Annotated in this window: 54 protein-coding genes and 3 rRNA genes (2 of these 57 running past the window's edge); 31 read left to right on the top strand and 26 right to left on the bottom strand. The window is 46.3% G+C overall.

Annotated elements, in window-relative coordinates:
• Nucleotides 1-208 carry the 5' portion of a ribosomal maturation YjgA family protein gene (locus H3H32_RS09465; RefSeq protein ID WP_182462435.1) on the bottom strand. The gene continues 206 nt to the left of window position 1, outside the view, so only the first 208 of its 414 coding nucleotides appear in the window; the start codon lies at nucleotides 206-208; its stop codon lies off the left edge, out of view.
• A 123-nt stretch (nucleotides 209-331) separates the two neighbouring features.
• On the opposite strand from H3H32_RS09465, the gene H3H32_RS09460 reads away from it, so the two are divergent.
• Together H3H32_RS09460 and H3H32_RS09455 are read left to right on the top strand one after the other, a co-directional pair.
• Nucleotides 332-739, top strand: a complete 408-nt coding sequence (locus H3H32_RS09460; RefSeq protein WP_182462434.1) for an RrF2 family transcriptional regulator — start codon at nucleotides 332-334, stop codon at nucleotides 737-739.
• 55 nt (nucleotides 740-794) lie between these two features.
• A complete protein-coding gene (locus H3H32_RS09455) occupies nucleotides 795-1,439 on the top strand; it encodes an NAD(P)-dependent oxidoreductase (RefSeq protein ID WP_182462433.1) in 645 nt (214 codons plus the stop codon).
• Between the two features lie 44 nt (nucleotides 1,440-1,483).
• Here H3H32_RS09455 and H3H32_RS09450 read toward each other — a convergent pair whose 3' ends face one another.
• The 3 genes from H3H32_RS09450 to H3H32_RS09440 form a co-directional block, all read right to left on the bottom strand.
• Complete coding sequence (locus H3H32_RS09450) at nucleotides 1,484-2,509, bottom strand: zinc-dependent alcohol dehydrogenase (RefSeq protein WP_240543734.1); 1,026 nt, start codon at nucleotides 2,507-2,509, stop codon at nucleotides 1,484-1,486.
• Between the two features lie 6 nt (nucleotides 2,510-2,515).
• On the bottom strand, nucleotides 2,516-3,868 hold the full coding sequence (locus H3H32_RS09445) for an MFS transporter (RefSeq protein WP_182462432.1): 1,353 nt from the start codon (nucleotides 3,866-3,868) through the stop codon (nucleotides 2,516-2,518).
• A 143-nt stretch (nucleotides 3,869-4,011) separates the two neighbouring features.
• Nucleotides 4,012-4,875: a glycerophosphodiester phosphodiesterase family protein gene (locus tag H3H32_RS09440; protein WP_182464296.1), complete on the bottom strand. Its 864-nt coding sequence runs from the start codon at nucleotides 4,873-4,875 to the stop codon at nucleotides 4,012-4,014.
• A gap of 182 nt (nucleotides 4,876-5,057) precedes the next feature.
• Between H3H32_RS09440 and H3H32_RS09435 the strand changes: the two genes are divergently transcribed.
• Nucleotides 5,058-6,077, top strand: coding sequence for an LLM class flavin-dependent oxidoreductase (locus H3H32_RS09435; protein WP_182462431.1), 1,020 nt, complete (start codon nucleotides 5,058-5,060; stop codon nucleotides 6,075-6,077).
• Between the two features lie 264 nt (nucleotides 6,078-6,341).
• Here H3H32_RS09435 and H3H32_RS09430 read toward each other — a convergent pair whose 3' ends face one another.
• Both H3H32_RS09430 and leuS read right to left on the bottom strand, forming a co-directional pair.
• Nucleotides 6,342-6,569, bottom strand: coding sequence for a hypothetical protein (locus H3H32_RS09430; RefSeq protein ID WP_182462430.1), 228 nt, complete (start codon nucleotides 6,567-6,569; stop codon nucleotides 6,342-6,344).
• Between the two features lie 151 nt (nucleotides 6,570-6,720).
• The gene (gene leuS / locus H3H32_RS09425) at nucleotides 6,721-9,549 is read right to left on the bottom strand and encodes a leucine--tRNA ligase (protein ID WP_182462429.1); all 2,829 of its coding nucleotides are present in this window, start codon (nucleotides 9,547-9,549) and stop codon (nucleotides 6,721-6,723) included.
• 202 nt (nucleotides 9,550-9,751) lie between these two features.
• Between leuS and H3H32_RS09420 the strand changes: the two genes are divergently transcribed.
• The 12 genes from H3H32_RS09420 (at nucleotide 9,752) to H3H32_RS09365 (ending at nucleotide 21,198) form a co-directional block, all read left to right on the top strand.
• Entirely contained in the window at nucleotides 9,752-11,614 is a 1,863-nt protein-coding gene (locus tag H3H32_RS09420) for a hypothetical protein (RefSeq protein ID WP_240543733.1), read from the top strand.
• Nucleotides 11,615-11,748: 134 nt separating this feature from the next.
• A complete protein-coding gene (locus tag H3H32_RS09415) occupies nucleotides 11,749-12,939 on the top strand; it encodes a S8 family peptidase (protein ID WP_182462428.1) in 1,191 nt (396 codons plus the stop codon).
• Nucleotides 12,940-13,037: 98 nt separating this feature from the next.
• Nucleotides 13,038-13,616, top strand: a complete 579-nt coding sequence (locus tag H3H32_RS09410; RefSeq protein ID WP_182462427.1) for a Crp/Fnr family transcriptional regulator — start codon at nucleotides 13,038-13,040, stop codon at nucleotides 13,614-13,616.
• Nucleotides 13,617-13,691: 75 nt separating this feature from the next.
• Nucleotides 13,692-14,141, top strand: a complete 450-nt coding sequence (locus H3H32_RS09405; protein ID WP_182462426.1) for a DoxX family protein — start codon at nucleotides 13,692-13,694, stop codon at nucleotides 14,139-14,141.
• Between the two features lie 181 nt (nucleotides 14,142-14,322).
• A complete protein-coding gene (locus tag H3H32_RS09400) occupies nucleotides 14,323-15,390 on the top strand; it encodes a sulfite exporter TauE/SafE family protein (RefSeq protein ID WP_182462425.1) in 1,068 nt (355 codons plus the stop codon).
• 74 nt (nucleotides 15,391-15,464) lie between these two features.
• Nucleotides 15,465-16,658 carry a trans-sulfuration enzyme family protein gene (locus tag H3H32_RS09395; RefSeq protein ID WP_182462424.1) on the top strand — a complete coding sequence of 398 codons (1,194 nt, stop codon included), beginning with the start codon at nucleotides 15,465-15,467 and terminating at the stop codon, nucleotides 16,656-16,658.
• 133 nt (nucleotides 16,659-16,791) lie between these two features.
• Entirely contained in the window at nucleotides 16,792-17,508 is a 717-nt protein-coding gene (locus tag H3H32_RS09390) for a phosphoadenylyl-sulfate reductase (protein WP_182462423.1), read from the top strand.
• An 82-nt stretch (nucleotides 17,509-17,590) separates the two neighbouring features.
• The gene (cysD, locus tag H3H32_RS09385; RefSeq protein ID WP_182462422.1) at nucleotides 17,591-18,493 is read left to right on the top strand and encodes a sulfate adenylyltransferase subunit CysD; all 903 of its coding nucleotides are present in this window, start codon (nucleotides 17,591-17,593) and stop codon (nucleotides 18,491-18,493) included.
• Between the two features lie 32 nt (nucleotides 18,494-18,525).
• Nucleotides 18,526-18,816 carry a nucleotidyltransferase family protein gene (locus H3H32_RS09380; protein ID WP_182462421.1) on the top strand — a complete coding sequence of 97 codons (291 nt, stop codon included), beginning with the start codon at nucleotides 18,526-18,528 and terminating at the stop codon, nucleotides 18,814-18,816.
• Nucleotides 18,800-19,243, top strand: a complete 444-nt coding sequence (locus tag H3H32_RS09375) for a HepT-like ribonuclease domain-containing protein (protein WP_182462420.1) — start codon at nucleotides 18,800-18,802, stop codon at nucleotides 19,241-19,243. Before H3H32_RS09380 ends, H3H32_RS09375 begins: the two co-directional genes overlap by 17 nt.
• Entirely contained in the window at nucleotides 19,244-20,494 is a 1,251-nt protein-coding gene (locus H3H32_RS09370; RefSeq protein WP_182462419.1) for a sulfate adenylyltransferase subunit 1, read from the top strand.
• Between the two features lie 44 nt (nucleotides 20,495-20,538).
• Nucleotides 20,539-21,198, top strand: coding sequence for a Uma2 family endonuclease (locus H3H32_RS09365; RefSeq protein ID WP_182462418.1), 660 nt, complete (start codon nucleotides 20,539-20,541; stop codon nucleotides 21,196-21,198).
• A 74-nt stretch (nucleotides 21,199-21,272) separates the two neighbouring features.
• On the opposite strand, the gene H3H32_RS09360 is transcribed toward H3H32_RS09365, so the two are convergent.
• Entirely contained in the window at nucleotides 21,273-22,769 is a 1,497-nt protein-coding gene (locus H3H32_RS09360) for a glycine--tRNA ligase (RefSeq protein ID WP_182462417.1), read from the bottom strand.
• 90 nt (nucleotides 22,770-22,859) lie between these two features.
• Between H3H32_RS09360 and H3H32_RS09355 the strand changes: the two genes are divergently transcribed.
• The 4 genes from H3H32_RS09355 (at nucleotide 22,860) to H3H32_RS09340 (ending at nucleotide 26,386) form a co-directional block, all read left to right on the top strand.
• On the top strand, nucleotides 22,860-24,182 hold the full coding sequence (locus H3H32_RS09355) for an AAA family ATPase (protein ID WP_182462416.1): 1,323 nt from the start codon (nucleotides 22,860-22,862) through the stop codon (nucleotides 24,180-24,182).
• Complete coding sequence (locus tag H3H32_RS09350; RefSeq protein WP_182462415.1) at nucleotides 24,182-24,658, top strand: hypothetical protein; 477 nt, start codon at nucleotides 24,182-24,184, stop codon at nucleotides 24,656-24,658. Before H3H32_RS09355 ends, H3H32_RS09350 begins: the two co-directional genes overlap by 1 nt.
• Before the next feature lie 126 nt (nucleotides 24,659-24,784).
• Nucleotides 24,785-25,726 carry a ribose-phosphate pyrophosphokinase gene (locus H3H32_RS09345; protein WP_182462414.1) on the top strand — a complete coding sequence of 314 codons (942 nt, stop codon included), beginning with the start codon at nucleotides 24,785-24,787 and terminating at the stop codon, nucleotides 25,724-25,726.
• 90 nt (nucleotides 25,727-25,816) lie between these two features.
• Nucleotides 25,817-26,386, top strand: coding sequence for a 50S ribosomal protein L25/general stress protein Ctc (locus tag H3H32_RS09340; RefSeq protein ID WP_182462413.1), 570 nt, complete (start codon nucleotides 25,817-25,819; stop codon nucleotides 26,384-26,386).
• A 126-nt stretch (nucleotides 26,387-26,512) separates the two neighbouring features.
• Here H3H32_RS09340 and H3H32_RS09335 read toward each other — a convergent pair whose 3' ends face one another.
• Together H3H32_RS09335 and H3H32_RS09330 are read right to left on the bottom strand one after the other, a co-directional pair.
• Nucleotides 26,513-28,834: a heavy metal translocating P-type ATPase gene (locus H3H32_RS09335; RefSeq protein ID WP_182462412.1), complete on the bottom strand. Its 2,322-nt coding sequence runs from the start codon at nucleotides 28,832-28,834 to the stop codon at nucleotides 26,513-26,515.
• Between the two features lie 11 nt (nucleotides 28,835-28,845).
• The gene (locus H3H32_RS09330; protein WP_182462411.1) at nucleotides 28,846-29,052 is read right to left on the bottom strand and encodes a heavy-metal-associated domain-containing protein; all 207 of its coding nucleotides are present in this window, start codon (nucleotides 29,050-29,052) and stop codon (nucleotides 28,846-28,848) included.
• A gap of 218 nt (nucleotides 29,053-29,270) precedes the next feature.
• Between H3H32_RS09330 and H3H32_RS09325 the strand changes: the two genes are divergently transcribed.
• The 3 genes from H3H32_RS09325 (at nucleotide 29,271) to H3H32_RS09315 (ending at nucleotide 35,026) form a co-directional block, all read left to right on the top strand.
• Entirely contained in the window at nucleotides 29,271-32,369 is a 3,099-nt protein-coding gene (locus H3H32_RS09325) for an efflux RND transporter permease subunit (protein ID WP_182462410.1), read from the top strand.
• A gap of 462 nt (nucleotides 32,370-32,831) precedes the next feature.
• Nucleotides 32,832-33,509 (top strand): response regulator, encoded by a 678-nt coding sequence (locus H3H32_RS09320; RefSeq protein ID WP_182464294.1) that lies wholly within the window; start codon nucleotides 32,832-32,834, stop codon nucleotides 33,507-33,509.
• A 98-nt stretch (nucleotides 33,510-33,607) separates the two neighbouring features.
• Nucleotides 33,608-35,026, top strand: coding sequence for a sensor histidine kinase (locus H3H32_RS09315; protein WP_182462409.1), 1,419 nt, complete (start codon nucleotides 33,608-33,610; stop codon nucleotides 35,024-35,026).
• 109 nt (nucleotides 35,027-35,135) lie between these two features.
• On the opposite strand, the gene H3H32_RS09310 is transcribed toward H3H32_RS09315, so the two are convergent.
• The 10 genes from H3H32_RS09310 to H3H32_RS09265 all read right to left on the bottom strand — a co-directional run bounded on the left by H3H32_RS09310 (nucleotide 35,136) and on the right by H3H32_RS09265 (nucleotide 42,013).
• Nucleotides 35,136-35,822 carry a hypothetical protein gene (locus H3H32_RS09310; protein WP_182462408.1) on the bottom strand — a complete coding sequence of 229 codons (687 nt, stop codon included), beginning with the start codon at nucleotides 35,820-35,822 and terminating at the stop codon, nucleotides 35,136-35,138.
• Nucleotides 35,819-36,196 (bottom strand): GntR family transcriptional regulator, encoded by a 378-nt coding sequence (locus H3H32_RS09305; RefSeq protein ID WP_182462407.1) that lies wholly within the window; start codon nucleotides 36,194-36,196, stop codon nucleotides 35,819-35,821. The genes H3H32_RS09310 and H3H32_RS09305 overlap by 4 nt, the downstream gene beginning before the upstream one ends.
• Nucleotides 36,197-36,198: 2 nt before the next feature.
• Entirely contained in the window at nucleotides 36,199-37,035 is an 837-nt protein-coding gene (locus H3H32_RS09300) for a hypothetical protein (RefSeq protein WP_182462406.1), read from the bottom strand.
• On the bottom strand, nucleotides 37,032-37,904 hold the full coding sequence (locus tag H3H32_RS09295) for an ABC transporter ATP-binding protein (protein WP_182462405.1): 873 nt from the start codon (nucleotides 37,902-37,904) through the stop codon (nucleotides 37,032-37,034). Before H3H32_RS09295 ends, H3H32_RS09300 begins: the two co-directional genes overlap by 4 nt.
• A gap of 155 nt (nucleotides 37,905-38,059) precedes the next feature.
• Nucleotides 38,060-38,296, bottom strand: coding sequence for a hypothetical protein (locus H3H32_RS09290; protein WP_182462404.1), 237 nt, complete (start codon nucleotides 38,294-38,296; stop codon nucleotides 38,060-38,062).
• A gap of 154 nt (nucleotides 38,297-38,450) precedes the next feature.
• On the bottom strand, nucleotides 38,451-38,660 hold the full coding sequence (locus tag H3H32_RS09285) for a hypothetical protein (RefSeq protein ID WP_182462403.1): 210 nt from the start codon (nucleotides 38,658-38,660) through the stop codon (nucleotides 38,451-38,453).
• 110 nt (nucleotides 38,661-38,770) lie between these two features.
• Nucleotides 38,771-39,103 (bottom strand): hypothetical protein, encoded by a 333-nt coding sequence (locus H3H32_RS09280; protein WP_182462402.1) that lies wholly within the window; start codon nucleotides 39,101-39,103, stop codon nucleotides 38,771-38,773.
• Between the two features lie 99 nt (nucleotides 39,104-39,202).
• Nucleotides 39,203-40,798, bottom strand: coding sequence for a peptide chain release factor 3 (locus tag H3H32_RS09275; RefSeq protein ID WP_182462401.1), 1,596 nt, complete (start codon nucleotides 40,796-40,798; stop codon nucleotides 39,203-39,205).
• Between the two features lie 103 nt (nucleotides 40,799-40,901).
• A complete protein-coding gene (locus tag H3H32_RS09270) occupies nucleotides 40,902-41,279 on the bottom strand; it encodes a DUF423 domain-containing protein (RefSeq protein WP_182462400.1) in 378 nt (125 codons plus the stop codon).
• A gap of 77 nt (nucleotides 41,280-41,356) precedes the next feature.
• A complete protein-coding gene (locus H3H32_RS09265; protein WP_182462399.1) occupies nucleotides 41,357-42,013 on the bottom strand; it encodes a YggS family pyridoxal phosphate-dependent enzyme in 657 nt (218 codons plus the stop codon).
• A gap of 189 nt (nucleotides 42,014-42,202) precedes the next feature.
• Here H3H32_RS09265 and H3H32_RS09260 point away from each other — a divergent pair, with 189 nt between their 5' ends.
• From H3H32_RS09260 to H3H32_RS09225, 8 genes are all read left to right on the top strand, one after another.
• On the top strand, nucleotides 42,203-43,144 hold the full coding sequence (locus H3H32_RS09260; protein WP_182464293.1) for a DUF8428 domain-containing protein: 942 nt from the start codon (nucleotides 42,203-42,205) through the stop codon (nucleotides 43,142-43,144).
• Between the two features lie 129 nt (nucleotides 43,145-43,273).
• A complete protein-coding gene (gene rpsF, locus H3H32_RS09255) occupies nucleotides 43,274-43,636 on the top strand; it encodes a 30S ribosomal protein S6 (protein WP_182462398.1) in 363 nt (120 codons plus the stop codon).
• 11 nt (nucleotides 43,637-43,647) lie between these two features.
• The gene (gene rpsR, locus H3H32_RS09250; RefSeq protein ID WP_182462397.1) at nucleotides 43,648-43,899 is read left to right on the top strand and encodes a 30S ribosomal protein S18; all 252 of its coding nucleotides are present in this window, start codon (nucleotides 43,648-43,650) and stop codon (nucleotides 43,897-43,899) included.
• A gap of 97 nt (nucleotides 43,900-43,996) precedes the next feature.
• The gene (rplI, locus tag H3H32_RS09245) at nucleotides 43,997-44,440 is read left to right on the top strand and encodes a 50S ribosomal protein L9 (RefSeq protein WP_182462396.1); all 444 of its coding nucleotides are present in this window, start codon (nucleotides 43,997-43,999) and stop codon (nucleotides 44,438-44,440) included.
• Between the two features lie 207 nt (nucleotides 44,441-44,647).
• The gene (locus H3H32_RS09240; protein ID WP_182462395.1) at nucleotides 44,648-45,646 is read left to right on the top strand and encodes a GSCFA domain-containing protein; all 999 of its coding nucleotides are present in this window, start codon (nucleotides 44,648-44,650) and stop codon (nucleotides 45,644-45,646) included.
• A 125-nt stretch (nucleotides 45,647-45,771) separates the two neighbouring features.
• Nucleotides 45,772-46,875: an Mrp/NBP35 family ATP-binding protein gene (locus H3H32_RS09235; protein ID WP_182462394.1), complete on the top strand. Its 1,104-nt coding sequence runs from the start codon at nucleotides 45,772-45,774 to the stop codon at nucleotides 46,873-46,875.
• Between the two features lie 42 nt (nucleotides 46,876-46,917).
• Nucleotides 46,918-47,184: a NifU family protein gene (locus H3H32_RS09230; RefSeq protein ID WP_182462393.1), complete on the top strand. Its 267-nt coding sequence runs from the start codon at nucleotides 46,918-46,920 to the stop codon at nucleotides 47,182-47,184.
• A 274-nt stretch (nucleotides 47,185-47,458) separates the two neighbouring features.
• Nucleotides 47,459-49,114 (top strand): D-alanine--D-alanine ligase family protein, encoded by a 1,656-nt coding sequence (locus H3H32_RS09225; protein WP_182462392.1) that lies wholly within the window; start codon nucleotides 47,459-47,461, stop codon nucleotides 49,112-49,114.
• An 83-nt stretch (nucleotides 49,115-49,197) separates the two neighbouring features.
• On the opposite strand, the gene H3H32_RS09220 is transcribed toward H3H32_RS09225, so the two are convergent.
• A complete protein-coding gene (locus H3H32_RS09220; RefSeq protein WP_182462391.1) occupies nucleotides 49,198-50,280 on the bottom strand; it encodes a Gfo/Idh/MocA family protein in 1,083 nt (360 codons plus the stop codon).
• Nucleotides 50,281-50,567: 287 nt separating this feature from the next.
• Here H3H32_RS09220 and H3H32_RS09215 point away from each other — a divergent pair, with 287 nt between their 5' ends.
• Nucleotides 50,568-50,942: a hypothetical protein gene (locus H3H32_RS09215; RefSeq protein WP_240543732.1), complete on the top strand. Its 375-nt coding sequence runs from the start codon at nucleotides 50,568-50,570 to the stop codon at nucleotides 50,940-50,942.
• Nucleotides 50,943-51,043: 101 nt separating this feature from the next.
• On the opposite strand, the gene H3H32_RS09210 is transcribed toward H3H32_RS09215, so the two are convergent.
• The 6 genes from H3H32_RS09210 to H3H32_RS09185 all read right to left on the bottom strand — a co-directional run.
• Nucleotides 51,044-51,337, bottom strand: a complete 294-nt coding sequence (locus H3H32_RS09210) for an antibiotic biosynthesis monooxygenase family protein (RefSeq protein ID WP_182462390.1) — start codon at nucleotides 51,335-51,337, stop codon at nucleotides 51,044-51,046.
• Nucleotides 51,338-51,395: 58 nt separating this feature from the next.
• Nucleotides 51,396-53,552, bottom strand: a complete 2,157-nt coding sequence (locus H3H32_RS09205) for a xanthine dehydrogenase family protein molybdopterin-binding subunit (protein WP_182462389.1) — start codon at nucleotides 53,550-53,552, stop codon at nucleotides 51,396-51,398.
• Between the two features lie 2 nt (nucleotides 53,553-53,554).
• Nucleotides 53,555-54,052: a (2Fe-2S)-binding protein gene (locus tag H3H32_RS09200; protein ID WP_220472624.1), complete on the bottom strand. Its 498-nt coding sequence runs from the start codon at nucleotides 54,050-54,052 to the stop codon at nucleotides 53,555-53,557.
• A gap of 134 nt (nucleotides 54,053-54,186) precedes the next feature.
• Nucleotides 54,187-54,297: ribosomal RNA gene (rrf, locus tag H3H32_RS09195) — 5S ribosomal RNA — on the bottom strand.
• Nucleotides 54,298-54,439: 142 nt separating this feature from the next.
• Nucleotides 54,440-57,269: ribosomal RNA gene (locus tag H3H32_RS09190) — 23S ribosomal RNA — on the bottom strand.
• A gap of 208 nt (nucleotides 57,270-57,477) precedes the next feature.
• Nucleotides 57,478-57,671, bottom strand: a 16S ribosomal RNA gene (locus H3H32_RS09185) (it continues 1,313 nt past the right edge of the window).
• Together the 16S, 23S and 5S rRNA genes form the textbook arrangement of a ribosomal RNA operon.

Here is a 57,671-nt window from a genome sequence, read left to right as displayed (position 1 = left end):
ACAGTAGCGTTGACAGCCCAACCGCCCTTGCCGTCCATTGGTTGAAGAAGGTTGCAAAACCAAGATAAACCATCAATGCCCATAGCCCATCGCCAACATAATCTTTTACGAAGGAAACATCACCCATAAATCGCCTTGACGCAAGGCCCAGTAGCAGGACACTTAAGGTCAGAGATCCATAGATGATTCGGTTTCGATTGACGTGCATGATTAACATTCATCAGGTGGGAAAACGTGAACAAGTTTAGCAGGAAACGTTTGTCCTACAAATTATTTTGGCGTTTCAGGGAATTATTCATCCAACAAATCTGTAACAATAAATAGAACAGTTATGAACGGACGCTTTGCCATATCGATGCACATTCTGACGTTGCTGGCCCAGGCCAGCGATGAATGGGTTACATCTGATTTACTGGCGGGCAGTATTAACATCAACCCGGTACTCGTCCGAAAGGAACTTAGCAATTTACGAAACAACGGACTGGTTATCAGTCGAGAAGGAAAAAATGGGGGCAGTATGCTAGCCAAGCCTGCTAGTCAGATTCGGGTATCGGATGTATTCCTGGCAACTCGCCAGGGTGCTTTTCTGGGTACAGCCCGCAATACACCCAACCCCGATTGCCCTGTTGGAAAGCAAATTAACCGGCATTTGGATGATCTTTACGTTGAAGCGGAAAATGCGTTAATTCAACAATTAGGCGATAGTACGTTGGCTGATTTCAGTCATCGATTCGACTAATTTTTTTACCCAAAACTGTAACAAATTTTATTACAATAAATTAATCAATAACTCTATGAAACTGGCAATTATTGGAGCCTCGGGCTTTGTTGGCTCAGCTCTCCTTAGCGAATCCTTACAACGTGGTCATGACGTAACAGCAATTGTTCGCCATCCTGAAAAAATTACGGTTACAGATGCGAAGCTGACTATAAAACAGGGTGATGCCGAAGATGCCGATCAGGTGGCACAACTCGTAGCAGGTCATGATGCCGTTTTGAGTGCGTACAACGCAGGCTGGACAAACCCGAACCTATACGATGATTTTCTGGCAGGTTCAAAAGCCATTGAAAAAGGAACGCAGCAATCAGGTGTTAAACGACTGCTCGTGGTTGGTGGTGCTGGTAGTCTGGAAGTGGTTCCGGGTGTTCAACTAGTCGATACGCCCCAATTTCCGGCTGAGTGGAAAGCAGGTGCCACAGCTGCTCGTGATTACCTGAATGCACTTCGTGAGAACACCACGCTTGACTGGACGTTCTTAAGTCCGGCCATTATGCTGGTTCCGGGCGATCGTACAGGCACATTCCGGCTAGGTACCGATCAGCCTGTTTTTAACGAAAAAGGCGAAAGTACGATTTCGGTGACTGATCTGGCAGTAGCAGTTCTTGACGAAATTGAGAAACCACAGTTTATCCAGAAACGATTTACACTGGGGTATTAACTTGTTTAGTACAAACCTATAAGGTTTTCAAAACCTTATAGGTTTTAGATTTCCAGTAAAATCTTAGAATGCTGACCCGTACAGGCCATTTCCAGGGCCGACGCTAGGTTATCAAATGATTCGCGCGCGGAGATGATACGACCGGGTTGTATAAATCCACTTTCGATCAAGCCAATCGTTCGTCGAAAATCAACGGGATGCTGGTAAATAATGGACGTGATAATGCTAATACCTTGTCTGGTCATGCCGAATTCGGCAATCGCACTGGGCTTGTCGGACAAACCAGCTACAACCACATAAGCACCACGAGGAGCTGCTTCAACAGCCATCGTGAAGGCTGGAGCAGCCCCAGCGCATTCGAAAACGGTGTGTACTCTGGCTTCTTTCCAAATGGCAGCAATCTGAGCGGTATCCGCGTCAGCGGGAACAGGAATAGCACCAAAGTCAGCGGCCAGATCAACTTTTTCCTGAACGCGGTCATACGCCAAAACGGTATAGCCCATTTTTTGCGCTAAGTGGACCACTAACAGGCCAATAGCGCCCAAACCGACAACGGCCACGGCATCGCCCGGACGAGCTGGCGACGAATAGATTGTATGTAAAGCGACAGCTGTTGGCTCAATTACAACGGCATCCTCATCACTGATCGAAGCAGGAATGGGCCAGGCAAATTGTGCAGGCACCACAGCGCATTCGGCAAAGCAGCCCGTTTCCAGTACGCCAATAATTCGCTTATTTACACAAATATTACTGCGCCCCTGCCAGCAATAGTCACAATGACCGCAAGGGTAATTCGGTTCAATGACCACACGGTCACCGAGTTTAAGTTGGTTCACCCCATTACCAAGTTTATCGACGTGCCCGATGCCTTCGTGGCCAATAATCAGTGGAAATGTCAAATCGGGGCGGTGTCCCTGAAAGATGGATACATCGGAGCCACAGATGCCAACCGATTTCATTTTTATACGAACCTCGCCAGTACCCGGTACAGGAATGGGGCATTGCTGATGCTCAATTGATCGGACGGCAGTCAATACACCGGCCTTCATCGTAGTTGCTAGAGTACTCATTACATTCTATTCGTCGATCACCACACTTGCCTGTTCATTGACCAGCTCAATGGGTCGTAAAGCCGGTAAAACCACATGAATAACCAGCAGACCAATCAGATAAGAGCTACTCGCAAAAATAAACATGGGTTTATAGCCAAAATTCGCGACGATATACCCTGTTGCCGCAGCGACAACCATACTAATCGTACCACCCAGAAAACCACCTATACCCGTAGCGGTAGCGACAGAACCGCCCGGAAACAAGGTGGTCGACATGGCATATACGTTCGTTGACCATCCCTGATGCGCTGCCGTAGCCAGGGCCAGTAGAGCCACTACGCCAGCAAAACTATGGATGGACGGAATCAGGTAAATGGGTGTAACAGAGAGCGCACAAATTAACATCGTTAGTTTCCGGGCCTTATTTTCAGTCCAGCCGTTTTTCATCAGATTCGTTGCTAACCAACCAAAGAAAATACTACCTATGTCTGACACGACGTAAATGATCAGGAATGGAATACCAAAGTTTTTGAGGTCCAGTTTCTGATCAAGCTGGTTATTAGTCAGTAGAAAATCGGGAAGCCAGGTGAGGTAAAAAAACCAGACAGGGTCAGCGAAGATTTTTCCGAAACAGAAGGCCCAGGTTTGCTTATAACGACTTAATTGAAGCCAGGAAAACTGCGTTTTATGATCGGACGCACCTGTTATCTCTCTGGATTCAATGTATTGATACTCTATACTGGAGAGAGAAGGCGTTGCTTCTGGTTTGGAATAACTTACCCACCAAATCACCAGCATCAATACACCCAGAACTGCCGAAATTAGAAAAGCCCCTCGCCAGCCAAATTGTGCCATCAGAAAAGGCACGAGTAGCGCTGTGGTGATAACCCCCATATTCGAACCCGCATTCAGAATACCCGTAGCCGTTGAGCGTTCGTGTTTAGGAAACCATTCAGCAATTGCTTTCATAGCCGAGGGAAAATTGGCGGCTTCGCCAAGACCCAGAACTGCCCGCACAACTGCAAACTGACCAACTGTCGAAACAAAGCCAGACGCAATGCTGGCAACACTCCAGACAGCAATGCCAATCGTAAATCCTTTTTTGGTGCCAACCCGATCAATTAGCCACCCAATCAGCAGAAAACCAATGGCATAGGTTGCTTTAAAGGCTGAGTCGACAAGTCCCATCTGAATCCGAAACTGCTTCAGGTGTTCGTCCGTCAGCAGCATATCAGGAGCTAAACCCAGGATGGTTCGCTTAAAGCCAGCATCTGTCATTCGTAATGACAGAGCCTGCCGATCCACATAATTAATCGTCGTCGCCAGAAACAACAGCGCAATGATCCGCCACCGGTAATTCGTAGTTGTGAAAGTCAATTGTAAGGGAGTTTTGTGTAGCGTGGACTTCCAGTCCGCGTGGCCGTAATACTAATTAGTTTAGCTGCAAACTAGCCTTCGGCTACGCGGACTGGAAGTCCACGCTACTGAAAAAGCAGTCACAGTCAAGCACCTACTATTTTTCATTTATGTAGGACTTTCGCCATTTCCAGCGGTCTATCCGTCGACATCATATCGGCCCCGTGGTCGACAAATGCTTTGTAGACCTGATAACCTTTGGCATCAGCTTGTTTGTCTAAATTCCCAAGGGTTCCGAGCGTGCAGAGAATGCCTTTTTCGTGCAGAAATTTATAGAGTTCCGGCTCCGGTTCTTTGATACCCACAAACGCCATCATCCGATTATCAGGGACACCTGCTTCGTGCAACCGGTCGTATTCAGCGTGGTTTCGGATCGTCACCGAAATCATCAGATTGGGATCGAGTTGATTGACTTTAACTGCATCCGGAACGGTATACGTGATTACTGTCGCGTAAATACCCGCGCCCGTTTTATGTATCATGTCCACCACCTTCGCAAACGAGACATTCCGCTTGACATCCAGCGCAAACACGACTTTATTCTTACCCCAACGCAAAATCTCTTCGAGTGTTGGGATTTTATAGGGTGTTACGTTCCCCAGGTTATCCTCTAATCGATACGGACTCAGTTCGGCGTAGGTTTTATCGATGAGTTTTCCTGTACCAGTCGTTGTTCGATCCAGACTGGCGTCGTGCATCATCACCATAACACTGTCTTTGGTCAGATCAATATCACATTCTATGACAACCGGGAGTTGTTTAGCCAGATACGCAAACGATTCGATGCAGTTTTCAGGATATCCTTTCAGATCGCCCCCACCACGATGCACCTGAATTTTGGTTGGTTGACCGGGCTTATATCGAAAAAAATCATCCGCCTTACCCGCCGGAATTTTGATATACGTTTTAGGCGAGCAGGCAAACAGGCTGACACTGAGGGCAACTACTAAAAATGGTTTACAAGTCATTTGGGCTGGCAAGAAATTATCAGGTCCATGCTCTGGAACCGATCCGATAAAGCGTATTGTTGATAGAACGCAGATTGTCATGATCTATATGATTTATGATATGATCTAAAAAATCATACAGATCATAATAATCCGCGTTCTATTCGCCGTAAAAATAAGGCAAGCTGTTCTAACAACGTCGTATGATTCCCTTTTCAATTTTGGATTTATCGCCTATTGTAGAAGGTAGCACTGCTCCTCAGGCACTTCGCAATACGCTTAACCTTGCCCAACACGCTGAGGCATTGGGCTATAATCGGTTCTGGCTGGCCGAACACCATAATATGCCGGGTATCGCCAGTGCTGCTACATCCGTTGTCATCGGCCATGTAGCTGGTGGTACCAAAACCATACGGGTAGGTTCGGGAGGTATTATGCTTCCGAATCACTCGCCCCTGGTTATTGCCGAACAATTCGGTACGCTCGAATCGTTATATCCCGGTCGAATTGATCTTGGATTAGGTCGGGCTCCCGGATCAGATCAGGCAACGGCGCGGGCTCTTCGTCGTGATGCTACAGGCCCCGATACCTTTCCGCAGGATGTGATTGAGTTGCAGCGCTATTTCCAACCTGACGAGTCTAACCAATTTGTTCAGGCTGTACCAGGAAATGGACTGGACATACCGATCTGGATACTGGGTTCAAGTTTATTTGGGGCACAATTAGCCGCAATACTTGGTCTCCCTTATGCCTTTGCCTCGCATTTTGCTCCTGCCGAATTGATACGTGCTCTGCATGTATACCGAACCCACTTTAAACCGTCGGCCCACTTAAAAGAGCCTTACGCTATGGTAGCGGCTAACGTCATTGCGGCCGACACGGATCAGGAAGCAGAGCATTTATTTACATCCGTTCAGCAGCAGTTTTTGTACATCCGACGTGGGAAAGCGCGAAAAATGCAGCCTCCTGTTGATGACCTGGAAGCACTCTTCCCAGACTATGAACTGGCTGGTATCGACTCTGTTTTCCGTTGTTCAGCCGTTGGTTCACCCAAAACTATTCAACGGCAATTGGCAAGTATTATTGACCAAACGCAGGCTAACGAATTGATTTTAACGGCTCCTATTTATGACCACGAAGCCCGCAAACATTCATTGACGCTGACGGCGCAAGTGCGTGATGCGCTGGCGACTCAGCAGTCAGAGCGCCTAGAGCTTTCCTAATATGATGATACGCACTAATATGCTTTCGCTCAATGGGTAGCAGTCGAAACCCATCTGTAAGTAATTGCATAACTAGATCATTGATCGACAACGATAGCTCTGGTAACCGACCTATTTTTTGTTTGATTGCAATTTCAAATAAACTTATCTCGCTAACCCAAATTGGATTTGACTGGAGAATCGCCTGAACTGACGAGGAAATCTTCGATGGACTGATAATACTCAAAATGACAATTTGAGTATCAGCCAAATAAAATTTCCCCATCACATATAATCGTTAAGATCGTCTAAAGGTGCATTAAAGTTGTCAGGAATACTGTATCTTCCCTCCAAGCTACCCAAGCGTACTCCTGTTGACAAACCTACACTTACATTATCAGGTGCTGATTCGTCAAGGAACAAGATCACAACCTTTGTCCGACGGGTCGTAGGTGGACGCTCCGTCAGGGTTAATTGACCATCCTCGTAAATGCCATTTACAGCAGTATACATTTGCGTGTCTGTTTAGTTTTAGGACTTTCGCTTAGCGCCGTGAAAGTCGTGCCACGGTTCTATTTAGCATCATGCCTAACCGTGGCACGACTCTCACGGCGCTAAGCGAAAGTCCTAAGTTTAACCCAAATCTATTATTTTTCAACCTACACTAAATCACCACGTTAACAATACGCTTTGGAACGACAACCACTTTTTTGGGTGATTTGCCTTCCAGCCACTTCTGTACGATTTCGTCGGCCAGAACCTCCTTTTCGATTTCGGTTGGGGCGCGATCAATGGCGAAACTGATTGTTGTACGTACTTTCCCATTAATCTGGATCGGATACTCAAATGCGTCTTCAACCAGATAAGCGGGGTTAAATTTGGGGAATTCGGCTTTCGAAATTGTGCCGGGTTCGTTACCCAAAGCTGCCCAAAGTTCTTCGGTAATGTGGGGCGCATAGGGCGACAAAATCAGCACTAAATCCTGCAAAATTGCCCGCTTGTGGCAGTTTAAGGTAGCCAATTCATTCACACAGATCATGAACGAGCTTACCGACGTATTGAACGAGAACGCTTCAATATCATTCCCCGCTTTCTGAATCGTCTTGTGCAAGATTTTCAGTTCGGCGGGTGTAGGTTGCTCATCGGTAACAATCCAATTGGTTGAACCATCGGCATTGTCTTTGTAGAACAACCGCCAGAACTTACGAATGAAGCGATACACACCATCGATGCCATTGGTATTCCAGGGCTTAGCCTGCTCGAGTGGCCCCAGGAACATTTCATAAAGTCGCAATACATCGGCACCATACTTCTCAACTATCGTATCAGGGTTGACGACGTTGAACTTCGATTTCGACATTTTTTCGACCTCAACGCCTACTATATAACGACCGTCTGGCTCGGTGATAAACTCAGCGTTTTCTGCCAGATCCGGGCGGAGCTTCCTGAACGCTTCGATGTCTAATACGTCGTTTTCAACAATGTTAACATCGACATGAAGTGGGGTTACGTCCTGGCCATTTATCTGGTTCAGGGATAAAAATACAGCGGGCACACCTTCTCGTCCTGTACCTGCAACCCGATACACAAAATTGCTCCGGCCCTGAATCATGCCCTGGTTGATGAGCTTTTTAAATGGCTCTTCTTGTGGCACATAGCCCCGATCTTTCATGAACTTGTTCCAGAAACGACTGTATAACAAGTGGCCCGTTGCGTGCTCGGTGCCGCCGATATATAGGTCAACATTCTGCCAGTAATTGATGGCACTTTTGCTGGCAAATTCATTGTCATTGTTAGGGTCCATGTAGCGGTACCAGTACCACGACGAACCCGCCCAACCGGGCATGGTGGAGAGTTCATAGTCATATTCGCCGGGGTGGCCATCCGCTTTGTATTTCCAGGCCTCGGCGCGACCTAGCGGTGGCTCTCCGGTTTCGGTAGGCAGGTATTTGTCGATAGCTGGCAACTCTAGGGGCAAGTCACTTTCATCAATTAAATACGGAAGCCCGTCTTTAAAATATACAGGAACAGGTTCGCCCCAATACCGTTGGCGACTGAATACGGCATCGCGCATTCGGTAGTTGATTTTACCTTTGCCCAGACCTCGCTCCTCCAGCCACGCAATCAGGGTTGCAGTGGCCTCCTTGTAGGTCATGCCATCGATAATACCCGAATTGATATAGTGGCCTTCTTTCGTATTATCGGCCTGTTGGTCAATGTCTTTCTGAGCATCCAGAATCGGGATGATCGGCAAGTTGAAGTGCGTGGCAAAGTTCCAGTCACGTTGGTCGCCTGAAGGTACCGCCATAACCGCCCCCGTTCCATACCCCGCCAATACGTAATCGGCCAGGAAGATCGGGACTTGTTCGTTATTGAATGGATTGATGCAGTAGCTACCCGTAAATACGCCAGAAACAACCTTCGTTTCGGACATACGATCGCGCTCAGAACGAAGTTTAGCCGCACTGACGTAGGCCTCAACTGCTTCCCGTTGTTCTGGCGTTGTCAGCTTAGCCGCCAATTCATGTTCGGGAGCCAGCACCATAAACGAAACGCCATAGATGGTATCGACGCGAGTGGTGAAGACTTCGATGAATTGCTTGCTGTCGGTTGCCAACGGAAACTTAACCGAGGCTCCCACCGATTTCCCAATCCAGTTGCGCTGTTGTTCTTTCAACGATTCAGTCCAATCGACGGTGTCCAGACCCGTCAGCAAACGGTCGGCGTAGGCTGTAATGCGCATCATCCACTGACGCATCAATTTCTGCTCAACCGGATAGCCGCCCCGCTCTGAAACGCCATCTTTCACCTCGTCATTCGCCAGAACCGTACCGAGAGCCGGACACCAGTTCACAACGGCATCGGCCAAATACGTCAGGCGATATTTTAAGGTTATTTCGTACGACTCACGGGTAGACAGGGCGTTCCATTCCGCAGCCGTGAAGGTTGGCGCATTTTCGTCACAGACCGCGTTGACATCGGTCGTTCCGTTCGTAGAGAACTTGTGCAGCAGTGTTTCTATGGGTTCGGCCCGGTCGGTATCTTTATTGTACCACGAACGGAACAGTTCCATAAAAATCCACTGCGTCCATTTATAATATGATGGATCGGACGTACGAACTTCGCGCGTCCAGTCGTAGCTGAATCCAATATTTTTTAGTTGCTCGATGTATCGCTTCCGGTTTTCTTCCGTAGTGATGGCCGGATGCTGACCCGTTTGGATAGCGTACTGTTCGGCAGGAAGCCCGAATGAATCGAAACCCATCGGATGCAACACATTAAACCCTTTTAGTCGCTTGTAACGCGATACGATATCCGAGGCAATGTAACCCAGTGGATGGCCAACGTGTAGCCCTGCGCCCGATGGATACGGGAACATATCGAGAACATAATACTTGGGCTTCGTCGTCTGTTCTGCGGGTTTGTAGGTGTGGTGATCGTCCCAAAACTGTTGCCATTTCTGTTCAGTTTCGCGGTGGTTGTAGTCAGCCATGAGATATAATTGGTAATGAATTATGTAAAATGGATAATGATGATTCTGCTAGGATATTTTGTAAGATTTTCCAGCCCTTAACCTGTAACTAGTCATTAAACATTATCCATTCTACATTATTCATTAATTTGTTTAGGTTGCAAAAATAGCCGATTACAAAGACTTTTGCCTATCGACTGGTCGATGAATGTATAAACGCCCAATGAATCAAGACAGCTCGCCTACTCTTTTACTCAACCCAGATCAGCCGATTGTACCTACGCGCTTTTCCTATTGGTTTTGGGTAGTGGGGCTTGGCTTGCTGACTGCGCTGCTTGGTAGCTGGATTGTGGGTGACTTTCGGCATCCACTCTCTGATGGTGGCGACACCGACCAGTTCGAGTATGTGGGTTATTTTTTCAGTAAAAACCTACTATTCAACCCATTCCCTCACCTCAACCTACTCAATACGCAAACCTTTTACCCGTATGGCACGAATCAGGTTTTTCTGGATTGGGGCTTCGAACGCGACTATTGGTATACGTTCTGTTATCGAATAGTGGGTGGCCCCGGTCCGTATTTACAATATTATTACGTGTATAGCCTGGTTATTGCATCAGTCGGCACGTTCGTTATTTTACACCCCCGCTTTGGTCCGTTAAAATCATTTACCCTTGGGTTAATCGTTTCGATTTTTAATTTTTACGCCATTTACAAGTTTCCCGTTCACATGAATGTTTGTGTGGGACACTGGACCACTTTGTGTATCGTAGCCACCTACCGACTGCTGTATGATGCAACTACTGAACGACCCATCTCACTGATATATATACTAGTCTGGATGTGGCTTCATGTTCAGGTGTTGAGTCAGGAACTGGCTTATGTGGCCGGTTTTGCGCTAACATTCACAACACTCGCCTTTCCTGTTCTGGTTGTCATTCTGTATCGACGTTTTTGGAATATTGGTTTTGCACCGGGTTTAAACCCAGTGCAAAACCAATGGAAAAGCCAGTTCACATTGATCCTCAGCTATATACAGGAACAATGGAACAATCATCGGGTAGGCATCTTACTCTGCCTGTTGATGTTGATGGTCAGTTTATATGCATACTTGCCATTAACGCTTCAAATTGCCTTTACAGCCTGGAAGTTCGATTTTAGCGCAGTACCCGAATTACGCGCGTGGTCGCACCCATTGCGCTTATTGATCCCGCACCTGCCCGGTTTTCACACCTTTCATTTTGATTACACTCCTCACCTGCGCGACACTTTTGAGAGTTATGGACAGGGTAGTCCAGGCTTGTATCTGGTCGTGCTGGCCGGTATTGGCTGGTGGCAAATCCGACGACGGGTATCCATTTGGTTGCCCATTGTGCTCATGCTGACCGTATGCCTGCTTTATCATCCCGTTGTGCTGCCCACCCTGAAACTGTTTCCCTGGTTTAGTTTTAATCGACATGGCGGCCGGGCCAGCCTTATTTATCCGGTGTTACTTGGGTTATTGGCGTTACCTGTTCAATGGCCTCGTCGGCTACCTGGTCAACTATTCGGCCTCGTTATACTTGGGTTGATGGTTATGGAATGGTATACAGGCTATGTTCAGCGTATAATTTACCCCGCGAACGTAGCGTCAGACAACCTGCTAACTTATTGCGCTATCGTACGAAAACAACCTGGCGCGGCTGTGCTCGACTGGCCATTCTGCACGGTTGGGGGTGATGGGGTAGGATCAAAGGAAGGACTTTGCCCCTATTATACGCAACAGAACGCGGTCTTTACCTTCCGACGATTTTATGACAAAAGTGGCGTTGGACAATATTTTGGCCGATTGCATCCCGACCAGATTCAGCCCTTTTTACGCGATGGCTGGCCCCGATTATTAACGCCGGGTCGGGCATTCACGGCACAGGACTGGCAGTTTCTAGACACATTTCTGCGAAAAAACAACTTTGCGGGCATTAACCTCTATCTCGATCTACTTTCTCCACAACAGGTAACCTTGTTTTACCAGCATTACGGTCAACCCATTGCCGAAACGAAATTCCCCGCAGCCGGACGGGTGGTATTCCTTACACTGAAGCGCTAGGATAATCGTTATTATATACCCCGCGCAACGACTTCCTGGCTTTCTGCGTATACCTGATTGAATCAACTCCACAACAACGCATGGCATGACTTTTTACGATTGATACTTTCCAACTATCTATTTCGTACGTACTCATGCGACGTTCTTTATCGTTCGCGACGCTCACCAACGTCGCCCTACTTGGCTTTAGCCTCTTTGGCTGTAAAACCGACAGTATTGAAGCAACCAGTATTGCTGCCGATTGTCTGGTCAAAGCTTCGTCTACAAATGGGACTGCCATTGCGGGTTCCTATATTGTTACCTATCGACCGGCGATCGCCCTTTCGTCAACACCTAATGCTCGTCTTGCCAGTTCCGAAGCACAGGTTGAGCAGTTTCTTACGGATGCTCAGGTTACTAACGCACAAGCCGAAGTGCTGGCCACAGGCGATCAAACCAGTTTTCTGGCTCAGTTGACCGAAAATGAGTCCGAAAAATTAAAATCAGACCCCTCCGTCCTTCTGATCGAACCCGACCAGATTATGTCGATGTGTAATTGTGTAGATGTAGCTACGTCAACTACCTTACCCTGGAATATCAGCCAAACGGGCTACGGGCGGGGCGATTTACAAACGACAAAAACCGCCTGGATTATTGATACGGGGATTGACCTCGATCACCCCGACCTGAATGTCGATGCCAGCCGTAGTAAATCCTTTGTTAGTGGAACAACATCTGCCGATGATGAAAATGGGCACGGTACGCACGTTGCTGGCATTATTGGTGCTCTAAACAACAGCCTTGGCGTAACGGGTATTGCCTCGGGCGCAACGCTGGTTTCGCTTAGGGTGCTGGACGATGAAGGCGAAGGCCGACTGTCGGGAATTATTCAGGCTATAAATTACGTCCGGACAAATGGAAAAGCGGGTGATGTTGTGAATCTCAGCCTAGGTGGAGAAAGTACCTCGGCGACGCTGGATCAGGCCATCACGCAAGCTGCCAATGCAGGCATACTGTTCGCTATTGCGGCAGGGAACGATAGCAAAAACAGCGATAATTACTCGCCCGCCCGCGTAAATCACGCCAATGTCTTTACCGTATCGGCAATGGACAGCAAAAACCAGTTTGCGTCTTTTTCAAACTTTGGCAGTAGCGTCGATGTCTGCGCTTACGGCGTGCGTATCACCTCTACCTACATGGGAGGAAAGTATGCAACCTTGAGCGGAACCTCTATGGCAGCCCCCCACGTAGCGGGTCTGCTGTTCATCCGGGGCAATACATTCCCGACACACGGAACCGTAACCGGCGATCCCGATGGAACGCCTGATCCAATGGCAGGAGAGTAACTCTTTATTGGCATTACTAGTCATGAGTCGTCATTCGTTGTTATCCAATTGTATTTGACGATTTTGCAACGGACGACCACTCCTGACTAGTAATGCCAATGAATGATAACCCTCTTGACCGACTTCGTCAACGACTTGATACATTAGCCGCCCAGGCCGATGATGACTGGCTTCGTTTCTCTTCGATTGTCGAAGCAGTTACTTACAAGAAAAACGATTTTCTAATTCAGGCGGGTCAGGTTGAAAAATACATTTACTACCTCGACGAGGGAATGGTTCGGCTGTTCCTCAATGATAATGGCCGCGATATCTCACTCGATTTCATCTTTACGAATGATTTCGTTTCGGCTTACTCTTCGTTTCTCACGGGTCAGCCAACCGCTTTTACCGTTCAGGCATTAAGTGATGTTCAGGCACTACGATTCAGCCGTGAAAAACTGCTCACGTTATATGACCAATCGCACAAAGCGGAACGAATTGGCCGATTAATTGCCGAACAGGCATTCTTACGAAAAACAAGCCGGGAAGTCCAGTTCCTGACAACTACTGCCAAACAACGATATGTGTACTTGCTGGAACAGAATCCGGTTTTAGTACAGACAATTCCTGTTCGACATCTCGCTTCTTACTTGGGAATCGCTCCCGAAAGTCTGAGTCGTATTCGCCGGGAAGTTTAATCTCCTAACAAATGTTAGTGGATCGCCCGCAGAGCCATCGGAACTTTGACCCATACATCAACCGACACCAAAGTCATGGCTTTCTTTTTGGGTTTATTATCGATTGGGGCTTTACTCTATGGAATTGGCTGGCTGACTCAGTCGCCTTATTTACTCGATCCGCATCACGATGCGTTATTGGCAGCTACCGCCATGTTTGTGATGATTGGTTTGACACACCTTCGAAAACCGGAGCAGCTTGCTTATATGATTCCAGCGTTTTTACCGAATGCCCGCCTACTTGTCTTGTTATCTGGCGTAGCTGAAATTGTACTTGGCCTTAGTCTATTGTTTTTAGAAACTCGCTTCTGGGCCGGCTGGGGCTTAATTATTTTGTTGATTGCGATATTTCCGGCCAATATCAATGTAGCGGTCAAGAACCTGCCCCCTCCAGGGGGGTTGCCTGCTAAACTCTGGTATGTCTGGTCGCGATTAGTGTTCCAGCCCGTGTATATCATCTGGATTTGGTATGCAGCGTTAATCTGATCACCATCTTCACGAGTTTACTGGGTTTTCTTGCAACTTTCCAGTTACCTATCGTATCTTTGTGACACGTTCAGGCCAGTTTACACACTGCTGGATTGAAATAGTCTAAAAACATGCGGCACGCTGACGTGCCGTTTTTCATAAATAAAATACTCCATTAACTCGATAGGCATTATACTGTATGAGTGAACAGATAGCCTCTACCACCAATTCGGCAGACACTACCCTTAGTCTGGCAGAGCCAGACATCGACCTTAATGGACTGACGATCAGCCTTCAGGGAGAAAATGCAACAAAGCAAGCGAAAGCTTTGCAGGCTGCCTTTCCAACCGCTACTGTGCAAACAGGCTCGGGCCGCCCGCTGCTCCGGCGCAGGAATCGCACCGAAATAGCTATTTATGTTTTTTCGGCACTGGCACTGATGATTGTAGGGCATCTGTTGTTCAGCTATTTTACGTTGGATCGCCTGACACTTATCGCCAAAACAGTTGACATCACACCCGATATTTTTTACTTCATTTTAGCCGGATTTGTTGCCCAAATGATCGATGGAGCACTGGGAATGGCTTATGGGGTAACAGCAACTACCTTTTTAACCAGCGTTGGTATTAGCCCTTTGTTTGCTACTGCCAGTGTACACAGCTCCGAAATTTTCACATCGGGCGTATCGGGCTATATGCACTTGAAGTTTGGCAACGTCAATAGTCGCCTGTTCAAGATTGTATTGATTCCGGGCGTCATTGGCGCAGCGCTAGGGGCGTTTTTAATTACCAAGCTGGCCGATATGGAAGTGGTGGCAACTTATTTATCACCAGCGATTTCGGTTTACACTGCTATTTTGGGTATTTTGATTCTGAAAAAAGCGTTAGCGAAACAGACCAAGAAAAAGCCCGTTCGCCAAATTGGCCTGTTAGCCTGGTTTGGTGGATTTGTCGATGCCATTGGCGGTGGAGGCTGGGGCCCAATTGTTAATTCAACGCTTATTGCGGCTGGGCGACATCCTCGTTATACCATTGGTTCGGTCAATCTGGCGGAGTTTTTTGTTTCCTTTGCCAGTTCTGTTGTATTCGCCTTATATGCTGGTTTGGACAACTATGGCATGGTAATCATCGGTCTGATTCTGGGCGGAATGATTGCAGCACCTATTGCTGCCCGCCTGGCGCAAAAACTACCCGTTAAAACCATGATGATACTCGTCGGAATTGTCGTTATCCTCGTAAGTTTGCGGAAGATTATCAAGTTCTTTTAGGCCGTAACAGGCTCCGGCTGTTACAAGTAAGATTTTTATTGATCACACAGCCAGAGCCTGTGTGCGCCAATAGCATGCAAAAGCAAACCAAAGCCATCCGTACTCAGACACAGCAATCGCTCAACCGCGAACACTCTGTACCGCTGTATCTGACCTCAAGTTTTACCTTCGAAAGTGCAGAACAAGGTAAAGCATTGTTTGAAGAAACTGAAGAGGGCAATATTTATTCGCGCTTCTCTAATCCTAACGTAACGGAGTTTGTTGAGAAGGTCTGTATGTTGGAAAATGCCGAAGATGGCATTGCCACAGGAACGGGTATGGCGGCCGTTTTTGCGAGTATGGCGGCTTTATTGAAATCCGGTGATCATTTGGTTGCCTGCCGGGCGTTGTTCGGTTCAGCACATCAGATCATTACACAGATTTTGAGCAAGTGGGGTATCACCCATACGTATGTCGATGCAACAGCCACCGAAGCTGAGTGGGAAGCCGCTATGCAGCCGAACACCCGCATGGTCTACCTGGAAACTCCATCGAACCCTGGCCTAGAATTAGTTGACCTCAGAATGCTGGCTCGCTTAAAGGCGAAGTATGGCTTTATCCTGAACGTCGATAACTGTTTTGCAACCCCCATTCTGCAAACACCTATCGATTTTGGAGCAGACTTATCGGTGCATTCAGCAACGAAATATATGGATGGACAGGGTCGGGTACTAGGTGGTATTGTTGTAGGTCGCGCCGATCTGATTCAGCCCATTCGGTTCTTTGCCCGTCATACCGGACCTTCTTTATCGCCTTTCAATGCCTGGGTTTTATCGAAAAGTCTGGAAACGTTAGACCTACGCATGGAGCGCCATTGCCGTAACGCCTTGCAATTGGCTGAAGCACTGGATGCTCATACAGATGTTGAACGTGTATTATATCCGTTCCTTCCCTCCCATCCGCAATATGATCTGGCAAAACGGCAGATGAGCGCGGGCGGGGCTATTGTCACGATTGAACTGGAAGGCGGCTTTGATCGGGTAAAAGCTTTTTTTGACGCATTAACTATTCCTACCCTTTCCTCTAATCTGGGCGATTCACGTACCATCGTGACAAACCCAAATACAACAACTCATGCTAAATTGAAACCCGAAGAAAAAGCAGCACTTGGCATCACGCCGGGCCTGATTCGGATTTCGGTGGGCCTGGAAGCTGTAGAGGATTTAATTGAAGACTTCGCGCAGGCAGCAGCGAAATCAGCAGAGGTTTTAAAGGTAAATGTGGGGTAACGCTTGAGTCGGTATGGCGAAACTAAACCCGACAGATTAATGTCATTAGAGAATACGATCATCGTCATGAAGATTCTGGACGCTGCCCGGCAGTTGACCAAAACCGGCAAGGCGATAAAATTGCCAAACTAACATGATTGCCGAGTCCACCTCATACACGCTTGAAGGCCTAACTGACCGATTGTCAGGGCTGAGCAATGTTGACGCTTTACGTACGCTGGCTGAATTGTTTCCCGGCGAGGTTATTTTTTCGACCAGCCTGGGTTATGAAGATCAGGTCATTACTGACTTGATTCTGGCGAACAACATCCCGATCAAAATTTTCACACTCGATACCGGCCGAATGTTTGCCGAAACGTATTCGGTCTGGAAAAAGACGAATGATCGGTACGCAACCAAAATCGAAGCTTATTTCCCGGACAGGAACGCCGAAGAAACATTAATGACCACCAAAGGGCCGTATAGTTTCTACGACTCTGTGGAGAATCGGAAAGAATGCTGCGGCATTCGGAAAGTTGAGCCTTTAAACCGGGCGTTGAAGGGTCAGAAAATCTGGATTACGGGTATTCGCGCTGAGCAATCGGCCAACCGCCAGAGCATGCCCCAGCTCGAATGGGATGCCTCGCACGACCTGTTCAAGTTCCACCCATTGATGGACTGGACATTCGACGAGGTAAAGCAATACATAAAAGATCATCATGTGCCTTACAACCCGCTCCACGACCGTGGTTTTGTGAGCATCGGTTGTCAGCCCTGTACCCGCGCCATTCAGGAAGGTGAAGATTTCCGGGCAGGCCGCTGGTGGTGGGAAGATAACTCCAAGAAAGAGTGTGGATTGCATGTTAAATAGTTAGTTGTTTCAAGTTCCATGTTTCAGGTTGATTGACTACGTCAACTTGAAACATGGAATTTGAAACTTGAAACATCATTGAATGAAACTCGATTATCTCGATCAGCTCGAATCGGAAGCCATCCACATTATGCGGGAGGTAGCCGGTCAATTTGAGCGGCCTGCGCTGCTTTTTTCAGGCGGGAAAGATTCCATTACCCTCGTACACCTGGCCTTGAAAGCATTTCGGCCAGGCAAATTTCCGTTTCCGCTCGTTCATATCGATACGGGCCACAACTTTCAGGAAGCCCTCGACTACCGCGATAATCTGGCTGAACGAATCGGTGAAAAACTAATCGTTCGGTATGTAGAAGACACCATTCGGGAAAAGAAATTGAAGGAGCCAACGGGCCGGAATGCAACCCGAAATGGCCTGCAAACTTTCACATTACTCGATACGATCGAAGAATTCGAGTTCGATGCCTGCATTGGTGGTGCCCGTCGGGATGAAGAAAAAGCACGAGCCAAAGAACGTGTCTTTTCTGTTCGTGATGAGTTTGGTTCCTGGGACCCAAAACGGCAACGCCCGGAGCTCTGGAACCTCTACAACGGCCGGATTAACAAAGGTGAAAACGTCCGCATATTCCCGATTTCGAACTGGACCGAACTAGACGTCTGGAATTACATCCGGCGCGAAAAAATTGAACTCCCCAGCATTTATTTCGCCCATGAGCGCGAGTTGCTCATCCGTGATGGCAAGTTGATGGCTACCGCAGGTGGCGTTATCAAACCCGAAGCCGATGATCAACTGGTTACACGTCGGGTCCGTTTCCGTACCGTTGGTGATATTTCCTGCACAGCGGCCTCAGAATCAAGTGCCGACACGCTGGACGCCGTTATTGACGAAATTCAGGCTACGCGCATCTCCGAACGGGGCGAAACCCGCATGGACGATCAACTCAGCGAAGCTGCCATGGAAGACCGCAAGAAAGGCGGGTATTTTTGAGTAGCCTCATTTCATACTGACCTGTTGGTATTATGCCAGTAAATGACTTTCAATCCCTACAAACTTATCTAAGAGATAAGCAGATTTTCGACCGGTTCGGCTTAACCCGAATCGGCGTATTTGGGTCTTTTGTACGAGGAGAGTCATACCGAGATATCGACCTGCTTATCGACGAAAACATTCCCTATAAGCAGCTTATTGCTCTAAGAGATGCGTTACAAACAGATCTACATATTCCGATCGATTTGATGCTCCAGGCATATGCTGAACCGATTATTTTGCACCGGGCCTTAGCTGATGTTCGCTATGCAACCCAGTCTTAAAACGGATTTAGTCTACTGCTTACGGATTCTGGAAGCGATTGGGAAAATCAATTTGTATGCAACGGGTTATGATGATCCTTTTGTTTTCTTTGAAGCCAACGATCAAAAAGATTTCAACGCCTGCTTGTTACAACTACTACATATTGGCGAACAAGTCAGTCGTATTAGCGAAGAAACGAAATCAAGTTATGTCAATATTCCCTGGCAAACGATTAAAGCTCTTCGTAATATAGTAGCTCATGATTATGTAGGCGTAGATAAATTGATTGTATTCGTAACGATAACCGAACATATTCCTGTTTTCAAAGTGGATATGGAGCACATCATCCAAACTGAATTGAAGCAAGGAAATTTTAACCAAACGGAGTACGACATGTCGAAACAAAGCAATTTCTATCGCCATATCGACTTCACGAATATTGAGTAAATGGATCTTCTCCGATTTATAACTGCCGGTTCGGTCGACGACGGCAAAAGTACGCTCATTGGGCGTCTTCTTTACGATTCTAAATCCATTCTGGCCGATCAGCTGGAAGCTATTGAGCGCGCCAGCAAAAGCCGTGATGACGGTGAAATTGACCTCGCGCTGCTGACAGATGGCCTCCGTTCTGAACGGGAACAAGGCATCACCATTGACGTAGCCTATCGCTATTTTCAGACTCCAGCCCGCAAGTTTATCATTGTGGATGCGCCAGGACATATTCAGTATACCCGTAACATGGTTACTGGGGCATCGAACTGTCAGTTGGCCATTGTGTTGGTCGATGCACGACATGGAGTGGCTGAACAAACTCGTCGGCACTCACTCATCGCGTCACTTTTGGGCATTCCCCATATTGTGGTGGCTGTCAATAAAATGGATTTGGTTGGTTATTCGCAGGATGTGTTCACGGACATCTGTATTCACTACGCCGAATTAGCCAAAAACCTGAATGTGAAGCAGGTAACTTATATTCCGATGAGTGCCCTCAACGGAGATAACGTGGTTGATCGCTCAGAATCAATGCCGTGGTATGATGGTCAAACATTGTTGGAACATCTGGAAACAGTTGTGATTGACGATGACATTAATTTGATTCAAGCTCGTTTCCCTGTTCAATACGTTATTCGGCCGCAAACCGCTGAACTGCATGATTATCGGGGTTATGCCGGAAAAATCACCAGTGGCCAGTTCCGTAAAGGTGATGCAATAACGGTATTTCCATCGGGCGAGACCTCAACCATCGACGCTATCGAAATCGCCGAAACTCATCTGGAGGAAGCGACTACCCCCATGTCAGTCGTGCTGCATTTAGCAACCGATGTAGACATTAGCCGGGGTGATCTTATTGTCCGTTCGGAAAGCCAGCCATTGAGTAGCCAAACGGTTGAAGCGATGCTGTGCTGGATGGATTCCAAGGAGTTCAAGGTAGGGAATAAATACGTGTTACAGGTCGGGACGTTCCGTACCCGTTGCTCCGTTCGCGAGATTGCCTATCAACTGAACGTCAATACATACGAACAGATTAAAGGTGTAGAGCAACTACGGTTAAACGATCTGGCCAAGGTTGTTTTACGAACGGCCCAACCCATCAGTTTTGATCCCTATGCAACCAACCGTGCTTCGGGTGGCGCAATCCTAATCGACGAAACATCGAACGTAACGGTGGGCGCTTTAATGCTGGTAGGCGAAGCGTAACAACACGGCCTTTTTCGTATATTTGAGTAAAGACCTGATACTATATGACCGAATTAGCTGCTCAACTTCTTGAATCGCCCAAGGCTCCGCAGATTATTCAGCAAGTACAGGCGATTCTCAACGACGAAAAAAATCGTAGACAGGCATTTTATAAGTGGTTGAATGATGACATGAAAGCCGAGTTTATCAATGGCGAAATCGTTGTTCATTCGCCAGCTCTACACAGGCACAATTCAGCTGTGATGCTTCTTGGTACGTTATTAAATGCCTTTGTCAGCAAGCGACAGCTAGGCATTGTGCTTGTCGAAAAAGCATTGGTTGAACTGACGCGTAATAGTTACGAGCCGGATATCTGCTATTTTGGGCCAACTAAAGCAGCGGGGATTCAACCTGATTTGCTTTATTATCCAGCTCCTGATCTGGTAGTGGAAGTATTATCAAAAAGTGCGCAGAAGAACGATCGGGAAATCAAGTTTGAAGATTACGCAGCACACGGCGTTACTGAGTACTGGCTCGTTGACCCAATCCGTCAAACGATTGAGCTTTTTACATTCGATTCAGACACAGAGGCTTATGCACTAATCGGTTTATTTCGAATGGGCGAAACCGTCAGTAGCCTTTATCTAGATGGTTTTACAATTCCTGTGAAAGCAGTCTTCGATGCAACGGCAAACGTGACCACATTGCGTACACTATTGGTCTAATAATCAATACCTTTAGAAAATAGAAAAGCCCAGAAGTTGATTTCTGGGCTTTTCTATTTTCTAAAGGTATTTTTCTACATTTTCTCCAGCACTCGTTCCATCGAAACCTCGTAACCAATTTTAGCCTTCAGCTCGCTTATAGGAATACGAACTTGTTCGGTTGTATCACGGTAGCGGATCGTAACAGTGTTATCCTCCAGCGTCTGGTAATCGACAGCGATACAGAATGGTGTACCGATTAAATCCTGACGAGTATAGCGTTTACCAATGGCATCACGCTCTTCATAAACCACTCTAAATTCCGAACGTAGATTCTTCACGATTTCTTCTGCTTTTTCGGGTAGACCATCTCTGCGCATCAACGGGAATACAGCCGCTTTTACAGGAGCCAATGCCGGGTGCAGTTTCAGATACGTCCGTTCTTTCTGTTGGTCTCCCTCACCCACAGTCTCCTTGGTAAAGGCATTACAGAACACAGCTAAGAATAAGCGATCGGCGCCAACAGATGTTTCAACTACATACGGAATGTAATTGCCGTAAGGCTTGCCAGTTGCTTCGTCGATATCATTGTCGAAATATTGCTGCTTTTTACGACTCAGTTCCTGGTGTGCTTTCAGGTCAAAATCGGTACGAGAGTGAATTCCCTCCATTTCGCGGAAACCGAACGGAAATTTATATTCGATATCAACCGCTGCGTTGGCGTAGTGAGCCAGTTTTTCGTGAATATGAAATTTGAGTTTTTCGGCGGGTAAACCAACGGCCTCATGGAACTTCATCCGCGTATCACGCCAGGTTTCGTACCACTTCATTTCAGTGCCAGGGCGCACAAAAAACTGCATTTCCATCTGTTCGAATTCACGCATCCGGAATGTAAACTGCCGGGCTACGATCTCGTTCCGGAATGCTTTACCGATCTGGGCGATCCCAAACGGAACCTTCATCCGGCCCGTTTTCTGCACATTCAGGAAGTTAACGAAAATACCCTGTGCCGTTTCAGGACGCAGGTAAATCAAGCTGGCGTCTTCAGCCAATGAACCCACCTGCGTCGAGAACATCAGGTTAAACTGACGAACTTCGGTCCAGTTATCGGTACCCGAAACAGGGTCTTTAATACCTTCGGCAATAATAAGATTTCGAACCCCTTCTAGGTCATTGTCACCTAATAAGCGCCCCATTTCCTGTAACAAAGCTGTACTTTTCGCTTCGTCGCCCGCATTCGCATAAGCTTCTGCTTTCAGCTCCAGCAATTGGTCGGCGCGATAGCGTTTCTTCGAGTCTTTATTATCGATCATCGGGTCGTTGAACGAATCAACGTGGCCCGACGCTTTCCACGTCAGCGGGTGCATGAAGATCGACGCGTCAATTCCAACCACATTGTCGTGGAGTTGCGTCATGGCCTTCCACCACAGCGTTTTGAGGTTATTTTTAAGTTCAACGCCATTCTGACCATAGTCATACACAGCCTGTAGCCCGTCGTAGATTTCGGACGATGGAAATACGAAGCCATATTCTTTGGCGTGGGCAATAATGTCTTGTAAGGAGGTAGCCGGGGAAACTTTCTGCTCTGTCATAATCAGTTACTGATACCGCAAAGATAGTGTTTACGCCGAAAATCCCCGAAAATGGCTAACTTTCGGCAGTAGCTTTGCTGATAAAAAACTATGCTGATTAACTCGCTCTCGCTCAAAAACTTCAAGTGTTTCGAAGAACTCGACGTAAAATTCGCACCAATTACTTTACTAACAGGTGCAAACAGTAGCGGCAAGAGTTCATTGATCAATGCAATTTTGGCGGTGTTGCAGACTGAGGAATTCCCATTATACCTTTCGCCAAATGGTAAATATTTGAATATGGGTAGTTATGAAGAAATTGTATTTGGCAAAAATCTTACGAAAAATGTAGGAATAAAACTTCAACCATATTCCTTCATATGGAGAAATTTCAAACCTATTTTTGAATGGATTTGGGAGTATGATGAGTCAAATGATCTTCCTAGATTAAAAGAGCTTTCCGCTAAATTTGAAGCAAATGCCTATGTCCAAGAGGAGTGGAGTATGGACGTGCGTAGAGAATATAATAATTATAAATTCAGCTTGGATGCTTATGCACCAGACATTAGATTCCCTCAAGTTCGAGAGGCTTTAGAAAAAGTCGATAGTTTAAAAAATCATATTCAACCTGCTTCACAAAAAAAAGGCCCAGATATACACCTAAAAGTAAATAGATACTATCATCATCTCAAAGAAATTGCCGAATTATACAATAATCCTAATTTTTACTTTCGTGATGCACTTCGTAATGTCTTCCCAGATAGAAATTTTAATTATGTTGGCTCTTTCCGTCATCCTCCAGAACGAACATATTATCAAAAATCTAAAGCTCAGTCTAAAATAGATTCTGATGGATCTGGCTATATTGACCAGATTATTGAATGGGAACAAACAAATCCAGAGAAATTAGCCAAACTGAACGAAGTGATGCGTCAATTAGAACTCTTTTCGGAGGTTCAATCGACTATGTTAAAAGGGGGTAGATTTGAGCTAAATATTAAAACCCAGCCCAAAGCTAACTTCACGGCATTGACAGATGTTGGCTTCGGAATCAGTCAATTTTTACCAATTATAGTAGCAGACCTCCAACTACAAGATCAATCCTGCCTTGCCGTTTCTCAGCCCGAAATTCATTTACATCCTAAGATTCAAGCTCAATTTGGCAATTATCTATCGAACCAAATCAATAGCACTCAAAAGCAATACATTATTGAAACACATAGCGAGTACCTACTTAATCGAATTAGGCTGTTGTTAGTTAATGGCGAATTACACCCCACCCAAGTTAGAGTACTTTATTTTGAAAATGATGGCACAAAAAGCAAAGTATATAACATAGAGTTTGCAATCGATGGCCAAATTAAAGGAGCACCCCAAGGCTTCTTTGATACGTATGGAATTGATGTTATGGATATTGCCTTGAATGCACATTGATGGAAAATCCTACTGCTGAAGAGTTAGAAAATATTTTAAAAACTGATCTTTTTGTCGATACTAACATTGCCAAGAATTTCAAGAATCCACTTGATCCTGAATACAAAAAATTATTGCTTTGGCTTAGGACAAAAGGATGTTGGGTTGTTTCCAAAAAGTTATTGGTCGAATATGGGCGTAGTAATCAGAATATAGCGGTTCTAACAGATCTGCTTCAACGTCAGGGCCGGTTAAAAACCATTGATAACGAAGCACATAATAAATTAATCTTCACAAAACTTACGGAAAAACGTCTGACCTGCAATGCTGAAGATCGGTGGCATTTAAAAACAATATTACTTTCACATCGTAAAATCGCTATTATTATTGATGTTGCCTTACGTAATGATGTCAATAATCATCCAATTTATAAAGGAGTAAAGCCACAAGCCGTAGCTCGACCAGAGGAAATTGACTACGAGAACTATATTGTTTAACCTACATCTACCCCTAAAACATCATTTACTGATCCAATCAGAATCTCTTTCCACAAAGAAAATTCACACTCCAGCACGAACCGGCCCGTTTTTTCCGTACCTTTGCGGAAAATTTGTCTGGCACACATGGCATCGTTTAATCCGGTTAAGATTTTTTCAGGAACTCAGTCTACCTATCTGGCTGAAAAAATCGCCCATTATTACGGCAAAGACTTGGGCGGATATACCTGCCGACGGTTTAGCGATGGTGAGATGTCACCCAGTTTTGAAGAATCGGTTCGGGGTTGCGATGTATTTCTGATTCAGTCAACTCCCCCACCCGCCGATAACTTGCTCGAATTGTTGCTCATGGTCGATGCCGCTCGCCGGGCTTCAGCGCACTACGTTACAGTTGTCATTCCTTATTTTGGGTATGCTCGTCAGGATCGGAAAGACAAACCCCGTGTGTCGATTGCCGCTAAACTAGTGGCAAATATGCTGGCCGCGTCGAAAGCAGATCGGTTGATGACGCTCGACCTTCACGCAGGGCAAATTCAGGGTTTCTTCGATTTTCCGGTCGACCATTTGGAGGGAACATCCGTGTTTGTACCCTACATTAAAAGCCTGAATTTAGAGAATCTGGTCATAGCCTCGCCTGACGTAGGTGGTGCCAATCGCGCCCGTACGTTTGCCAAGCATTTCAATGCCGACATCGTACTGTGTGATAAACACCGCAAGCGGGCCAACGAAATTGCCTCCATGCAAGTCATTGGGGATGTAGAAGGTGCCAACGTGGTGCTGGTCGACGATTTGATTGACACAGGTGGCACGATGGCGAAAGCGGCCCAGATTATCATGGACAAGGGCGCTCAATCGGTACGCGCTGTTTGTACACACCCGATTATGTCAGGGAAAGCACACGAAAACATTGCGAATTCGGTGTTGGAAGAGTTGGTCGTTTCTGACACGCTACCACTCAAGCAGGCCAACGACAAAATTAGAGTACTATCGGTGGCTGAGTTATTTGCCAAAGCCATTGGCCGTATTCGAGATCACGAATCTATTAGTTCATTGTTTATAAAATATTGAGTGATTGAGTGATTGAGTGATTGAATAGCTTACGCAAGACTATTCAATCACTCAATCACTCAATCATTCATTCACTAAATAATTTTTGTCATGAAAAAAATCGAGATTGTAGGGTATCAACGAGCGAATCTCGGCCGCACGGAATCACAAGCGATTCGGGCCGAGGGTAATGTTCCGTGTGTGTTGTACGGTGGCGAAGAGCAGGTGCATTTTTATGCTCCCGCAATTCTGTTCCGCGACTTAGTTTATACGCCCAATATTTTTGAAGTAGCCCTCAACATTGAAGGCGCTGAATACCGGGCTATTCTTCAGGAAACTCAATTCCACCCAGTAAGTGACGTGCTTCTGCATGCCGACTTCCTGTTGGTAACCGATAGTAAGCCTATTAAAATTGCCGTTCCCGTTCGTTTGGTGGGTTCAGCTCCAGGTGTACAAAAAGGTGGTAAACTTGTTACGCGGGTTCGGAAATTACGCGTGAAAGGTACTGTTGAAAACATCCCTGATTTCATCGATGTCGATGTATCGGGTCTTGATCTGGGCAAATCTGTTCGTGTTGGTCAGATTTCTGTTAACAACATCGAGATGCTCGAACAGGCATCAAACCCAGTGGCTAGCATCGAAATTCCACGTGCACTGCGTGGCTCGGTTTCGGCCAAATAAATTCGGCATATTGCCAACTTTTTATACTAATAGATTTACGAAAATCCCCACTAGAAAACTGGTGGGGATTTTTTGTATAAATGTGACGTAGTACGTCGGGTTTGAGAACCCGACACCACGGGTAGATTACAGTTTCATGCCCCGCAGGCGTAAGCTATTACTTACGACGGAAACTGAACTTAACGCCATTGCTGCTCCAGCCACCATTGGATTTAGCAAAAAGCCAAACGAAGGATAAAGCAAGCCAGCCGCTACAGGAATACCGATCAGGTTATAAATAAATGCCCAAAACAGATTCTGGCGAATAACCTGAACCGTTTGTTTCGAAAGCTGTAGAGCTTTAGGTATACTGGTAAGGTCGGATGTGATTAGCGTCATTCGGGCTACGTCCATTGCAATATCAGACCCTTTGCCCATGGCAATACTCACATCGGCCTGGGCCATTGCCTGTGAGTCGTTAATCCCATCGCCCACCATCGCTACTATTTTCCCCTCAGCCTGTAATTCTTTGACAAAATTGGCTTTATCGGTAGGCATTGTATTCGCTTTAAAGTGCTCTACTCCTACTTGCTTTGCCACAGCAGCAGCTGTCTGGGCATTATCGCCGGTTAGCATATAGACCGCAATGCCCCGGTTTTGCAACAGGTCAATAGCCTGTTTCGAGCTTGCCTTAATGGGATCAGCAATAGCGATGATCGCTAATAGTTCATTTTTCGTTCCGTCAGCACTACGTCGGGCAAAGAACACAACCGTTTTAGCCAGACTTTGCCAGTCTGTCGCCTGTTTTGCCAATGCTTCGGGCAGTTCGATCTGATGATCAGTCAACAGGCTATGATTGCCCACCAAATAGATTTCATTCTGGTAATAGGCTTTTACTCCGCGTCCCGTTATACTGTCAAAAGAATCCAATGCGATTGATTCCGTATTGGCTAGTTTCGTTGTCACGGCCTCTGCTAGCGGATGTTCGGACTGAGACTCTATCGTATATACTATACGTTGGGCCTGAATCAGCTCATTTCCAGAAATAACCCACTGCAAATCGGTTACAACTGGTTTTCCTTGGGTAATAGTACCAGTCTTATCTAAAACAATAGCATTAACTCGATGGGCGACTTCAAGACTTTCGGCATCTTTTATAAGTATGTTATTTTCGGCCCCCTTGCCAATACCCACCATAATGGCGGTTGGCGTAGCCAGTCCTAACGCACAGGGGCAAGCAATAACCAGCACCGTTACAGAGGTCAGCAACGCCGTTGTAAAGGGATCGGCATGAGGAGCCAGATAGTGCCCGAATGCCAACCAGATCACGAACGTCAGCAGGGCAATACCCAGAACGATAGGCACAAAAATACCGGCAATCCGATCAACCAGCTGTTGTACAGGCGCTTTACTCCCCTGGGCATCCTGCACCATACGAATGATTTGCGCTAACAATGTATCAGCCCCTACCTTTTCAGCTCGAAATCGGAAACTACCCTTTTGATTGATCGTTCCGGCAAAAACGGCGGTACCGCTCTGCTTCTCAACAGGTATTGACTCGCCACTGATCATGCTCTCGTCGACATACGACTGTCCCGATTCGACTTGTCCGTCTACTGGAATTTTCTCCCCAGGGCGAACGAGCAGCAGTTGCCCAACCTCTACGGATGAAATGGGAATCTCGCGCTCGGTAGTTCCTTCGACCAGACGAACCGTTTTAGGTTGCAAACCCATTAGCTTTTTAATAGCCGATGAGGTAGTTGACTTGGCACGTTCTTCGAGCACTTTGCCCAACAAAATAAACGCGACAACCACCGATGCGGCTTCAAAATAAACATGCGGATGTTGCCCCCGTTGATGCCAAAATTCAGGATAAAGCGTATTGAACGCGCTAAACAAAAAAGCAATGCCTGTACTGAGCGCCACCAATGTGTCCATGTTCGCTCTGGCATGGCGAGCCTGTTTCCACGCATTCGTAAAGAATGAACGGCCCAACCCAAAAACAACCGTTGCCGATAACACCATCATGAAGTAATTGGCATAGGTAGACCAGACGTTGGCTTCAAGCTGGTCCATGAAAAACATGCCCAGAACAACAATCGGTAATGATAGAATCAACGCCCAGCTAGTGCGTTGTTTTAGCTGATGATAGTGCTGCTTTTGCGCTTCGGCCTGTATTTGTTGCGGGTCGGCTTGGCTCGGGTCTTCAGATTCGATAACAATATCGTACCCCATAGAGCGAACGGCCTTTTGCAACTCCTCTACAGTTACGACTTTGGGGTCAAACCGCACCCAGGCAGATTGATTGGCGTAGTTTACCCCCGCATCACTCACTCCTGGAGTACTTTTCAGTATAGATTCTACACTGACAGCACAGGCCGCGCAGCTCATCTCAAGCACCGGAAAAGTTTTCCGAATGCCAGTGGCCTTCGCCTCTTTGGGCAGTGAACTTCGCTCAATCGTAGTCATTGACGTAGCTATTAATTCAGCGGTTCGGCCTTGTAGCCAGCTTTCTCAATAGCCTGTTTGACTATTGATGTATTACTAGCCTCAGCGGTCAGTACTTTATCGGGCGTCTGAACATCAACCTGCCAATGACCTTCACCTACAGCTTCATTCAGAAAAGGAGTAACAGCAGCTATACAGCCGCCACATTTAATATTGGTTTTGAATTTTAGGGATTCCATAGTTTTATGATTCTTCGTTTAATGGCTAACAAAGTTTATTCGACAAATATCACCCCAAGGCCTGCCAGAATGCTTACAGAATTGTGGACAGTTCTCATAAAATTAGTCCAATTCATACGTTTATGTTTTAACCTTTTTTTAACAATAGATTAAGCTGGATTTAAGTCTGAAAGTGGACTTTTGTAACTGTACCAATATCTGCGCTGTACACCACCGGCATGAATAAGTTCATTAAGAGTATTTTGTCCTTCTCGCTTAAGAACAAATTTTTTATATTTTTCCTAACAGCGTTGTCCGTAGTAGCGGGCGTTATCAGTTACCAGAATACCCCCATTGAAGCCTTTCCTGACGTTACCAATACACAAATTACGCTGATCACCCAATGGCCTGGTCGGTCGGCAGAGGAGGTTGAAAAGTTCGTTACGATCCCTATTGAAATTGGGCTAAACTCGGTTCAAAAACGTACCGATATCCGTTCGACTTCCCTGTTTGGTTTGTCCGTTATTAAAGTACTTTTTGATGATGGTGTCGATGATACATTCGCTCGGCAGCAAGTCAATAACCTGTTGAGTGGTGTTGAGCTACCAGAAGGTATTCGTCCCGATGTACAACCTCCGTATGGCCCAACGGGTGAGATTTTTCGGTACACGCTCCAATCGCCGACCCGCACCGCCCGCGAATTAAAAACCATTCAGGACTGGGTCATTGATCGCCAGTTGAAAAGCGTACCGGGTGTAGCCGATGTAGTAAGCTTCGGTGGCGAGGTGAAAACCTATGAGATTTCAGTCGATCCGCGCCGATTGATGGATTATAATATCACTCCGCTTCAAGTGTATCAGGCAGTTGCCAATTCCAATGTGAACGTTGGGGGCGATGTTATTGAGAAAAACTCAGAGGCTTACGTAGTACGTGGTATTGGGTTGTTGCGAAACCAGCAGGATATCCAGAATATCACGGTTAGGAACATCAAGGGAACGCCGATCATGGTACGCAATGTGGCCCAGGTATCGGAGTCTGCCTTACCGCGGCTTGGTCAGGCGGGTCGTGATAAGCAAGATGACGTTGTTGAGTGTATCATCGTTATGCGGAAGGGTGAAAATCCCAGTGAAGTTATTGCCCGTGTAAAGGATAAAATCAACGATCTGAATACCCGGATTTTGCCCTCCGATGTGCAGATTAACACCTTCTACAACCGCGAAACGCTGATCAATTTCGCAACACATACGGTTACCCACAACCTTATTGAAGGAATCATCTTTGTAACGGTCATCGTATTTATTTTCATGGCCGACTGGCGCACCACCGTCACGGTATCGATTGTTATTCCGCTAGCGCTCTTGTTTGCCTTCATCTGTCTGCGACTTAAAGGTATGTCGGCAAACCTGCTGTCGATGGGCGCTATCGACTTTGGGATCATTGTTGATGGAGCCGTGGTAATGGTCGAAGGTATATTTGTTACGCTTGACGAGTTGGCTCACAAAGAAGGCATGGCGAAGTTCAACAAGCTAGCCAAATTAGGCGTTCTTCGGAGAACAGGTACCGAAATGGGCAAGGCGATTTTCTTCTCCAAGTTGATCATTATTACCTGTCTGGTGCCTATCTTCTCGTTCCAAAAAGTGGAAGGCAAGATGTTTTCTCCATTAGCCTGGACGCTCGGATTTGCGCTGCTCGGCGCGCTGATTTTCACCTTAACTCTGGTACCTGTATTAGCCAGTATTCTGCTCAAGAAAAACGTTCGGGAAAAACATAACCCTTTTGTCAACGTCGTGACGAAATATTCGACGAAAGCATTTGGATTTACGTTTGCTCACAAAAAAATGAGCTTGCTCGTAACAACGATTATTGTAGCCATTGGCTTATCGGGTTTTAGTTTGCTGGGAACCGAGTTTTTGCCTGAATTGAACGAAGGTTCTATTTATGTACGGGCCACGATGCCGATGAGTATTTCGCTGCCGGAGTCGGTGAAGCAAACGGTCCAGATGCGTCATATTTTCGAGCAGTTTCCCGAAGTAAAAGGTGTCATTTCACAAACAGGGCGCCCCAACGATGGTACCGATCCAACTGGCTTTTATAACATTGAATTCCTGGTCGACATTTACCCGCAGGATGACTGGAAGAGCAAGCTAACGAAAGAAGAACTGGTCGATAAAATGCAGGAGAAGCTGGCTGTATTTCCGGGCGTAAACTTCAACTTTTCTCAACCCATTATGGACAATGTTGAGGAAGCAGTTTCGGGTGTAAAAGGCTCTATCGCCGTTAAAATTTACGGTCCAGATCAAACTATTCTGGAAACCAAAGCGATCGAAATCCAGAAGCAACTGGCAACTGTACATGGCATTGAGGATTTAGGCGTTATTCGTACGACGGGTCAACCCGAAATGCGGGTCGAATTAGACGAACGAAAGCTGGCCTTATATGGTGTCAATAAAGCGGATGCCGAAGCTGTAATTGAAATGGCTATTGGCGGTAAAGCGGCCACACAAATTTATGAAGGAGAGCGAAAGTTCGACTTACGGATTCGGTACGACCGCCCATTCCGTTCGAATGAGCAACAGATCAGCCAGTTAATGGTACCCACCGAAACGGGTAGCATGATTCCTGTTAAGGAAATTGCAAAGGTATACACTCAAATGGGCCCAGTATTGATTTTCCGGGAAGCCAGTCAACGCTACGGAGCGGTGAAATTCTCGGTACGCGGACGAGATATGGGTAGTGCCGTTGCCGAAGCACAACAAAAAGTCCTGGCCAACGTTAAATTACCATCTGGCTACACAGTAAAATGGGCAGGAGATTTTGAGAACCAACAGCGCGCAACAGCTCGTCTGGCGCAGGTAGTACCGATCAGCTTGCTGGCCATCTTCTTTATCCTGTTTGTCTTATTTGGCAATGTTAAAGATGCTGGTTTAGTGCTGTTTAATGTGCCGTTTGCTATCATTGGTGGCATTGCAGCTTTGCTGATTACGCATGTTAACTTTAGCATTTCGGCCGGTATTGGTTTCATTGCTTTGTTTGGTATTTGTATTCAGAATGGTGTAATTTTGATTTCGGTCTTTAAGAAGAATCTTCGGAATAGTTTGCCATTAAACGAAGCAATTCGGGAAGGCGTTGTTTCTCGAATCAGGCCCGTTGTTATGACGGCAATGATGGCAGGCATCGGTTTAATTCCAGCGGCAGTTTCTCATGGTATAGGCTCCGAAACGGCTAAACCTCTGGCCATAGTTGTCATTGGCGGATTGATCACAGCGACTTTATTGACCCTGTTTATTTTTCCTCTGATCTTCTATGCGTTCTATCGAGCGAAATCTGTAGACCATTAAGATTCGGTGAATTTTATATGCGTTAGGTAATTTTAGCTATCGTAGCGCGTTATAAATTGAAATATTTTATAAGATTTGTGGTGTAATATGGCCCAAATACAAAGCTTTTTTGTGCTGTATAAAAGAAATTGCGTAGTTTCGCATAACAATCCTTTACAAAGGGAAGGTTGAACATCAAGATCAGGCGGCCGCCCGGTCGTCGATCTTGAAATGGTGTGGATAGAAGCGGAAAGCCGCCCCGATTTTCGGAGCGGCTTTTTTGTTTTCTAACGGACAGCCTTCAACTTGGTTTAACCTACTTTTAATGCTGTTTTCAAGTCCTTTTAATTCACCTAGGCGACCTTGAGCAATGAAGTAGGGATGCACCTTAAATTACTTTTGCCGGAACGCATAGCTACTAGTGTAAACTAATAATTTATTCTGTCGTTTTTAAATCAGACAATAGCTATGTATGTTGCCGATATGAAAATTCTGGTGGTAGAAGACGAGCCCAAATTAGCCTCGTTTGTTAGGAAAGGTCTGGAAGAACAATCCTGCGAAGTTGACGTGGCTTTCGATGGTCAGGTTGGGCGAACAATGGCCCTTAATAATCCCTATGATGTGATTATTATGGACATCAATTTGCCTAAAATGAACGGTTTCGATGTGGTTCAGGCCATTCGTCAGGAAAAGAATCGTACGCCTGTGCTCATGCTAACGGCGATGGGCTCCGTTGATGATAAACTGACCGGTTTTGAAGCCGGTGCCGATGATTATTTGGTTAAGCCCTTTGAGTTTCGGGAACTGATGGCGCGGCTACGTGCGCTCACCAAGCGAAGCAGTGAAGCAGGCATGCAGGCCAATGTTCTGAAAGTGGCCGACCTAGAGTTGGACCTGAATGAAAAAATAGCCCGTCGGAGCGATAAACGAATCGAATTAACGGCCAAAGAGTTTGGCCTGCTCGAATACCTGATGCGTAACCGCGGTCGCGTTGTTTCCCGTGTCGATATTGCCGAGAAAGTTTGGGATATTCATTTCGATACAGGCACCAATGTCATTGACGTATACGTGAACTTCCTTCGCAAAAAAATTGACAAAGATTTTCCGAAAAAACTCATTCATACCGTAATTGGAATGGGGTATATGTTAAAAGAGGAGTAAAGGGAGAAAGGACCAAAGGGAAAAAGGAAAAGGGATTGTATCAGTAACTTCTCTTTTCCCTTTCCTCCTTTCTCCCCTCCTCCCTTTCCTCCTTTTCTATGAACATCCGCACTCGCCTAACGCTGCTTTTTGTTCTGCTGGTCGCTTCGATCATGCTGCTTTTTACGGTTTCTGTTTACTATCTGTACGATCAGTTCAGACAACAGGAATTTGAGCAACGACTCTCCGAAAAGGCATTTACTACAGTACGGCTTCGCGAAGATGTAGGCGAAGTGCCTCAGGCCGATTTACCTGTTATGGTCAACGAACAGGTAACGGTATATAACTCCAAAGGTGTAGTCCTGTACAACCAGGGAAATCAACGTCCTCACTACCCGGTAACGCCGAGTTTTCTTAGCAAAATCACGCTTAAACATCCGCAGTATAGCCGCATTGGCGATCTGGAAGCCGTTGGTGTTCGGCACCTGAACTCAAAGGGACAGGTTCTGCTGATCGTGGCATCGGGTAACGATCGCTATGGCCTGACGAAACTCGATCGACTCCGTGAAATTCTGTTTTCAGGCTGGTTATTGAGCCTGGTGATCGTTGGAATCGCCGGGTATTTATTTGCTACTGACGCACTCCGTCCCGTTGCCGAACTGATTGGCCAGGTAAACGCAATTTCGGCAACCAACATCCACGAGCGATTACGCGTAGGACGACAACGCGATGAGTTAGCGGATCTGGCGAATACATTCAATGACTTACTCAGCCGACTCGAAGAAGCCTTCGTCCTGCAAAAGAGTTTCGTTTCGCATGCATCTCACGAGTTACGAACGCCCTTAACCGTCATGATGGGACAGGTTGAGGTAACCCGACTTATGGCGCGCTCGACGGATGAATATGAGTCTTCTCTGGACGCTTTGCTCGATGAGGTTAAAAGTATGATTCGACTCGTAAACGGTTTGCTTGAACTGGCGCGTGCCAGCTCAGACGCAGTCATGTTAAATCATCAACCGTTGCGTATTGACGAACTATTATGGCAAGCTCAGAGCCATGTGATCCATACAAAGCCCGATTACCAGATTGACATTGACTTCGACAATTTGCCAAATCAGGAAGAAGAACTCGTCATCAACGGTGAAGAATCGCTCCTCCAGACGGCTTTCCAGAACCTGATGGAAAATGGCTGCAAGTATTCGCCCAATGAGAGTGTGTCGGTCAGAATTTCGTTTGAACGAGGGTTCGTACAACTCACGTTTACCGATCAGGGTTATGGCATTCCAGAATCCGATTTACCCCACATTTTTGAGCCTTTCTACCGCTCCGAATCAACCATGACCATCAAAGGCCACGGTATTGGTCTGGCCCTCACTAAACGAATCATCGAACTCCATCGAGGGGTTATCAAAGTTGAGTCGGTTGTTGGCAAAGGCACTAAATTCTGGATAACACTACCCATCCCCTATCGCTCAGCCAAGCTCCCGGAAGCCACTTATTCTGCCGACGAACACGCTCAATCGGAGGCAACTAGCTAGTACTCGTCCAAACCAGATTTTATTGATCCTTTTGATTCTTTTTTCTGATAACCAATAGAATCGAAAGAATCGCATAGCATCTATTTTGAAAAAGCACTAATAATTCTAATTACTTCAGCCATTTCAACGCCTGTCCTTGCAAATCTAGTTGAGCCTTTGGCGAAGCCTGCATCTTGAACGCGTTTATCTGCGTGTTTTTCAGACCAATACCACTCGAATCCGCCACAATCGCTCGTAACGATTTAACTTGATCATTTCCCAGGGCAGCGAAACTATTTTGATTGGCTACTAACGTAAGTGAATCTAAAACCGACAGATTTACCGTTCGTAAGCGGCTTTTTTGCAGCGATACCACCAGCTTATCCGTTGACCAGTCCTGTAACGTCAAACGGCTGTTTTTAACTTGTAGCAACTGGACCACAGGCACTTGCAGTACCACTTGCACTCGTAATTCACGATTGGCATCGTCGCGAGGTTCGTTTTGATAGCCGCTATAATCTGGAGTGAAGGCTATAAAGACAGTATCGCCTTTTTGGTCAGCCCGGTAAAATTTAACCTGGTCAGGATCAATTAATGCCTGAGATTTCCCAGTTGTTTTTATAACGAGTATTTCATCATTTGGCGACCCTTCAATAACCCAGTGTTTAGCCGTTGGCAGCGGCTGTACGACAAATTCCTGATACGGATTTTTCCAGTCGATTTTCTCGAATTGCTGCTTGAGCAATACATCCGTAGCGATCATGCCGGTTAACGTGACGAGGGCAATAACAGCCAAAAGAATATAACTTGTTTTCATTGTGCGTTAGTGGTTGCATTTACGTATTCATCGTAGCGTGTTTCTATTTCGCGCAGGCTAATTCCCAAAAGGGTCAGGTTTTTAAAGAATTGAGGCAAATCATTTTGCAGAAACTGTTCCCGGCGAAATGAGCGAATCTTGTCCAGCGCATCGTCGGCAGAAAAGTAGCCGATGCCGCGTTTGTTTGCTATAACCTCTAGCTGACTTAGAAACTCATACGTTCGCATGACGGTATTCGGGTTTACTTCCAATTCGGCAGCCAATTCACGCACCGACGGAATCTTCTCTCCCACTGGCCAGCGACCCAGCAGGATCTGCTCACTTACATACTCAGCGATTTGCAGATAAATGGCTTGTTTGTCTCGAAAATCCATCGCTATATCTCCCGCTCTTTAAGTCGAACATAGGCCGTTATGTACAGCAGAACAATTGCCGTAAAGCCCACTATATATCGTAATTGACTACCTATGAAACTGGGGATCTGGACTATCCGGTATTGATACTTCTGAATTGGCGATTTGGCAATTCCCTCTGCAAAGGGAAAACTACTTCTAATGGTGTCGGAACCAGTCAGGTTTTGTAACAGGAAGTTATTAATGAATAAACCCGAGAATAGTAATCCAAATGCGACAATTACAACGAGCGGCAATGTGTAACGCCGAATAAGCAAAGCAAATGCGAGCGTAAATGAGTGTAGTAGAGCCGTAAAAACCCAGGACGAAGTCGGTATGTCGCGCATACTGATGTGGTTAAAAAAGGGCTCAATTTTGAGCATACTTCCTCGCTCACGAATCTCCACAAGTTTATCGGGTGACCAATGCCGATTATTTATGAATGAAACCCCAATTGTATCGGCCAGAAAGAATAGGCCTAAGTAAACGACTATAAATCCAAGTCCTGAAATAAGCCAGATAAGCGCTATTTTTTCGAACTGGGAAGCGGGTTGCATCAGGTAATTTATGGCGCGCTCCTTCTGATTTATTCCTGCGATTTGTTGTACTGTAAAAATGTACCAACAGGGCCAACCAAGCGCAAAAAATAGGATTGACCGCGTATTTCTGACAGAAACAGGAATGCTTTGATATGTGATTGCCCCAAAGACAACTAAACAACCTATCAATAAACCAAGGCTGGCCAGCAACTGCCCACGGCTATCTGTAAAATACTTGCGTAACAACCGCCCGAAGCGGTTAATTGAAAAAGTCTGGTTCATAGGGTTGCATAGATTGAGGTGTCTGAAAACAATTGACTAATCCGGCGTGGTTCGGCCTGAACCGTATTGAAAAGCCGCTCCAAATCGAGTCGACTGGGTTCACCCGTCAGGTTTTCGGCAACAATGGCATACCCGCCTATGGCTCGCTCGGAATACAAAATCGGGCGGTTTGTATCCAGTTCCGAAACCATGCCGAACCACAATTTGGCCGTAATAGCCTCTACGCTGGCTTTCAGCGCGACGGTCATATTCGAACGGGAATTCTCGGCTAGAATCACAACCGGATCAATCAGTGTTTCGAGATCACGAACCTGGTGTGTCGAAATCACCACTGTCCGACGTTCATCAACCGCTCCGGCAACCAATCGGCGAAACTGGCTTTTTGAGGGAATATCGAGCCCATTTGTTGGTTCATCCATCAGCAATACGGCCGTATTCGTGGCCAAACCGAATCCAATCAGTACTTTTTTCTTCTGCCCATACGAGAGTTCATTCAGTTTCTGATTGTCGGTCAAACCGAACTCCTGAATATAGTTTTTCATTTGCTCTCGGTCGAAACGGGGGTAAAATGGCGCATTGGAGTCAACAAACTGCCGAATACGTACCGAGGGCATATAGAACTCTTCGGGCACCAGAAACATATCTTCCAGAAATGCTGGCTGGCGATTGCCGGGCAGATAGTCGCCAACTCGAATCGTGCCTGATTTTGGGTACAATAAGCCAGACACCAAACGCAGAAGCGTCGATTTCCCGGCCCCGTTAGGCCCCAGTAATCCATAAATTGACCCTGTTGACAGGCTTAAGTCAAGACCTTCGTAAAGCGGCCTCCCCCGTTGATAACCAAACGATACATTACTTAGCTTGATCATAGATCATCAGTTGTTTTAGTGTATTAGTTAAATAGTACACTGCAATAGTAGTTATCTTTTTATTTACATGTCAAGCTTTTAACAAAATTTATTTAGAAAGCATAAAAAAAGCCTCTCGAAATGAGAGGCTTTCAGGGTAACAAACTGATTATGTATTAATTCGAAGGTGCCTTTTTTGCGTCTTTCTTCAACATCTTAGCATCGTGCTTCAGATCTTTCGCAGCATCTGCCTTCATATGGTCGTTCTCTAATTTAGCTTCCTTCTTGGCCATTTTAGCATCATGCTTTAATTCTTTGGCCTCCATTTTGGCTACTTTTTTCGTGTTGTCCTGCGCAACTGCAGAACCTACCATAAGCAGCACAACTGCGCTGGCTATCATTAGCTTCTTCATAACGTTAGTAGTTAAATTATTGGGACTATTACCTAGATAAACTACCTATTAGCAAAAAAGTTATACTTTTTCTAGTACCATTGAGTTGTCTAGACACAAAAATAGCCTCCTGACCGGGAGGCTACTTCAAGGTAAAGCGAGTAGCGAGTATATATTAGCTCGATTGCTTTTTCATCATTTTGGCATTTTTCTTCATCATTTTAGCCGAGTCGGCCATCATGTCGTCGCCGGATTTTTTAGCATCATGCTTCATTGTTTTAGCATCTTTTTTCATTTGCTTACGCTCCTTTTTCACATCGTCCTGCGCGAAAGCAGCGCCCGATAGTAAGCAAATTGCAACGGCAGCCATCATTAACTTTTTCATTAGTCTATCTGGTTTTAGTAGTTTACAATACCCTGATAAAACTCCTGAGTCGAAAGAAGGTTATTAAACCTCGATTAAATGATAGGCAATATAGCTAAGCAAATCATTTACTAATTCGATTTCTTAGGCAATCTTTTTTGACCTTTTACAGACGACGCGCCCGTTTTAATGCTACTACTGGCATCCACCTTTGCCGGGCTATTCGTTGGATTTTGTGAAGCCTGCGCCTGGTCATTTGTCAAACCAGTTCCAGCGCCAATAGATGCCCCGTTGGTACCATCATGCGTATTCGCTGCCGATGGGTTTGAACGGGCAGCATCCGTTGCCGATACGGTTCCGGCAGACGATTTCTTGCCGGAAGACCGTTTTGGTTGCTTTTCCTGAGCCGAGACCGACCCGGCAAGTAGCAAAACAAGCGCGAGTGTTGCGAGTGAGCGTGTCATAGTATAATCCGTTTTAACGTGAGTAATACTTATAACAACCCACTCGCTTAAAATGAGTTTTAGTTGAAGGGCAGAATCTAAGCGTATGGGCCTAACGATTTAGGCTGCCACTTTAAATTCTGATGTCAGATGGAACTGAATATCAGGGTTATTTTGCTGGTTCATCCGTAGCATCCAGTCCGATTCGGCCAGAAAAACAGGGTTCTGATCCTTATCGTAAGCAATCTGATTGCCTTTTAATCGGATAAATTCAGCCAGTTTAACCGGGTTCTCCGCTGTAATCCAGCAGGCCTTGGTGTAATTCAGGTGTACCCAACGACATTTCGCCCCGTATTCGTTCTCTAATCGGTATTGAATTACCTCAAACTGAAGTTCACCCACGGTGCCAACAATTTTTCGGTTACCCAATTCAAGTGTAAATAGCTGAGCTACTCCTTCATCGGTTAACTGCTGAATACCCTTATCCAATTGCTTCGACTTCATCGGGTCGAGGTTGACAAGCTCCTTGAAAATCTCGGGAGAGAAACTCGGAATACCCTGGAATTGTAATTCTTCGCCTTCTGTCAGCGTATCACCAATTTTGAACGTACCTGTGTCGTATAACCCAACTACGTCTCCGGGAAATCCTTCTTCCACTACGCTCTTGCTATCAGCCATAAAACTGAATGGGCTGGCAAAGCGTACGTTTTTATCCAGGCGCGTATGGTGGTAAAACTTATTCCGTTCGAATACCCCTGAACAAATCCGTAGGAAGGCGATCCGGTCACGATGGCGCGGATCGAGGTTGGCGTGGATCTTAAAGACAAACCCGCTGAAGTTTTTCTCATCTGGAAACACTTCCCGCTTATCGGTCGGCCGGGCGATGGGTTCCGGTGAAATATCGCAGAACCCTTCGAGCAACTCCTTAACACCAAAGTTATTGACGGCTGAGCCAAAGAACACAGGCGCTAATTTTCCGTCCAGATACGCTTGCCGATCAAAATCGTCGTACACGCCTTCAATCAATTCAACATCCTCGCGAAGTTGAGCCGCATCCCGAGCCCCTACCTTCTGATCCAGTAGATCATCCGCCAAATCAATAGCCAGGACATCGTCTTCTACTTTAGTCTTATTGACTTTGAAGAAATATAACTTTTTCTCGATCAGGTTATAAACTCCTTTAAAATCTGACCCCATATTGACCGGCCAGGTCATGGGCCGCACACGTATGTTCAGTTTCTCCTCTAACTCATCCAACAAGTCGAACGGATTACGGCCTTCGCGGTCGAGTTTATTGATAAAAATAATAACCGGCGAGTCACGCATCCGGCAAACTTCCATGAGTCGCTCGGTCTGTTCCTCTACGCCTTTTACGCAGTCAATCACCAGAATAACACTATCAACGGCGGTTAATGTGCGGTAGGTATCTTCGGCAAAATCTTTGTGACCAGGTGTATCGAGGATATTGATCTTCAGATTATCGTACTCGAAAGTCATCACCGAGGTAGCCACGGAAATACCCCGTTGTTTCTCAATTTCCATAAAATCTGACGTAGCTGTTTTTTTAATCTTATTAGATTTAACAGCTCCGGCAGTCTGGATGGCTCCTCCAAACAGGAGAAGTTTTTCGGTCAGTGTTGTTTTCCCCGCATCGGGGTGACTAATGATGGCAAATGTCCGCCGACGAGCGGTTTCAGCCTGTATATTGGTTTGCATTATTCTCAGAATCAGACGACAAAGATAAGGATTCAATGATGAATTATGAATGATGAGTTAAGGTATTAGCTAATTCATAACTCATCATTCATAATTCATCATTTTACAAAAAGGCCCACAACAGCAGTGCCCAGCCTATGATCATGCCGAGGCCACCAATAGGTGTGATGGCACCGAGCCAGGTAATGCCTGTAAAGCACAGGATATACAGCGACCCGGAAAAAATAAGTACTCCCCCCAGAAACGCATACCCCGACCAGTTGAGGAGCTTCACAATTGTTTCATTAGAGCCGAATGTGTGCATCAGTAAGCCCACTAGCACCAGTCCTAATGCGTGATAAAATTGATATTTAACAGCCGTTTCGAAGGTTGCAGTTCGGCCCGAAGCTTCGAGCATAGTTCGTAATGCGTGTGCCCCAAACGCGCCTAAGGCAACGCCCAACAACCCTAAAGCAGCGCCTGCCTGAATAAAGAATTTCATAGAAGTGTATCCTGGACGGCCACATCCGGGTGAAAATTTATGAATAACCCTATCCGGACGTGGCCGTCCAGAATACTTTATCGACTCCCAAAAATAGCGCTCCCTACCCGAACCATAGTGCTGCCTTCTTCTAGCGCAATACGGTAATCGCCACTCATTCCCATCGAGAGTTCGCTAAACTGAACACGCGGATGCTGAAACTGAGCCAGTTTATCAAACAACTGCTTCAATCCCCGAAACTCCTGTCGGATCTGGCCTTCATCATCTGTATTCGTGGCTAGGCCCATTAAACCAATAAGGCGTATATTAGCCAGATCGTTCAATTCAGGTGCGTTAAGGAGCGTTTCTGCTTCATCGGGCGAAAGACCAAACTTGGTCTCCTCATTGGCAATATAAATCTGTAAAAGGCAATCAATAACGCGTCCTTGTTTGGCAGCCTGCTTATTAATCTCCTGCACTAACTTTAAACTATCGACCGAATGGATAAGCGTTACAAACGGGGCAATGTATTTAACTTTGTTAGTTTGCAAATGACCAATAAGATGCCATTCCACATCGGCGGGTAGTTGTGGTTGTTTATCAACCATTTCCTGCACTTTATTTTCGCCAAAGCGTTTACAGCCAGCATCATATGCTTCCTGTAATAGCGGTACAGGTTTAGTTTTGGTTACAGCAATTAGTTTGGCTTTACCCGCTAATTCATTCTCAATCAGGCGAATCGTATCAGCAATCATACTAGTCAATATAGTGGTCAAAAGCAACCGTTTATTAATATTGTGCAAAGATAGGTTTGAGAACTACGCAGAAACCCGTAGTTTTTGCCCAAAATTCATGGGAAATCCTACAGTAACACAATAATTTCGCGACTACTCTGGTTTTGGTAACGATTAAGTGAATACCCATCCTCGCAATTTATGACACCAATGGAACCCCGACCTCAACCCAATAACAACAGCCGTAGTTATTTATTAGCCGCCTTATTAATTCTGGCAGCCCTCAACGTGCTTCTCCTGTATTTCTACTATCAGGAGCGGCAGGACAATAAAACAAAAGATGCTACCATTGCGGCTAAAACAGAAGAGGTACTAGTCGCCAAAACGAAACTCGATTCGATCTCAGCTCAGTTAGATGCTAAAATTGCTGAAATCCAGCAATTAGGCGGTAGTATCGACTCGCTCATGAAAGTGAAAGCGCAACTGGAAGTCGATAAACGCGAATTGAAGAATGTTGGGACGTTCGATAGTAAAAAGTACGACCAGAAAATACGTAATTATCAGACGATTCTGGCTCAGAAAGACCAGGAAATCGCGCGATTAAAAGAAGAAAATGGGGTATTGACGCAACAAAATGCAAACCTCAATCAGGAAAATAGTGGTCTGAAAGCCGAACGACAAACATTAAGTGATTCGGTTGTGGCTGTTACGTCCAAAAATAAGGAGCTGGAAGAAAAAGTCACGATAGCAGCTGCCCTTCGGGCTGAAGCCGTTACAGTTAATGGCGTCAATGCAAAAGGTAAAGAGACCGATGGCGGCACCTATAAAGCTAAGAGAACCGATAAGGTGCACGTATCAGTTTTGTTAGCCCCTAATGGCCTAGCCAAACAGGATGAAAAAGTATTATATATGCGAATATTGGACCCTAACGGGGCAGTTGTTTCTGACTTAGCCACAGGTTCTGGCGAGTTTACTTACAACGGTCAGGGCATGATTTATACAGCCATGCAGCGATTCACTTTTGACAATAGCCGTCAGCGAGTTGATTATTTTTATGGACGGGGTGGCCAACGCTTTAATGAAGGCAAGTATACGATTGAAATTTACTGCGAAGGCTTCCGTATTGGCGAAGGTGAATTTACGATAAAATAGCAAAAAGGAGAAAAGAGAGGAAGGACGAAAGGGAAAAGGGAAGGGTTTGAAAGTTTTCTCCTTCCTCCCTTTTCTCCTTCCTCCTTTTTTTGTACCTTTGCGCCCTAATTTCAAACCAATTCAAAAAAAATGTTTCTTAATAACTACGAGACGGTGTTCATTTTAACTCCCGTTTTATCTGACGCTCAGATGAAGGACGCCGTTGACAAGTTCCGTAAAGTGCTGACCGATAACGGTGCGGAGCTTGTTCACGAAGACAACATGGGCTTGCGTAAACTAGCCTATCCAATTCAGCATAAGAACACGGGTTACTACCAACTCTTCGAGTTTAAGGCCCCCGGCACGATCATCGAGAAGCTCAACACTGAGTATCTCCGTGACGAGCGTATTATCCGTCATTTGACGGTGTCGCTCGATAAGCATGCTGTTGCTTACAACGATCGTAAACGCAATGGCTTAGTGGGTAAGAAAAAACAAACCGAAAACGCCTAGGCACAGTAACCATGAGTTTGCAAAACGAATCAGTTTCGAAAAGCGAGAACCGCAAAAAGTATGACCGCTTCAAGAAAGCCGGCATTAAATATATCGATTACAAGGATGGCAACTTCCTGCTGAAACTGTTGAACGAACAGGGTAAAATTTTACCTCGTCGGTTAACGGGTACAAGCCTTAAAAACCAGCGTAAAGTGGCCCAGGCCGTCAAACGCGCTCGTCATTTAGCCATCCTCCCATACGTAGGCGATTCTCTAAAATAGAGTTGTAAAGTTATACTGCTGTATAGCTATAAAGTTTGCTTATGCACTCTTGAACTATATAACTCTATAACTACACAACTATACAACTTTTCAAAAAATGAATATCATTTTAAAAACCGATATTGCCGGCCTGGGCTATAAGAACGACACCGTTGCGGTGAAGCCTGGTTACGGCCGCAATTACCTGATTCCTCAGGGATTTGCGATGATGGCAACCGATTCGAATAAGAAGATCGTTGCCGAAAACATTCGCCAAGCAGCTCACAAAGCTGAAAAACTGAAAAACGATGCCCAGGCTATCGCTGACGGTATCGGCGATATGACGTTGACGATCCCAGCAAAAGCAGGTGACAGCGGCAAAATCTTCGGCCGTGTGACCAACACGCAGGTTGCTGATGCGCTACGCACGAAAGGCTTCGACATCGACCGTAAGAAAATCACGGTTGAAGATGTTAAAGTTCTTGGCACCTACGAAGCGTCAATTGACCTTCACAAGGATGTTAAGCATAAAGTGAAATTCGAAGTCGTTTCGGCTGAATAAGCTACTCGATTTTAGACTAAACCGACCAGATCGCTACCTTGCGAATCTGGTCGGTTTTTTTTTATTGAATACAACGCTCATTCCATACTATCTGACACTGATTTACACCGAAAATAAGTCACTTTACCTCCTAGTTATCAGCCACTTACTGCCGAAAACTTTTCTGACGAAACGGACCTAATCAGTCTGTTTTTTTGTTAAATAGGTATGCAATTTCATACCGAATTTTCGCCCGAAGTACTCCCCCATCGCATTGGCTTGAATAGCCAAATTGTGACCATTGGCTCCTGTTTTGCCGACGTTATGGGGCAGCGATTAGTCGATGCTAAATTAAGCGTACTGAATAATCCGTTTGGTACGATCTTCAATCCAGTCTCCATTTCGAAACTGCTAACAATGGCTTTACGGGGAACTTCTCCCGATGAAAATGGCTATATTGAACGGGATGGCGTTTGGTTTCACTACGATTTTCATTCAATGCTCTGGGCGAACAATCAGGCTGAACTTCGCGACAAACTGATTGCGTGTTTAACGCAAACTTCCGACGCCATTCGCAAGGCCGATTTTTTGTTTCTTACGCTCGGGTCGGCGATGGTCTACCGACACATCGAAACCGGGAAAGTAGTTGCCAATTGCCATAAAATGCCAGGGGCGCTGTTTGAAAAGTACCTCTACCAGATTGACCATCTTCGCGATGACATGAATCGGTTACTGAAAACGCTTCACAAAGTCAATCCGAACTTAAAGGTATTGGTAACGGTAAGCCCTGTTCGTCACACTCGCGATACACTTCCTCTCAACAACGTCAGCAAATCGATACTACGGGTTATTGCGCATGAGCTGACGGTATGGAATGACTGGATAACCTATTTCCCGGCTTACGAGCTGATGATGGATGATCTACGCGACTATCGGTTTTACGAAGCCGATTTGATTCATCCCAATACACAGGCGCATGACTATATTTTTGGGAAGTTTGCCGAATGTGCGTTTGATCCTGACCTTCGCAATTTTATCAGCAAATGGACACAAATCACCAAATCGCTTGCCCATCGTCCACTTTATGGCCACAACAGTCCAGCTCATCGGCAGTTTCTGATCAAATTAATAGCCGAATTAGAAACTATGTCGAAACGAATCGACGTCTCGGCGGAACTGGCAGAGGTGCAGGGGCGTTTAGAAAAATGTATACTGAGTAATGTGTAGTGTAAAATGAATAATGTATAATGAACAATGGATTGTCCGGACTAATGCTTTCGGCAACACTATTAAAAATTACATATTACTCACCGCATATTTTTCATTGTACATTACCCATTATTTTCTCCCGAATGTCTGATTACCGATTATCAAAAGAAGCCGTTTTACGGGCGCTGAGTACCGTTGAAGAACCCGACTTAAAGCGTGACCTTGTTTCGCTTAACATGGTTAAGGATATCACGCTGGGCATTAGTTCTGTTCGCTTTACAGTTGTGCTAACAACTCCAGCCTGTCCGCTGAAGGAAGTTATCCGTAAGCGATGCGAGGATGCCATTCATACGCACATCGGGGCAGACATTCAGATTACTATCGACATGAGTTCGGACGTGACGTCTACCCGAGCCAATGCCCCAACGCTACCCGGTGTGAAAAACATCATTGCTGTTTCATCGGGCAAAGGCGGGGTTGGTAAATCGACGGTCACGGCCAATTTGGCAATTGCGCTACATAAGTCAGGAGCGAAAGTCGGTATTATCGACGCTGATATTTACGGTCCTTCTATGCCAACCATGTTCGGCGCTGAGAATATCCAGCCCCGCGTTTTTCAGGTAGATGGCCAAACCCGGATGGAGCCTATTCAGCAATTTGGTATCAAAATGCTATCGATGGGTCTGTTAGTAGCACCGGGTCAGGCAATTATCTGGCGGGGAACAATGGCTGGCCGCGCCTTACAACAATTTTTTAGCGATGCGGATTGGGGCGAGTTAGATTACTTACTCATTGATTTGCCACCAGGTACTGGCGATATTCACCTCACACTCGTACAGACTGTTCCGGTGACAGGAGCCATCATTGTAACAACCCCGCAGAAAGTAGCGTTAGCTGATGCAACAAAAGGGTTGGCTATGTTCCGTCAGCCACAAATCAATGTACCGGTGTTAGGCGTGATTGAAAATATGTCTTACTTCACTCCTGCCGAATTACCTGACCACAAATACTATATTTTTGGCAAAGGAGGAGGGCAACTATTAGCCGATCAATTTGATGTGCCGATGTTAGGGCAGATTCCACTTGTGCAGAGCATTCGGGAAGCCGGTGACGATGGCCGACCTGCGATAAGTGTTGGCGAACCCGTTGCCAGTGAAGCCTTCAGGTCGGTTGCCGAAGCATTGGCGCAACAAGTAGCTATTCGAAATGCAACAATTGACCGCACAGAGCGTGTTCAGGTTGCATAAATAGTCGAGAAAATATAAATTGTACCGTAAATCAATCAATCAATGGAAACGGTAGTTAGTAACGACCAACTTATTACGAAAATTGAACAGGCGCTTGACTCGATGCGGCCTTATCTGGCAGCAGATGGTGGTAATGTCAAGGTCTTAGAGGTGACCGACGATAAAATTGTACGACTTGAACTGATGGGTTCATGTGGTTCATGTCCTATGTCGGCAATGACCTTTAAAGGTGGCCTGGAAGAAGCTATTCTGAAGGCAGTGCCAGAAATTACCAAAGTGGAAGCGATCAATATTACGCCTGCGTTTTAATAGTAGATTAGATTAACGGATCTAGATACAGGTCTGTGTATGTCGAGCTATTCCTACGAAAAACGATCCTCCTGTGATTTACACAGAGTAACGTCTCGCTGAAGTAGTTTCCAGATGCTTTTACCTCTATTTCAAAGGCACAACTAAGCCTGATAGTTATCAAGCGTATGACTTAAAGGAAATTAATTGGTACTAGACCTTAAGATACCGGCCGCTTGTCTAAAAACAGGCGGCTTTTTTGTTTCTTTGCACTTCTCAAAAATCCCTCAATTCAGTGAAAATAGGCATTTTCTTCGGTGGTCCAGCGCGAGAGCGCGAAGTGTCGTTTGCGGGTGGTCGCACGGCTTTAGCAAATTTGGATAAGGGTCTTTTCGAGCCTGTCCTAGTGTTTGTAGATGGACGTGGTCGGTTTCGGCTCGTTACACCCGAATTTCTAGGATCTTCTTCTTTGCGTGAGACTTTACCACAAGATAGCTCTGGGTTCTCGGTCTATGATGAATCGCTCAGTCCGGATGCCCTGGATACCACCTTACCTGAACTCCGCCCTGAACAATTTCGTGACCATTTTGATTTGGCCTTTCTGGCTATGCACGGTCCCGATTGCGAAGATGGTGCCATTCAAGGTTTACTGGAATGGTACAAAATGCCCTATACTGGACCAGGACTGGTTGGCTCAGCCGTGGGAATCAATAAAATCCTGCAAAATGAACTGATCGCATTGGCTAATGGACAGCAGAAGAAAACGACGACGATCAGCCGGGATGCTTACGAACAGGCTGATAAAGCGCAGTTTTTCAAGTCATTAACCGAGCATCTTGGCTTACCCATCGTAGTTAAAGCTCCGCATCAGGGCTCCTCTATAGGTGTGGCAATCGTACGCGAAGCTGATCTAACACAGTTTTGTCGGGCTGTTGAGCAGTGCTTTTTCACCATGACTATTCAACCCGATGGCTGGAGCAAGTTAAGCGAATGGGCTGATTTAGCGCCAGCGGACAAGCATGAACTGGCTCAGAAAATGGTTAGTCTTGATTCGGGTATCAGCTTCCCGGTCGTGATAGAACAAACGGGTGAGGTAATTAAACACCCTGCTGATTTCATTGCCAGGCTAGACGAAATTACCAAACAAGGCAGTGGATCTATCACGCTTGCCTCGTTGAACGCCGAAGATGAAGTTCTATTTGAAGAATTTATCAGCGGACAAGAGTTTTCGTGTGGTGTCATTCAGGACGATAACCAGGTGGCCATTGCGCTACCACCAACCGAAATTTATAACGTAACGAGTTTTGACTTTGAATCGAAATACAAGCTCAATACCACCAAAAAGCGTATTCCGGTCGAAACAAGTTTAGAGAATAACCGTAAGATTCAGTTAGCGGTCAGCGAAGTGTTTTCGCGACTTGGCATCAATGTGTATGCCCGAATAGATGGTTTTTTAACGCCTGCTGGCGATGTTCTGCTCCACGATCCCAACACGATTCCAGGCATGTCGCCCTCTTCGCTGATTTTTAAGCAAATGGCAGAAATTGGTCTAAATCTGGCCAATTCACTTACATACCTTATTCGCCAGTCTTTACGCGAACGCATCCGCACAGGCAAAGATACGTTTCACCTAAAGCGCCTGCTTGCTGACCTTGACGCTCAGCTGGCTAATCGAAAAGCCAATCCATTACCCGAGCGCGTAATTTCATTTGGGGTAAGTGATGAGGAGTTTGCTACGGCTAAACAACGATACAATGAACTGGCAGCTTCTGGCACGGTTCGGCCATCGTTGATGTACATTAAGAGTAAACTAGAATCGCACGAAATTCCGGTGAATCTACTCTTCAAAGACACTATTGAGGAACTGGAAATTGCCCTCAGTCAACCACGCCATCCTCTACTGGTTGAAACGACTGAGCGTGCCTGGCACATCGCAGAGCGATACGTGTAAGAAGAGGTTAGTTGTCCAGAATGAGGAAAGGCGTGCCACGGTTCAGAGCCCTGGCACGCCTTTCCTCATTCTGGACAACTTTATTACAACATGACAGGCTGGCCTGTTCGAACAGACTCATCGCAGGCGAAGGCAATTTGCAGGCTATTCACGGCATCCTGCATATGATCGGTCAGGTCTAGATTTTCCTGAATAGCCCGGAGGAAATAGCGTTGCTCACGATTACAGAGCTCCTGATGATCGGGTTCGTCCTGCATATCGATCCAGGTATCTGTTTCGACAAACTGGTCGTTAGCATCCAGAGCTGCTTTATGCACCCGCAACGATTCCGTTTTTGTGTGCGAATCTACGTTATCTGATTTTCCGGAAGAGCCCGCATTTTTTGCCACAATCGATACGCAACCATCTGGTCCAATCACATCCTTTACGAAGAAGGCCGTTTCGCTCATCATTGGGCCCCAACCCGCTTCATACCAACCTACAGAGCCATCTTCAAACCGGATTTGCAACTGGCCATAGTTATAGTTATCGGCTGGTATATCATTCGTGAGTCGCGCTCCAATCGCATTAACCTGTACGGGTTTAGAACGGGTCATCTGACACATCACATCAATATAATGCACACCACAGTCGACAATTGGACTCAGGCTTTTCATTAAATTCCGGTGTACAGTCCACATCGTGCCGTGGCTTTGCTGATTTAGGTTCATCCGCATAACTAACGGCTTACCCAACCCCTGCGCCACTTCAACAAACTTTTCCCAGGACGGATGGTGTCGTAAAATATAGCCTACAGCTAGCTTCTTCCCGGCAGAAACAGCGGCTGCCATAACGCGCTTGGCTCCCTCAACAGTATCAGCAATCGGCTTTTCCATGAACACATGACATCCCTGTTCAAAAGCTTGAATAGCAAAGGTTTCGTGCGTATCTGGATAAGTTGAAATACAAACTGCATCGGGTTGAGTTGCCTTCAAGGCTGTGGTATAATCGTCATATAAGGCATAGCCACCACCAAGGCGTTCATTAAGAACCACTTTGCTATTGCCAGTTGAGACGATGCCACAAATTTCGAATCCTCCGATTGTCTTGTAAGCGATGGCATGCGATGCCCCCATGTTGCCGCATCCGACAACGAGTACTCGTAAGGGTTGAGTAGGTAATGACATAATTGATTATAAAATCTGACGATTGGTTTACGTAAACCGGATAAAACAAAATTACGCTCTCTTATTCATAAGTTAAGCACGAACTCACGTAAGTAAACTTAGTCGTCAACTCTACTCAACAGATTTTGTCCGCAAGTGAACGGAAGCTGTCCGTAATTGGACGGCTACTTCATTAAAATCAGAAATCACACTATTGATTATCAACCACTTGCCTAATTGGCATGACCTTTGGCTTACTTAGAGCGAACAGTAAACAACTAATCAAAAACACTAAACGTAATTCAGCCATGTTATCCCTAATCAGCACAGTAGCCATCTCATTCTTAATGAATACCGCTACAGTAACCAATCCTACAACGCCCAAAACATTATCATTTGATGCCAGTGCGTTCGTTACGGCCAACAATCAAATTCGGGTTGCAGTACAAAAAAATGCCGAATTACCTGTTGTTATCATGCTTCAGAACAAAAGTCATGAAGTACTTTTCCGCCAAAATATTAGTAAGAAAGAGTTGACATATGCCGTAAAGTTAGACGTTGCTGACCTCGCCGATGGTGCGTATGAAATAGTAGTCAGGTCAAGCGAGGGGAGCATTCTCAAAGAAATCACGTTAAAAACCGCTCCAGTTCATCAGATCACTCGCGTTGTTGCCATGCAATAGTTGGACAACCCACGTATAAACTAGCAAAGCCCGGCTATTTGCTGGGCTTTGCTAGTTTATACGTGTAAGGGTTACGATGTATAGTAGTCTTCTTAACTTACTTATACCTGAACGCTTACTTCATAGTAATCAATTGTAGGTGGGCCAGCGAAGTAATCACCCATCTTCTTAAGCACTCCTTGAAGAAAACCACTGGCTTCGGCAGCTTGCCTATGCTCCTCAGTTTCCCATATAGTCACCATCAATCCCTTATTGGTGTCTGGGTTGGTCAGCATTCGACTGTTTTTGAAACCGTCAAGCTCTTTCAGAGCCGGGCCAACTGAAGTACGGAAATAATCAACTGCCTCAGCGATACTTTCAGGTTTTAATGGAAATTGAATAACTCGTGCATGCATATGGGTTAGTAGTTAAACGTAAAAAGCTCCAGTTAAAATCAGCTGACCAAAAACTCAACTACAAGACAGCCTTTAATTCTTCCTGTTCCACAAATGGCTGGCTTCTTAATCGCTTTCCGGTAGCTTTAAAAATTGCATTAGCAACAGCAGCGCCAGCAGGTGGCAACGAAGGTTCACCTAAACCAGTAGGTTCAATTTCGTTTTGAACAAAATGTACGTCTACTTCCGGGATTTCATTTAACCGAATAAGCCGAAATTCATTGAAATTCTTTTGCTGTGGCACACCATCTTTGAAGGTAAGACTTCCAAACATGGCATGACCAATTCCGTCAACAACACACCCTCGAACCTGCTGCTGAGCCCCACTCTGGTTAACAACAACCCCGCAATCGGCTGCGGAATACACTTTCTGCAAGACAGGCTTGCCCTTCTGCATCACAACCTCCCCTACTTGGGCAACATACGAACGGTGTGAGAAATAAACGCTAAACCCTTGCGCAACAGGTTTACCATCGGCCCCCTTCTTTTTACCCCATCCCGACTTTTCAGCGGCTAATTCAATGACACCCTTCATTCGGTCAATGTCATATTTGATAGCGCCAACTGGTTTCTGCTTGGCTTTGTCTAAGAGCTCCAGCCGGAATTGAACGGGATCTTTACCAGCGGCTTGTGCCACTTCATCAATAAATGACTGCTCAGCAAACGCCAGGAAGTTGGTGATCGGTGCCCGCCACGGCCCAGTCGTAATTGGCGATTTATGGTCTGCGCTGTCAATTAACAGATTCTCCACAGCGCCCGACGGAAAATTATCTTCTCGCGTTGCATTTCCCGCATTGATACTAGCACCGCGCAGTTTATAACCAATCAGGTTACCCTGTGCATCTAAAGCAGCTTCAAACCGATACCGAACAGCTGGTCGATAGCTTCCTCCGGTCATGTCGTCCTCACGCGACCAGATCAATTTTACTGGTGCATTAACCAACTTTGATACTTGTACAGCCTCAATTACATAATCTGCTTTCAGGCGTCGACCAAATCCTCCTCCCATTCTTGTAAGCTGCACCGAAACTTTATCAGGCGAAATTCCTAGCAATTTAGCGGTTTCGTTCCGTGCTAACTCGGGAGTTTGCGTCGGTCCAACTAATTCAACGCCGTCAGATCGAACATGCGCAAAGAAGTTCATGGGTTCGAGTGGATTATGCGGCAAGAATGGGCATTGATATTCAGCTTTTACAACTTTCGCAGCATTCTTAAATGCTGTTTCCACATCACCATCCTTTCGGCGAACCGTTGCATTCGAACTATCTAATAGCTCTTTAAACAGTTTATTATGGTCGGCGGTGCTTTCTAAAGCGTCGGCTTTTTCCCACTCGACTTTCAACGCATCTTTCGCCTTCTTAACCTGCCATGTTGATTTGCCAACTACAGCTATGCTATTATCAAACGTCACTACATCAACAATACCCGACATAGCTTTGGCTGCAGCAGCGTTCAACGATTTCAGCTTATAACCAAAGGCTGGACGCTGTATCATGGCGAACAACATCCCTTCTCTATAAAAATCAAGCCCAAATAAAGGCTTGCCTGTTATGATCTTTGGATTGTCGACATTGTTAACTGTACTTCCAATCAGCTTGAAATCTTTTATTTCCTTTAGCTTAACATCGGTAGGAACTGGTAATTGAGCCGCTTCGGTGGCCAACTCACCATAAGTAGCCTGACGATTACTTCCCTTGTGTATTACCACGTTTGGGGCTGTGGTACATTCCAAAACAGGTACATTCCAGCGTTTGGCCGCTGCGGTAAGCAACATCTGACGAGCAGTTGCACCCGCAGTACGTAGTCGTTTCCATGAATGGGGAATAGAACCACTTCCTCCAGCAACCTGTCGTTCAAATTTCTTGGTATCCAGTGGAGCCTGTTCAACTATAACTTTGGTCCAGTCAGCATCTAACTCCTCCGCTACGATAATTGGGAAAGCTGTTTTGATACCCTGCCCTACTTCAGGATTCGGCGACAGAATCGTGATAATGCCCTGAGGATTAATGGAAAGATAACTATTAAAATCAATTCCACCTGGAGCAATAATTGGTGTATTCGTCCCCGATGTTATTGACTCTGCATCGGTCCAATTGAAATTCAACACCAAACCACCACCTGTCAGGGCAGCTATTTTTAAGAAATTCCTACGATTTGTATCGACTAAGGTTCGCATAACTATTTCGTTTTTGGCGCTTTAGAAGGAACAGAAGTGGTCGATATAGTTTCAGAAGCGAGTTTTACGGCTTCACGAATACGATGGTAGGTCCCACAACGGCATAGATTGCCTGTCATGGTATCATCAATTTCAGCCTGTGTAGGTTTAGGATTACGTTTAAGTAAGGCTGCAGCGGTCATAATCTGCCCTGCCTGGCAGTAACCACATTGGGGGACATCAATCTTGTCCCAAGCTTTTTGGACGGGGTGCGTTCCATTTGCGGACAAGCCTTCAATCGTTGTCACCTTCGATTTACCAATGGCTGATACGGGCAATGCACAAGAACGAGTTGCTTCACCATCTAAATGCACAGTACAGGCACCACATTGTGCGATTCCACACCCATATTTTGTACCAACCAAGCCCAGATTGTCTCGCAATACCCACAATAAAGGTGTATCGGAATCAACGTCAGCCTGATAGGCGCGCCCATTGATTTGTAGTTTGAAGATAGCCATTGATTATACTAAGTTGACTTAGAGTAGCTAAAATACAGAAAAGTCAAGATTAGTACTATCTACTCCTCAAAAAAGGAGTTGCCAGTAACAACAAAGAGAGCCTGTCTTGTGGACAGGCTCTCTTAATTTCAGTCAGGTGGCACCTTCCTACTCTCCCGCTTGTGACAGCAGTACCATCGGCAGTACGGGGCTTAACGGCTCTGTTCGAGATGGAAGAGGTGAACACCCGCCTTACCAGCACCAACCTGAGTGACTCTTCAGACACCAGCCTTTCGGCTTACGTATCAATATCGGTATGTCTTTTTCCCCACAGAGAGAGACCCTGATTTCGTCTGTCACCAACCCCACCAACCAATCACCAATAGAACAATCTCTTCAAGTAAACACCATAACACGCGTCCGGGGACATTAGTACGGCTCGGCTCAACATGTCTCCATGCCTACACCTGCCGCCTATCAACGTTGTCGTCTACAACACCCCTTTATACCGGAACACTCATCTTCAGGCCAGTTTCGCACTTAGATGCTTTCAGCGCTTATCTGTTCCCCACGTAGCTACTCGGCCGTGCCTGCGGCCAAACAACCGATTCGCCAGCGGTGAGTCCATCCCGGTCCTCTCGTACTAAGGACAGATCCCGTCAGTATTCCCACGCCCACCACAGATAGGGACCGAACTGTCTCACGACGTTCTGAACCCAGCTCGCGTGCCACTTTAATCGGCGAACAGCCGAACCCTTGGAACCTTCTCCAGCCCCAGGATGTGACGAGCCGACATCGAGGTGCCAAACCTCCCCGTCGATGTGAGCTCTTGGGGGAGATCAGCCTGTTATCCCCGGCGTACCTTTTATCCTTTGAGCGATGGCCCTTCCATGCGGAACCACCGGATCACTATACCCTGCTTTCGCACCAGATCGGCTTGTGGGCCTCACTGTCAAGCTTGCTTCTGCTATTGCACTCCCCTGCCGATTACCGTCCGGCATGAGCAAACCTTGGGAAACCTCCGTTACCCTTTCGGAGGTGACCACCCCAGTCAAACTACCCACCAAACGCGGTCCTGTCTCCAGTTAGAACGCCAGTCAGCCAAGGGCGGTATTTCAAGGTTGATTCCACGATGCCTGGCGACACCGCTTCGCAATCTCCCGCCTATCCTACACATGCCTGACCGGCATTCAGCGTTAAGCTGTAGTAAAGGTGCACGGGGTCTTTCCGTCCCGTGGCGGGTAAGCGGCATCTTCACCGCTACTACAATTTCACCGAACTCATGGTTGAGACAGTGCCCAGATCGTTACACCATTCGTGCAGGTCGGAACTTACCCGACAAGGAATTTCGCTACCTTAGGACCGTTATAGTTACGGCCGCCGTTTACTGGGGCTTCAGTTCAAACCTTCGAGTTACCCCTAAGCTCCCCCCTTAACCTTCCAGCACCGGGCAGGTGTCAGACCCTATGCGTCAACTTTCATTTTGGCAGAGTCCTGTGTTTTTGGTAAACAGTCGCCTGGGCCTCTTCTCTGCAGCCGCTGTTGCCAGACGGCCCCCCTTATCCCGAAGTTACAGGGTAATCTTGCCGAGTTCCTTAACCATGATTCTTTCGCGCACCTTAGAATATTCATCCCAGCTACCTGTGTCGGTTTACGGTACGGGTATCCATACGCTTAACGTAAATCTACTTTTCTTGGAAGCCCCGTCAACTCTTCGCTTCAGCCGAAACCTCCGCTCAACGCCCTATTCCGTCAGGACCTAGAATCTCTGGCACTCCGTCATAAATTTACCTGCATAGATAGTACAGGAATATTAACCTGCTCCCCTTCAGAAATCACGTGTCCGCTTATCCTTAGACCCCGACTAACCCTCCGATGACTGCCATCGCGGAGGAAACCTTAGCTTTTCGGTGTGAGGAGTTCTCATCCTCATTCTCGTTACTTATGCCTACATTTGCTTTTCTATGCGGTCCACCATAGCTCACGCCACAACTTCACCCCCCATAGAATGCTCTCCTACCACAATACACTCGTGTGTATGTCCATACCTTCGGTGGTGTGCTTGATGCCCGTTTATTATCGACGCCCGCCCCGCTCGACCAGTGAGCTGTTACGCACTCTTTAAAGGAATAGCTGCTTCCAAGCTAACCTCCTGGCTGTCTCAGCAGCCGGACCGCCTTTGTTCAACTTAGCTCACACTTAGGGACCTTAGATGATGGTCTGGGTTGTTCCCCTCTCGGACTTGGACCTTAGCACCCAAGCCCTCACTGCCACGCACCTCTCTGCGCATTCGGAGTTCATCAGAAGTTGGTAGGATGTGACTCCCCCGCATCCTGTTGGTCGCTCTACCTCACAGACAGTAACACGTAACGCTGTTCCTAAAAACATTTCGGAGAGTACGAGCTATTTCTCAGTTTGATTGGCCTTTCACCCCTATCCCCAGCTCATCCGGAAGCTTTTCAACGCTTATCGGTTCGGTCCTCCACGGTGTGTTACCACCCCTTCAACCTGGCCAGGGATAGATCACCAAGTTTCGCGTCAACCCCCACTGACTAGACGCCCTGTTCAGACTCGCTTTCGCTTCGGATCCGATCGTCAACGATCTTAACCTCGCCAGTGACGGTTACTCGTAGGCTCATTATGCAAAAGGCACGCTGTCACCCCACTCTGGGGGCTCCAACCGCTTGTAAGTGCCTGGTTTCAGGTTCTATTTCACCCGGGTACTCCCCGTACTTTTCACCTTTCCCTCACGGTACTCTGCGCTATCGGTCTTCTGATTGTATTTAGCCTTACCGGATGGTGCCGGCAGATTCAGAGGGAATTTCTCCGGTCCCCCCCTACTCAGGAGTCCCAACCCATCAACGCCCTGACCCGTACGGGACTCTCACCCTCTATGGTGCACTTTCCCAAGTGCTTTCAGTTCGATTGTTGACTTGATGTCAGGTCCTACTACCCCGACCACGCCGTAACGTGATTGGTTTGGGCTGTTCCGCTTTCGCTCGCCACTACTGACGGAATCACAATTGTTTTCTCTTCCTGCGGGTACTTAGATGTTTCAGTTCTCCGCGTTTGCTCTCCATTACTGGAGTGATGGTTCTTCAAACCACCGGGTTGCCCCATTCAGACACATACGGATCAGCCCCTGCCAGCGGGTCCCCGTACCGTTTCGTCGCTTGCCACGCCTTTCATCGCCATCAGAAGCCTTAGGCATCCCCCAGACACCCTTTGCTGCGTATTATCGCTTACTTAAAAATGTTCTATCCATGATCGACTAGTAAACTAGTGATCGCTTTGTCATGATTACACCTCATCGATGTAATCAGTCTCTCCCTGTAGGTCAAAGAACAGATTGTCTACCTCCGAAGAGGAAGACAAAGTCCTTAACAAACGTCAGCACGAACTCAACTTCTCGATGCACTTCGAAGAGATACACCAATCGGCTCCAAAAAGGAGGTGTTCCAGCCGCACCTTCCGGTACGGCTACCTTGTTACGACTTAGCCCTAGTTACCGAGTTTACCCTGATAAGACTGTTACTTCCCACTTCAGGTCCCCCCAACTTCCATGGCTTGACGGGCGGTGTGTACAAGGTCCGGGAACGTATTCACCGCGCCATGGCTGATGCGCGATTACTAGCGATTC

Origin of the sequence: Spirosoma foliorum (genome assembly GCF_014117325.1) — a bacterium.
Classification (GTDB): Bacteria; Bacteroidota; Bacteroidia; order Cytophagales; family Spirosomataceae; genus Spirosoma; species Spirosoma foliorum.
This window is presented reverse-complemented; position numbering and strand designations above follow the sequence as displayed.

What these genes read in the sequence shown, in the direction of transcription:
- H3H32_RS09365 (WP_182462418.1), top strand. Translation starts at nt 20,539, where the DNA reads ATGACCGAATTAGCTGCTCAACTTCTTGAATCGCCCAAGGCTCCGCAG.
- H3H32_RS09215 (WP_240543732.1), top strand. Translation starts at nt 50,568, where the DNA reads ATGTTATCCCTAATCAGCACAGTAGCCATCTCATTCTTAATGAATACC.
- H3H32_RS09210 (WP_182462390.1), bottom strand. Translation starts at nt 51,337, where the DNA reads ATGCATGCACGAGTTATTCAATTTCCATTAAAACCTGAAAGTATCGCT.
- H3H32_RS09395 (WP_182462424.1), top strand. Translation starts at nt 15,465, where the DNA reads ATGCAAAAGCAAACCAAAGCCATCCGTACTCAGACACAGCAATCGCTC.
- H3H32_RS09345 (WP_182462414.1), top strand. Translation starts at nt 24,785, where the DNA reads ATGGCATCGTTTAATCCGGTTAAGATTTTTTCAGGAACTCAGTCTACC.
- H3H32_RS09235 (WP_182462394.1), top strand. Translation starts at nt 45,772, where the DNA reads ATGTCTGATTACCGATTATCAAAAGAAGCCGTTTTACGGGCGCTGAGT.
- rpsF (WP_182462398.1), top strand. Translation starts at nt 43,274, where the DNA reads ATGTTTCTTAATAACTACGAGACGGTGTTCATTTTAACTCCCGTTTTA.
- H3H32_RS09270 (WP_182462400.1), bottom strand. Translation starts at nt 41,279, where the DNA reads ATGAAATTCTTTATTCAGGCAGGCGCTGCTTTAGGGTTGTTGGGCGTT.
- H3H32_RS09410 (WP_182462427.1), top strand. Translation starts at nt 13,038, where the DNA reads ATGAATGATAACCCTCTTGACCGACTTCGTCAACGACTTGATACATTA.
- H3H32_RS09380 (WP_182462421.1), top strand. Translation starts at nt 18,526, where the DNA reads ATGCCAGTAAATGACTTTCAATCCCTACAAACTTATCTAAGAGATAAG.
- H3H32_RS09390 (WP_182462423.1), top strand. Translation starts at nt 16,792, where the DNA reads ATGATTGCCGAGTCCACCTCATACACGCTTGAAGGCCTAACTGACCGA.
- H3H32_RS09435 (WP_182462431.1), top strand. Translation starts at nt 5,058, where the DNA reads ATGATTCCCTTTTCAATTTTGGATTTATCGCCTATTGTAGAAGGTAGC.
- H3H32_RS09280 (WP_182462402.1), bottom strand. Translation starts at nt 39,103, where the DNA reads ATGACACGCTCACTCGCAACACTCGCGCTTGTTTTGCTACTTGCCGGG.
- H3H32_RS09200 (WP_220472624.1), bottom strand. Translation starts at nt 54,052, where the DNA reads ATGGCTATCTTCAAACTACAAATCAATGGGCGCGCCTATCAGGCTGAC.
- H3H32_RS09440 (WP_182464296.1), bottom strand. Translation starts at nt 4,875, where the DNA reads ATGACTTGTAAACCATTTTTAGTAGTTGCCCTCAGTGTCAGCCTGTTT.
- H3H32_RS09375 (WP_182462420.1), top strand. Translation starts at nt 18,800, where the DNA reads ATGCAACCCAGTCTTAAAACGGATTTAGTCTACTGCTTACGGATTCTG.
- H3H32_RS09300 (WP_182462406.1), bottom strand. Translation starts at nt 37,035, where the DNA reads ATGAACCAGACTTTTTCAATTAACCGCTTCGGGCGGTTGTTACGCAAG.
- H3H32_RS09265 (WP_182462399.1), bottom strand. Translation starts at nt 42,013, where the DNA reads ATGATTGCTGATACGATTCGCCTGATTGAGAATGAATTAGCGGGTAAA.
- rpsR (WP_182462397.1), top strand. Translation starts at nt 43,648, where the DNA reads ATGAGTTTGCAAAACGAATCAGTTTCGAAAAGCGAGAACCGCAAAAAG.
- H3H32_RS09220 (WP_182462391.1), bottom strand. Translation starts at nt 50,280, where the DNA reads ATGTCATTACCTACTCAACCCTTACGAGTACTCGTTGTCGGATGCGGC.
- H3H32_RS09290 (WP_182462404.1), bottom strand. Translation starts at nt 38,296, where the DNA reads ATGAAGAAGCTAATGATAGCCAGCGCAGTTGTGCTGCTTATGGTAGGT.
- H3H32_RS09330 (WP_182462411.1), bottom strand. Translation starts at nt 29,052, where the DNA reads ATGGAATCCCTAAAATTCAAAACCAATATTAAATGTGGCGGCTGTATA.
- H3H32_RS09340 (WP_182462413.1), top strand. Translation starts at nt 25,817, where the DNA reads ATGAAAAAAATCGAGATTGTAGGGTATCAACGAGCGAATCTCGGCCGC.
- H3H32_RS09370 (WP_182462419.1), top strand. Translation starts at nt 19,244, where the DNA reads ATGGATCTTCTCCGATTTATAACTGCCGGTTCGGTCGACGACGGCAAA.
- H3H32_RS09310 (WP_182462408.1), bottom strand. Translation starts at nt 35,822, where the DNA reads ATGAAAACAAGTTATATTCTTTTGGCTGTTATTGCCCTCGTCACGTTA.
- H3H32_RS09315 (WP_182462409.1), top strand. Translation starts at nt 33,608, where the DNA reads ATGAACATCCGCACTCGCCTAACGCTGCTTTTTGTTCTGCTGGTCGCT.
- H3H32_RS09260 (WP_182464293.1), top strand. Translation starts at nt 42,203, where the DNA reads ATGGAACCCCGACCTCAACCCAATAACAACAGCCGTAGTTATTTATTA.
- H3H32_RS09430 (WP_182462430.1), bottom strand. Translation starts at nt 6,569, where the DNA reads ATGTATACTGCTGTAAATGGCATTTACGAGGATGGTCAATTAACCCTG.
- H3H32_RS09460 (WP_182462434.1), top strand. Translation starts at nt 332, where the DNA reads ATGAACGGACGCTTTGCCATATCGATGCACATTCTGACGTTGCTGGCC.
- cysD (WP_182462422.1), top strand. Translation starts at nt 17,591, where the DNA reads ATGAAACTCGATTATCTCGATCAGCTCGAATCGGAAGCCATCCACATT.
- H3H32_RS09335 (WP_182462412.1), bottom strand. Translation starts at nt 28,834, where the DNA reads ATGACTACGATTGAGCGAAGTTCACTGCCCAAAGAGGCGAAGGCCACT.
- H3H32_RS09360 (WP_182462417.1), bottom strand. Translation starts at nt 22,769, where the DNA reads ATGACAGAGCAGAAAGTTTCCCCGGCTACCTCCTTACAAGACATTATT.
- H3H32_RS09320 (WP_182464294.1), top strand. Translation starts at nt 32,832, where the DNA reads ATGAAAATTCTGGTGGTAGAAGACGAGCCCAAATTAGCCTCGTTTGTT.
- leuS (WP_182462429.1), bottom strand. Translation starts at nt 9,549, where the DNA reads ATGGCTGACTACAACCACCGCGAAACTGAACAGAAATGGCAACAGTTT.
- H3H32_RS09405 (WP_182462426.1), top strand. Translation starts at nt 13,692, where the DNA reads ATGGCTTTCTTTTTGGGTTTATTATCGATTGGGGCTTTACTCTATGGA.
- H3H32_RS09400 (WP_182462425.1), top strand. Translation starts at nt 14,323, where the DNA reads ATGAGTGAACAGATAGCCTCTACCACCAATTCGGCAGACACTACCCTT.
- H3H32_RS09275 (WP_182462401.1), bottom strand. Translation starts at nt 40,798, where the DNA reads ATGCAAACCAATATACAGGCTGAAACCGCTCGTCGGCGGACATTTGCC.
- H3H32_RS09305 (WP_182462407.1), bottom strand. Translation starts at nt 36,196, where the DNA reads ATGGATTTTCGAGACAAACAAGCCATTTATCTGCAAATCGCTGAGTAT.
- H3H32_RS09205 (WP_182462389.1), bottom strand. Translation starts at nt 53,552, where the DNA reads ATGCGAACCTTAGTCGATACAAATCGTAGGAATTTCTTAAAAATAGCT.
- H3H32_RS09455 (WP_182462433.1), top strand. Translation starts at nt 795, where the DNA reads ATGAAACTGGCAATTATTGGAGCCTCGGGCTTTGTTGGCTCAGCTCTC.
- H3H32_RS09415 (WP_182462428.1), top strand. Translation starts at nt 11,749, where the DNA reads ATGCGACGTTCTTTATCGTTCGCGACGCTCACCAACGTCGCCCTACTT.
- H3H32_RS09350 (WP_182462415.1), top strand. Translation starts at nt 24,182, where the DNA reads ATGGAAAATCCTACTGCTGAAGAGTTAGAAAATATTTTAAAAACTGAT.
- H3H32_RS09325 (WP_182462410.1), top strand. Translation starts at nt 29,271, where the DNA reads ATGAATAAGTTCATTAAGAGTATTTTGTCCTTCTCGCTTAAGAACAAA.
- H3H32_RS09450 (WP_240543734.1), bottom strand. Translation starts at nt 2,509, where the DNA reads ATGAGTACTCTAGCAACTACGATGAAGGCCGGTGTATTGACTGCCGTC.
- H3H32_RS09420 (WP_240543733.1), top strand. Translation starts at nt 9,752, where the DNA reads ATGAATCAAGACAGCTCGCCTACTCTTTTACTCAACCCAGATCAGCCG.
- rplI (WP_182462396.1), top strand. Translation starts at nt 43,997, where the DNA reads ATGAATATCATTTTAAAAACCGATATTGCCGGCCTGGGCTATAAGAAC.
- H3H32_RS09230 (WP_182462393.1), top strand. Translation starts at nt 46,918, where the DNA reads ATGGAAACGGTAGTTAGTAACGACCAACTTATTACGAAAATTGAACAG.
- H3H32_RS09355 (WP_182462416.1), top strand. Translation starts at nt 22,860, where the DNA reads ATGCTGATTAACTCGCTCTCGCTCAAAAACTTCAAGTGTTTCGAAGAA.
- H3H32_RS09295 (WP_182462405.1), bottom strand. Translation starts at nt 37,904, where the DNA reads ATGATCAAGCTAAGTAATGTATCGTTTGGTTATCAACGGGGGAGGCCG.
- H3H32_RS09285 (WP_182462403.1), bottom strand. Translation starts at nt 38,660, where the DNA reads ATGAAAAAGTTAATGATGGCTGCCGTTGCAATTTGCTTACTATCGGGC.
- H3H32_RS09240 (WP_182462395.1), top strand. Translation starts at nt 44,648, where the DNA reads ATGCAATTTCATACCGAATTTTCGCCCGAAGTACTCCCCCATCGCATT.